This window comes from Paracoccus sp. SMMA_5_TC, assembly GCF_009696685.2.
In the GTDB taxonomy this organism is placed as follows: domain Bacteria; phylum Pseudomonadota; class Alphaproteobacteria; order Rhodobacterales; family Rhodobacteraceae; genus Paracoccus.
Genome location: NZ_CP102355.1, coordinates 388,372 through 443,312 on the forward strand (window position 1 = coordinate 388,372; position 54,941 = coordinate 443,312).

58 protein-coding genes and 1 tRNA gene (2 of these 59 only partly in view) are annotated in these 54,941 nt (G+C 67.9%); 27 read left to right on the forward strand and 32 right to left on the reverse strand.

The window, feature by feature from the left end; translation table 11 throughout:
* Window positions 1-114, forward strand: partial view of a dihydrolipoyl dehydrogenase gene (gene lpdA, locus GB880_RS01940; RefSeq protein WP_154494222.1) — the end only. 1,281 nt of this gene lie to the left of the window's left edge; the window shows 114 of its 1,395 coding nt (coding positions 1,282-1,395); its start codon lies beyond the left edge, outside the window; the stop codon is at window positions 112-114.
* Between the two features lie 143 nt (window positions 115-257).
* Window positions 258-752, forward strand: a complete 495-nt coding sequence (locus tag GB880_RS01945; protein WP_154494221.1) for a lytic transglycosylase domain-containing protein — start codon at window positions 258-260, stop codon at window positions 750-752.
* Between the two features lie 36 nt (window positions 753-788).
* On the opposite strand, the gene GB880_RS01950 is transcribed toward GB880_RS01945, so the two are convergent.
* A complete protein-coding gene (locus tag GB880_RS01950; RefSeq protein ID WP_154494220.1) occupies window positions 789-1,229 on the reverse strand; it encodes a GNAT family N-acetyltransferase in 441 nt (146 codons plus the stop codon).
* Complete coding sequence (locus GB880_RS01955) at window positions 1,226-2,065, reverse strand: AAA family ATPase (RefSeq protein ID WP_154494219.1); 840 nt, start codon at window positions 2,063-2,065, stop codon at window positions 1,226-1,228. Before GB880_RS01955 ends, GB880_RS01950 begins: the two co-directional genes overlap by 4 nt.
* A 157-nt stretch (window positions 2,066-2,222) precedes the next feature.
* On the opposite strand from GB880_RS01955, the gene dksA reads away from it, so the two are divergent.
* From dksA to GB880_RS01970, 3 genes are read left to right on the forward strand one after another with little or no spacing between them, the layout of a single operon-like run.
* Window positions 2,223-2,645: an RNA polymerase-binding protein DksA gene (dksA, locus tag GB880_RS01960; RefSeq protein ID WP_154494218.1), complete on the forward strand. Its 423-nt coding sequence runs from the start codon at window positions 2,223-2,225 to the stop codon at window positions 2,643-2,645.
* A 42-nt stretch (window positions 2,646-2,687) separates the two neighbouring features.
* Window positions 2,688-3,266 (forward strand): DJ-1/PfpI family protein, encoded by a 579-nt coding sequence (locus GB880_RS01965; protein WP_154494217.1) that lies wholly within the window; start codon window positions 2,688-2,690, stop codon window positions 3,264-3,266.
* The gene (locus GB880_RS01970) at window positions 3,263-4,375 is read left to right on the forward strand and encodes an FAD-dependent oxidoreductase (RefSeq protein WP_154494216.1); all 1,113 of its coding nucleotides are present in this window, start codon (window positions 3,263-3,265) and stop codon (window positions 4,373-4,375) included. The genes GB880_RS01965 and GB880_RS01970 overlap by 4 nt, the downstream gene beginning before the upstream one ends.
* Window positions 4,376-4,387: 12 nt before the next feature.
* Here GB880_RS01970 and glmM read toward each other — a convergent pair whose 3' ends face one another.
* The 8 genes from glmM to GB880_RS02010 form a co-directional block, all read right to left on the reverse strand.
* Entirely contained in the window at window positions 4,388-5,731 is a 1,344-nt protein-coding gene (gene glmM / locus GB880_RS01975) for a phosphoglucosamine mutase (RefSeq protein WP_154494215.1), read from the reverse strand.
* Window positions 5,728-6,702 (reverse strand): dihydropteroate synthase, encoded by a 975-nt coding sequence (gene folP, locus GB880_RS01980; protein WP_154494214.1) that lies wholly within the window; start codon window positions 6,700-6,702, stop codon window positions 5,728-5,730. The genes glmM and folP overlap by 4 nt, the downstream gene beginning before the upstream one ends.
* A complete protein-coding gene (locus GB880_RS01985) occupies window positions 6,699-7,496 on the reverse strand; it encodes a dihydroneopterin aldolase (RefSeq protein WP_263467245.1) in 798 nt (265 codons plus the stop codon). Before GB880_RS01985 ends, folP begins: the two co-directional genes overlap by 4 nt.
* Before the next feature lie 69 nt (window positions 7,497-7,565).
* Window positions 7,566-8,012: a cell wall hydrolase gene (locus tag GB880_RS01990; RefSeq protein ID WP_229774493.1), complete on the reverse strand. Its 447-nt coding sequence runs from the start codon at window positions 8,010-8,012 to the stop codon at window positions 7,566-7,568.
* A gap of 305 nt (window positions 8,013-8,317) precedes the next feature.
* Window positions 8,318-10,879: a putative PEP-binding protein gene (locus GB880_RS01995; RefSeq protein ID WP_154494519.1), complete on the reverse strand. Its 2,562-nt coding sequence runs from the start codon at window positions 10,877-10,879 to the stop codon at window positions 8,318-8,320.
* Window positions 10,880-11,014: 135 nt separating this feature from the next.
* Window positions 11,015-13,117, reverse strand: coding sequence for a glycine--tRNA ligase subunit beta (glyS, locus tag GB880_RS02000; protein ID WP_154494360.1), 2,103 nt, complete (start codon window positions 13,115-13,117; stop codon window positions 11,015-11,017).
* The gene (locus GB880_RS02005) at window positions 13,117-13,587 is read right to left on the reverse strand and encodes a DUF6446 family protein (RefSeq protein WP_154494359.1); all 471 of its coding nucleotides are present in this window, start codon (window positions 13,585-13,587) and stop codon (window positions 13,117-13,119) included. The genes glyS and GB880_RS02005 overlap by 1 nt, the downstream gene beginning before the upstream one ends.
* A 4-nt stretch (window positions 13,588-13,591) precedes the next feature.
* A complete protein-coding gene (locus GB880_RS02010) occupies window positions 13,592-14,554 on the reverse strand; it encodes a glycine--tRNA ligase subunit alpha (RefSeq protein WP_154494358.1) in 963 nt (320 codons plus the stop codon).
* An 86-nt stretch (window positions 14,555-14,640) separates the two neighbouring features.
* Between GB880_RS02010 and GB880_RS02015 the strand changes: the two genes are divergently transcribed.
* On the forward strand, window positions 14,641-16,101 hold the full coding sequence (locus tag GB880_RS02015; RefSeq protein WP_263467246.1) for a peptidoglycan-binding domain-containing protein: 1,461 nt from the start codon (window positions 14,641-14,643) through the stop codon (window positions 16,099-16,101).
* Here the strand turns inward: GB880_RS02015 and GB880_RS02020 are convergent.
* Entirely contained in the window at window positions 16,098-17,546 is a 1,449-nt protein-coding gene (locus GB880_RS02020; RefSeq protein ID WP_154494357.1) for a TrkH family potassium uptake protein, read from the reverse strand. The two genes, GB880_RS02015 and GB880_RS02020, sit on opposite strands and share 4 nt — an antisense overlap.
* 83 nt (window positions 17,547-17,629) lie before the next feature.
* Here GB880_RS02020 and GB880_RS02025 point away from each other — a divergent pair.
* The 3 genes from GB880_RS02025 to truA all read left to right on the forward strand — a co-directional run bounded on the left by GB880_RS02025 (window position 17,630) and on the right by truA (window position 19,645).
* Window positions 17,630-17,703, forward strand: a tRNA-Gly gene (locus GB880_RS02025).
* 209 nt (window positions 17,704-17,912) lie between these two features.
* The gene (locus GB880_RS02030) at window positions 17,913-18,854 is read left to right on the forward strand and encodes a 5-bromo-4-chloroindolyl phosphate hydrolysis family protein (protein WP_154550625.1); all 942 of its coding nucleotides are present in this window, start codon (window positions 17,913-17,915) and stop codon (window positions 18,852-18,854) included.
* On the forward strand, window positions 18,854-19,645 hold the full coding sequence (truA, locus tag GB880_RS02035) for a tRNA pseudouridine(38-40) synthase TruA (protein ID WP_154494035.1): 792 nt from the start codon (window positions 18,854-18,856) through the stop codon (window positions 19,643-19,645). The genes GB880_RS02030 and truA overlap by 1 nt, the downstream gene beginning before the upstream one ends.
* Before the next feature lie 13 nt (window positions 19,646-19,658).
* Here the strand turns inward: truA and GB880_RS02040 are convergent, their stop codons facing one another.
* A complete protein-coding gene (locus GB880_RS02040) occupies window positions 19,659-20,489 on the reverse strand; it encodes a sugar transferase (RefSeq protein ID WP_327077750.1) in 831 nt (276 codons plus the stop codon).
* 155 nt (window positions 20,490-20,644) lie between these two features.
* Here GB880_RS02040 and GB880_RS02045 point away from each other — a divergent pair, with 155 nt between their 5' ends.
* From GB880_RS02045 to GB880_RS02090, 10 genes are all read left to right on the forward strand, one after another.
* The gene (locus tag GB880_RS02045; RefSeq protein ID WP_154494034.1) at window positions 20,645-21,100 is read left to right on the forward strand and encodes a universal stress protein; all 456 of its coding nucleotides are present in this window, start codon (window positions 20,645-20,647) and stop codon (window positions 21,098-21,100) included.
* Between the two features lie 9 nt (window positions 21,101-21,109).
* A complete protein-coding gene (locus tag GB880_RS02050) occupies window positions 21,110-21,724 on the forward strand; it encodes a CPBP family glutamic-type intramembrane protease (RefSeq protein ID WP_154494033.1) in 615 nt (204 codons plus the stop codon).
* Between the two features lie 62 nt (window positions 21,725-21,786).
* Window positions 21,787-22,347 (forward strand): NifU family protein, encoded by a 561-nt coding sequence (locus tag GB880_RS02055; RefSeq protein WP_154494032.1) that lies wholly within the window; start codon window positions 21,787-21,789, stop codon window positions 22,345-22,347.
* Window positions 22,340-22,933, forward strand: a complete 594-nt coding sequence (gene tsaB / locus GB880_RS02060) for a tRNA (adenosine(37)-N6)-threonylcarbamoyltransferase complex dimerization subunit type 1 TsaB (protein ID WP_263467247.1) — start codon at window positions 22,340-22,342, stop codon at window positions 22,931-22,933. Before GB880_RS02055 ends, tsaB begins: the two co-directional genes overlap by 8 nt.
* The gene (locus tag GB880_RS02065; protein ID WP_154494031.1) at window positions 22,930-23,364 is read left to right on the forward strand and encodes a GNAT family N-acetyltransferase; all 435 of its coding nucleotides are present in this window, start codon (window positions 22,930-22,932) and stop codon (window positions 23,362-23,364) included. The genes tsaB and GB880_RS02065 overlap by 4 nt, the downstream gene beginning before the upstream one ends.
* A gap of 73 nt (window positions 23,365-23,437) precedes the next feature.
* Complete coding sequence (locus GB880_RS02070; protein WP_154494030.1) at window positions 23,438-24,424, forward strand: BMP family lipoprotein; 987 nt, start codon at window positions 23,438-23,440, stop codon at window positions 24,422-24,424.
* Complete coding sequence (locus GB880_RS02075; protein WP_263467248.1) at window positions 24,424-25,989, forward strand: ABC transporter ATP-binding protein; 1,566 nt, start codon at window positions 24,424-24,426, stop codon at window positions 25,987-25,989. The genes GB880_RS02070 and GB880_RS02075 overlap by 1 nt, the downstream gene beginning before the upstream one ends.
* The gene (locus tag GB880_RS02080) at window positions 25,989-27,083 is read left to right on the forward strand and encodes an ABC transporter permease (protein WP_154494029.1); all 1,095 of its coding nucleotides are present in this window, start codon (window positions 25,989-25,991) and stop codon (window positions 27,081-27,083) included. The genes GB880_RS02075 and GB880_RS02080 overlap by 1 nt, the downstream gene beginning before the upstream one ends.
* Window positions 27,083-28,048, forward strand: a complete 966-nt coding sequence (locus GB880_RS02085) for an ABC transporter permease (RefSeq protein ID WP_154494028.1) — start codon at window positions 27,083-27,085, stop codon at window positions 28,046-28,048. Before GB880_RS02080 ends, GB880_RS02085 begins: the two co-directional genes overlap by 1 nt.
* Window positions 28,032-28,829, forward strand: a complete 798-nt coding sequence (locus tag GB880_RS02090) for a purine-nucleoside phosphorylase (protein WP_154494027.1) — start codon at window positions 28,032-28,034, stop codon at window positions 28,827-28,829. Before GB880_RS02085 ends, GB880_RS02090 begins: the two co-directional genes overlap by 17 nt.
* Here GB880_RS02090 and mnmH read toward each other — a convergent pair.
* Both mnmH and GB880_RS02100 read right to left on the reverse strand, forming a co-directional pair.
* On the reverse strand, window positions 28,806-29,858 hold the full coding sequence (gene mnmH, locus GB880_RS02095) for a tRNA 2-selenouridine(34) synthase MnmH (protein WP_154494026.1): 1,053 nt from the start codon (window positions 29,856-29,858) through the stop codon (window positions 28,806-28,808). The two genes, GB880_RS02090 and mnmH, sit on opposite strands and share 24 nt — an antisense overlap.
* 17 nt (window positions 29,859-29,875) lie before the next feature.
* A complete protein-coding gene (locus GB880_RS02100; RefSeq protein WP_154494025.1) occupies window positions 29,876-30,460 on the reverse strand; it encodes a L,D-transpeptidase in 585 nt (194 codons plus the stop codon).
* A gap of 406 nt (window positions 30,461-30,866) precedes the next feature.
* On the opposite strand from GB880_RS02100, the gene GB880_RS02105 reads away from it, so the two are divergent.
* Window positions 30,867-33,293: a heavy metal translocating P-type ATPase gene (locus GB880_RS02105; RefSeq protein WP_263467249.1), complete on the forward strand. Its 2,427-nt coding sequence runs from the start codon at window positions 30,867-30,869 to the stop codon at window positions 33,291-33,293.
* On the forward strand, window positions 33,290-34,030 hold the full coding sequence (locus tag GB880_RS02110) for an arylesterase (RefSeq protein ID WP_263467250.1): 741 nt from the start codon (window positions 33,290-33,292) through the stop codon (window positions 34,028-34,030). Before GB880_RS02105 ends, GB880_RS02110 begins: the two co-directional genes overlap by 4 nt.
* A gap of 103 nt (window positions 34,031-34,133) precedes the next feature.
* Here GB880_RS02110 and rpmB read toward each other — a convergent pair whose 3' ends face one another.
* Window positions 34,134-34,409: a 50S ribosomal protein L28 gene (gene rpmB, locus GB880_RS02115; protein WP_154494087.1), complete on the reverse strand. Its 276-nt coding sequence runs from the start codon at window positions 34,407-34,409 to the stop codon at window positions 34,134-34,136.
* 223 nt (window positions 34,410-34,632) lie between these two features.
* Complete coding sequence (gene meaB, locus GB880_RS02120; protein ID WP_154494086.1) at window positions 34,633-35,646, reverse strand: methylmalonyl Co-A mutase-associated GTPase MeaB; 1,014 nt, start codon at window positions 35,644-35,646, stop codon at window positions 34,633-34,635.
* Window positions 35,647-35,767: 121 nt separating this feature from the next.
* Between meaB and GB880_RS02125 the strand changes: the two genes are divergently transcribed.
* The 3 genes from GB880_RS02125 (at window position 35,768) to GB880_RS02135 (ending at window position 38,360) form a co-directional block, all read left to right on the forward strand.
* Complete coding sequence (locus GB880_RS02125) at window positions 35,768-36,127, forward strand: SoxS protein (RefSeq protein WP_154494085.1); 360 nt, start codon at window positions 35,768-35,770, stop codon at window positions 36,125-36,127.
* A 62-nt stretch (window positions 36,128-36,189) separates the two neighbouring features.
* Window positions 36,190-37,482 (forward strand): serine--tRNA ligase, encoded by a 1,293-nt coding sequence (gene serS, locus GB880_RS02130; protein WP_154550512.1) that lies wholly within the window; start codon window positions 36,190-36,192, stop codon window positions 37,480-37,482.
* Between the two features lie 71 nt (window positions 37,483-37,553).
* The gene (locus tag GB880_RS02135; protein ID WP_154494084.1) at window positions 37,554-38,360 is read left to right on the forward strand and encodes a hypothetical protein; all 807 of its coding nucleotides are present in this window, start codon (window positions 37,554-37,556) and stop codon (window positions 38,358-38,360) included.
* Window position 38,361: 1 nt separating this feature from the next.
* On the opposite strand, the gene der is transcribed toward GB880_RS02135, so the two are convergent.
* From der to GB880_RS02190, 11 genes are all read right to left on the reverse strand, one after another.
* Window positions 38,362-39,831 carry a ribosome biogenesis GTPase Der gene (gene der, locus GB880_RS02140; protein ID WP_154494083.1) on the reverse strand — a complete coding sequence of 490 codons (1,470 nt, stop codon included), beginning with the start codon at window positions 39,829-39,831 and terminating at the stop codon, window positions 38,362-38,364.
* Window positions 39,828-41,150: a PQQ-like beta-propeller repeat protein gene (locus tag GB880_RS02145; protein ID WP_154494082.1), complete on the reverse strand. Its 1,323-nt coding sequence runs from the start codon at window positions 41,148-41,150 to the stop codon at window positions 39,828-39,830. The genes der and GB880_RS02145 overlap by 4 nt, the downstream gene beginning before the upstream one ends.
* Before the next feature lie 73 nt (window positions 41,151-41,223).
* Window positions 41,224-41,919, reverse strand: coding sequence for a tetratricopeptide repeat protein (locus tag GB880_RS02150; RefSeq protein WP_154494081.1), 696 nt, complete (start codon window positions 41,917-41,919; stop codon window positions 41,224-41,226).
* Window positions 41,920-41,988: 69 nt separating this feature from the next.
* Window positions 41,989-42,885 (reverse strand): EamA family transporter RarD, encoded by an 897-nt coding sequence (gene rarD, locus GB880_RS02155; RefSeq protein WP_154494080.1) that lies wholly within the window; start codon window positions 42,883-42,885, stop codon window positions 41,989-41,991.
* A 128-nt stretch (window positions 42,886-43,013) separates the two neighbouring features.
* Window positions 43,014-43,613 (reverse strand): superoxide dismutase, encoded by a 600-nt coding sequence (locus GB880_RS02160; protein ID WP_154494079.1) that lies wholly within the window; start codon window positions 43,611-43,613, stop codon window positions 43,014-43,016.
* 74 nt (window positions 43,614-43,687) lie between these two features.
* Window positions 43,688-44,152, reverse strand: coding sequence for a hypothetical protein (locus tag GB880_RS02165; RefSeq protein WP_154494078.1), 465 nt, complete (start codon window positions 44,150-44,152; stop codon window positions 43,688-43,690).
* A 57-nt stretch (window positions 44,153-44,209) separates the two neighbouring features.
* Window positions 44,210-44,728, reverse strand: coding sequence for a sarcosine oxidase subunit gamma (locus GB880_RS02170; RefSeq protein ID WP_154494077.1), 519 nt, complete (start codon window positions 44,726-44,728; stop codon window positions 44,210-44,212).
* A complete protein-coding gene (locus tag GB880_RS02175; protein ID WP_154550510.1) occupies window positions 44,721-47,654 on the reverse strand; it encodes a sarcosine oxidase subunit alpha family protein in 2,934 nt (977 codons plus the stop codon). Before GB880_RS02175 ends, GB880_RS02170 begins: the two co-directional genes overlap by 8 nt.
* Entirely contained in the window at window positions 47,651-48,031 is a 381-nt protein-coding gene (locus GB880_RS02180; protein ID WP_154492595.1) for a sarcosine oxidase subunit delta, read from the reverse strand. The genes GB880_RS02175 and GB880_RS02180 overlap by 4 nt, the downstream gene beginning before the upstream one ends.
* A gap of 312 nt (window positions 48,032-48,343) precedes the next feature.
* Complete coding sequence (locus tag GB880_RS02185) at window positions 48,344-48,592, reverse strand: hypothetical protein (RefSeq protein WP_154492593.1); 249 nt, start codon at window positions 48,590-48,592, stop codon at window positions 48,344-48,346.
* A 151-nt stretch (window positions 48,593-48,743) separates the two neighbouring features.
* Window positions 48,744-50,015 (reverse strand): sarcosine oxidase subunit beta family protein, encoded by a 1,272-nt coding sequence (locus tag GB880_RS02190; protein ID WP_154492591.1) that lies wholly within the window; start codon window positions 50,013-50,015, stop codon window positions 48,744-48,746.
* Between the two features lie 221 nt (window positions 50,016-50,236).
* Between GB880_RS02190 and ccmI the strand changes: the two genes are divergently transcribed.
* The 3 genes from ccmI to GB880_RS02205 are packed head-to-tail and all read left to right on the forward strand — an operon-like array spanning window position 50,237 to window position 52,124.
* Window positions 50,237-51,451, forward strand: a complete 1,215-nt coding sequence (gene ccmI / locus GB880_RS02195; protein ID WP_154492589.1) for a c-type cytochrome biogenesis protein CcmI — start codon at window positions 50,237-50,239, stop codon at window positions 51,449-51,451.
* Window positions 51,448-51,918, forward strand: a complete 471-nt coding sequence (gene ruvX, locus GB880_RS02200) for a Holliday junction resolvase RuvX (RefSeq protein WP_154492587.1) — start codon at window positions 51,448-51,450, stop codon at window positions 51,916-51,918. Before ccmI ends, ruvX begins: the two co-directional genes overlap by 4 nt.
* The gene (locus GB880_RS02205; RefSeq protein ID WP_154492585.1) at window positions 51,915-52,124 is read left to right on the forward strand and encodes a DUF1289 domain-containing protein; all 210 of its coding nucleotides are present in this window, start codon (window positions 51,915-51,917) and stop codon (window positions 52,122-52,124) included. Before ruvX ends, GB880_RS02205 begins: the two co-directional genes overlap by 4 nt.
* Here GB880_RS02205 and GB880_RS02210 read toward each other — a convergent pair.
* From GB880_RS02210 to GB880_RS02230, 5 genes are all read right to left on the reverse strand, one after another.
* A complete protein-coding gene (locus GB880_RS02210) occupies window positions 52,121-52,468 on the reverse strand; it encodes a hypothetical protein (RefSeq protein WP_154492583.1) in 348 nt (115 codons plus the stop codon). The two genes, GB880_RS02205 and GB880_RS02210, sit on opposite strands and share 4 nt — an antisense overlap.
* Window positions 52,469-52,474: 6 nt before the next feature.
* Window positions 52,475-53,374: a DnaJ C-terminal domain-containing protein gene (locus tag GB880_RS02215; protein ID WP_154492581.1), complete on the reverse strand. Its 900-nt coding sequence runs from the start codon at window positions 53,372-53,374 to the stop codon at window positions 52,475-52,477.
* A gap of 126 nt (window positions 53,375-53,500) precedes the next feature.
* Window positions 53,501-54,049, reverse strand: coding sequence for a molybdopterin adenylyltransferase (gene mog, locus GB880_RS02220; protein ID WP_154492579.1), 549 nt, complete (start codon window positions 54,047-54,049; stop codon window positions 53,501-53,503).
* Between the two features lie 41 nt (window positions 54,050-54,090).
* The gene (locus GB880_RS02225) at window positions 54,091-54,570 is read right to left on the reverse strand and encodes a VOC family protein (RefSeq protein ID WP_154492577.1); all 480 of its coding nucleotides are present in this window, start codon (window positions 54,568-54,570) and stop codon (window positions 54,091-54,093) included.
* Between the two features lie 94 nt (window positions 54,571-54,664).
* Window positions 54,665-54,941, reverse strand: partial view of an argininosuccinate synthase gene (locus GB880_RS02230; protein ID WP_154492575.1) — the 3' portion only. It continues 950 nt past the right edge of the window; 277 of the gene's 1,227 nt are visible here — the last part of the coding sequence; the start codon falls outside the window, past its right edge; the stop codon is at window positions 54,665-54,667.

Consider the following 54,941-nt stretch of genomic DNA (forward strand, 5'->3'; position numbering starts at 1 on the left):
GAATTCGGCGCATCGGCCCAGGACATTGCCCTGACCTGTCACGCACATCCGACCTGTTCCGAGGCCGTGCGCGAAGCGGCCCTGGCCTGCGGCGACGGCGCCATTCACGCCTGATCGGCGGATCCTTACCTATTCGCCTGTCTCCGACGGCGGAATCCTGCCCACGGGCTGCCCGAACACCGGGCGGCCCTTTCTTTTGCATTCGCGCAACGCGCTGACGGCGCTAATCCTTTGCGCAAGCAAGAACGAGGGCACAGATGAAATCCAGGATCGGACTGCTGGCACTGGCCGCGGCTCTGGCCGTCGGCGCCTGTGGCGACAATCAGGTCGATCACGACCGTCGCTATCTGGTCGAACCGCGCATGTCGCAGGCACAGACCACCCGGCTACACGCCAATGAAACCCCCGAACTGCGCCGCCTGATCGAGAAATACGCTGCCGAATACCAGGTGCCGGTCGATCTGGTGCATCGCGTCATCATCCGCGAATCGCATCACCGCCCCGGCGCGCGCAACGGCCCCTATTATGGGCTGATGCAGATCCTGCCCGCCACCGCGCGCGGCATGGGCTACCGCGGTCCGGCAAGCGGCCTGCTGGATGCGGAAACCAACCTGAAATACGGCGTCAAGTATCTGCGCGGCGCCTACCTGGTCGCAGGCGGCAACTATGACGGTGCCGTGAAATGGTATTCGCGCGGCTACTATTACGAAGCCAAGCGCAAGGGCTTGCTGGAAGAAACCGGCCTGCGCTGAAAGCGTTCGTCCGGGCGGCATCCCATGCCGCCCGCTTCAGCCTTGCCGAACATATCTGATGAAGGGTGACTTGACCGCAATCCGGTCATAAAGCATGCGGCCGGGATAATTATCCTCGGCCGTCAGCCAGTAGACCGACGGCACGCCCGCCAGATCGGCCTGGGCATAGACGGCCTCGATCAGTGCCCGCCCGATGCCCCGCCCCCGCGCCTGGGGTGCTGTGAACAGATCCTGCAGATAGCAGACGCCTTCCTCGCGCCACAGGTTGGGATGGAACACAAAATGCGCCAACCCCAGCAGCCGACCTGCATCGGCATGGACAAGTCCGCGAAATTCGCCCGGCTGGCCTGACATCAGCCGCGCAAAAACCTTGTCATAGAACCCGGCCGGCCGGTCATGCCAGCCATAGAAGGCCTGATACCCCTGATAAAGCGACAGCCATTCGGGCCGGTCGCCGGGTTCAAGCGCCCGGATCAACGCTGCCGCCGCGCCATGAACGCCAAGCGCTCGAACAGCGCGACATCCTGTTCGTTCTTCAGCAGCGCGCCATGCAGTCGCGGCAGCATCTCGCCCGCCGGGCGCTTCAGATCCTCGGGGGCCAGATCCTCGGCCAGGATCAGCTTCAGCCAGTCCAGCAACTCGCTGGTGGATGGCTTCTTCTTCAGCCCCTGCACCGCGCGCAGTTCCAGGAACTGCGACAGGGCCTCGTCCAGCAGCCGCGGCTTCAGACGGGGAAAATGCACCTCGACGATACGCCTGAGCGTTTCGGCATCGGGAAAACGGATATAGTGAAAGAAACAGCGCCGCAGAAAGGCGTCGGGCAGTTCCTTTTCGTTGTTCGAGGTGATGATGACCACCGGCCGGTGGCGCGCCTGCACGGTCTGGCCCGTCTCGTAGACGTGGAATTCCATCCGGTCCAGTTCCTGCAACAGGTCGTTCGGGAATTCGATGTCGGCCTTGTCGATCTCGTCGATCAGCAGCACGGTCTTGCCGGGCGCCTCGAAGGCCTGCCACAGCTTGCCCTTGCGGATGTAATTGGCGATGTCATGCACGCGCGCATCGCCCAGCTGGCTGTCACGCAGGCGGCTGACGGCATCGTATTCGTAAAGCCCCTGCTGGGCGCGCGTGGTCGATTTGATGTTCCATTCGATGATCGGCAGTCCCAGGCTGGCCGCGACCTGGCGCGCCAGCTCGGTCTTGCCGGTGCCGGGCTCGCCCTTGACCAGCAAGGGCCGTTCCAGCGCGATGGCCGCGTTCACCGCCACCGTCAGATCGTCGGGGGCCACATAGCTGTCCGTCGAGGAAAACCGCATCGCCAGTCCTTTCCCGTGTTGCCCGGCAACCTAACCATCGCCCCTGCGCGGCGCAAGGCGCTGGCGGCTGCCGGAAAGGGCTAGTGACAATCCTTCTGCCATACTTTATGGGGGCCGCAAGGAGTGGGCAGTCAGGCGCCCTGCTCCGGGAGGACCGATGAAAGCCCAAATCTTTCTGCCCGAAGATTATCGCCCCGCCGAAGACGAGCCTTTCATGAATGAGCGGCAACTGGAATATTTCCGCCGCAAGCTGATTGCATGGAAACAAGAGCTTCTGGACCAATCCGCCGAAACGCTGGAAGGCTTGCAGGACAGCGCCCGCAATGTTCCCGACCTGGCCGACCGCGCGTCCGAGGAAACCGACCGCTCGCTGGAACTGCGCACCCGTGACCGCCAGCGCAAGCTGGTCAGCAAGATCGACGCGGCCTTGCGCCGAATCGAGACCGGCGAATATGGATATTGCGAGATGACGGGCGAGCCGATCAGCCTCAAGCGGCTGGACGCGCGCCCCATCGCCACCATGACGCTCGAGGCGCAGGAACGCCACGAACGGCGCGAACGCGTGCACCGCGACGACTGAATTGCGCGCCTGCGGTCGCGCACCTGGGACAAGGGGATGCCGATGCAGCAGATGACGACACGCCCGGTGCTGATCGTGCTGATCGACGGCTTTGCCGATTGGGAAACGCCGCTGATTTCCGCAATCGGCGGCAGTTTCTATGGGTTGCAGGTGCGCCATGCCACGCCCGGCGGCGGCCAGGTGCGGTCCATGGCCGGCTTGCAGGTGACGGGGCTGCCCGATGCCGTGCCCCAAGGCGACGAGGTTATCGTGATCTGCGGCTCGAACGGCTGGACCGGCGCGGATGCGCCGGATCTTTCCGCGATGCTGCGCGCCGCCCATTCAGCCGGCCAGACCGTGGCCGGCATCTGCGGCGGCACCCTGCCGCTGGCTCGGGCAGGCTTGCTGAACGGGCGGGCGCATACCTCGAACGGGCTGGATTTCCTGCGCCAGTGCCTGCCCGACTACAGCGCCCAGGACAATTACCGCGATCAGCCGGCGGCGGTGGCCGATGATCGGATCATCACCGCCCCCGGCACCGCCCCCGTGACCTTTGCAACCGAGGTGTTGCGTGCAGCCGGTGTTCCCGAACCGGCCTTGGAACAGTTCATGGCGTTGGCCACGGCCGAGGTGCGCCGCTGAGCCTGCGCGTCACCATCATCGGCGCCGGCATCGCCGGGCTGGCTGCTGCCTGCGCCCTGGCGCGCAATGGCGCCCGTGTCACGGTGCTGGAACGCGCCGGTGCCCTGCGCGAGGTGGGCGCAGGCTTGCAGATATCGCCCAACGCCGCGCGGGTGCTTGCGGCCCTGGACCTGACCCGGGCGTTCCAGGCGGAATCGGTGCCCTCGGCCCGGGTGGAACTGCGCGATTCGCTGGGCCGGCAGGTGGCCGTGCTGGATCTGGCCCGGCATCGGCCCAATGACAGCTTTCGGCTGATCCATCGCGCGCGGCTGGTCGCGATCCTGGAACAGGCGGCGCGGCAGGCGGGGGTGCGCATCCTGCTGGATCATCCGGTGACCGAACCGCCGCAGGATTGCGACCTGCTGATCGGCGCCGACGGGCTGAAAAGCGTGGTCCGACCGCTGCTGAACGGACCCGAGACCCCGTTCTTTACCGGCCAGACCGCCTGGCGGGCGCTGATCGCCGATGATCGGGACAGCGCGCCCCTGGTGCAGGTGTTCATGGGGCCGGGTCGCCATCTGGTCAGCTACCCCCTTGGGCGGGGGCAGCGCAATCTGGTCGCTGTGGTCGAACGCCCCGACTGGCAGGACGAAGGCTGGTCCATCGCCGGCGATCCCGCCGATCTGCGCGCAGCCTTCCAGCGCTTTGGCGGCCCGGTGCCGGGCTGGCTGGACCGGGTGGAACAGACTGGCGTCTGGGGCCTGTTCCGCCATCCCGTCGCCGCGCATTGGCACGATGGGCAGCGCATGGCGCTGATCGGCGACGCCGCCCATCCTACCCTGCCGTTTCTGGCGCAAGGCGCGGTCATGGCGATCGAGGATGCCTGGGTTCTGGCGGCCTGCGTGGCGACCGCGCCACTGCCTCAGGCGCTGGCGCGATATCAGGCGCTGCGCCAGCCGCGCTGCCGCCGCATCGTCGAGGCGGCCAATGCCAATGCCCGCAATTACCACCTGCGCGGACCGACCCGCGCCGTCGCCCATGCCGGGCTGCGCGCGGTCAACCGCCTGGCCCCCGGTCGGCTGATCGAACGGTTCGCCTGGCTCTACGATCACGACCCCACAGCGTTGTGACGGCTGGCCGGGTCAGGCGGCCTTTTCGACTGCCGCAACGATGCCCTCGACCACTTCGCGCAGCACTTCTTCGTCCTCGGCCTCGGCCATGACGCGGATCAGCGGCTCGGTTCCCGACTTGCGGATCAGCACCCGGCCCGTGCCGTTAAGCCGCGCCTCGGCCCGGGCGATCTCGGCCTGAACGGCCTCGGCCGACAAGGGATCGGCGCCGACGGCATAGCGGACATTCTTCAGCAGCTGCGGCACCGGCTGGAACTGCGCCACCAGCTCCGAGGCCCGCCGCCCCGAATCCGACAGCGCCGCCAGGAATTGCAGCCCGGCAATCAGCCCGTCGCCGGTGGTGGCATAATCGGTCATCACGATATGCCCCGATTGTTCGCCGCCCAGGTTGAAGCCATGTCCCCGCATCCGCTCGACCACATAGCGGTCGCCGACCGCCGTGCGTTCCAGCCGCAGCCCGCGCCCTTGCAGGAAGCGTTCCAGCCCAAGGTTCGACATCACCGTCGCCACCAGCGCCCCGCCGCGCAGCCGCCCCTGCGCCGCCCAGCGGTCGGCCAGCAGCGCCATGATCTGGTCGCCGTCGGCGACCTGGCCTTGCTCGTCGATGATCATCACCCGGTCGGCATCGCCGTCCAGGCTGATGCCGACATCGGCGCCATGTTCCAGCACGGCGCGGGCACAGGCCTGCGGATGGGTCGAGCCGACGCCGTCGTTGATGTTGTGGCCATTGGGGCTGACCCCCAGCGGGATCACCTCGGCCCCCAGTTCCCACAGCACGTCCGGCGCGGCGCGATAGGCGGCGCCATGGGCGCAATCGACGACGACCTTCAGCCCCTCCAGCGTGCGGCCCTGCGGGAAGGTGGTCTTGGCATATTCGACATAGCGGCCTCGGCCATCGTCGATGCGCTTGGCGCGGCCGATGTTCTGGGGCTGGGCCGGGTCGATCTCGCCCCCGACCAGGCGCTCGATCTCGGCCTCGGCCTCGTCGGACAGCTTGAAACCGTCAGGGCCGAAGAACTTGATGCCGTTGTCATGCGCCGGGTTGTGGCTGGCCGAGATCATGATGCCGACATCGGCCCGCATCGACCGCGTCAGATAGCCCACCGCCGGCGTCGGCACCGGCCCCAGCAGCAGCACGTTCATGCCGGTGCTGGTCAGACCGGCGGTCAGCGCGTTTTCCAGCATGTAGCCGGACAGCCGCGTGTCCTTGCCGATGACGACGCGGTGGTGATTCTCGCCCTTGCGGCGGAAATAGCGCCCGGCGGCCGCGCCCAGCCGCAGCGCCATTTCGGCGGTCATCGGATAGCTGTTGGCACGGCCCCTGACGCCGTCGGTGCCGAAAAGTTTCCTGCTCATTCGTCCCCCTCGGTCACGGCCCGCCACAAGGCGAGTCCCTGCCTGATTTCTGCCACGTCATGGACGCGGTGGATTTGCACCCCCTGCGCGATCGCGGCCAGGGTCACGGCCAGCGTGCCCGGCGTCCTGTCCGCCGCACGCTCGGCCCCGCCGATGCTGCCGATGAAGCGCTTGCGCGACACCCCCAGCAGCAGCGCGCAGCCCAGGCCATGATAGACCGAGATCCGTCGCAGGATCGCCAGATTATGCTCCTGGGTCTTGCCAAAACCAATGCCCGGATCGATCACGATGCGCTCACGGGGGATTCCCGCCGCCTCGGCCCGGGCGATACGCTGTTCCAGCGCGTCATAGACATCCAGCAGCACGTCGCCATATCGGGGGTCGTCCTGCATCGTGGCCGGCACGCCCTGCGCATGCATCAGGCAGATCGGCACCCCGGCCGCCGCCGTCACCCGCGCCAGCGCCGGGTCGAAATCCAACCCCGAGACATCGTTGACCATGCCCGCCCCGGCCGCCAGTGCCGCCAGCGCCACCGCCGACTTGCGGGTATCGACCGACACCGGCGCCAGGTCGCGCGCCGCGGCGATCACCGGACGAATGCGGTCGATTTCCTGCGCCGCAGGCACCTCTTGCGCGCCCGGACGGGTCGATTCGCCGCCGATGTCCAGGATCTCGGCCCCGGCATCGGCCAGCAGCCGTGCATGGGCGGCACCGTCATAGCTGCCGCCATCGGAAAAGCTGTCGGGGGTGGCATTGACGATGCCCATGATCCGCGGCCGGTCCAGGGCCAGCCCCAGCAGCGGCGCGCGCGGCGCGGTCAGCCGCGCCATGACGGCATCGGGTGCCTCTTCGACGATCTGCGCAGGCGCGCCCCGCCGCAACCGCTCGAGCCGCGAAAACCGCAGCCAGCCGCCGGCCAGCGGCCAGCGGCCCGTGGCTTCGGGGACAGGGCGGAAATATTCCCGGCTCATGCCAGCCCCCCACGCAGGCGCCCGACAGGCAGGCCGATATCATGGGGCACGACCGGATCGGGGGCATCGGGCGGCAAGGCCCAGTCAAGGCGCTGTGCCCCCAGGCGCTGCGCCAGCCAGATGGCCAGCACATGCGGCTCGACCGGGACGCCGGGCACGTCGCGCAGCATCCGCGCCGGAGCCCAGACCACGGCGCGCTCTTCGCTGGCGGCCCAGTCGAGTTCCGTGCGGCTGTCCGCCACCGTCAGCCCCAGCCGTCCGGCCAGCGCCCAGGCCGCCTGATCCAGCGCCAGCAGCGCGATCTCGCGCGCATTGCCGCCGGCCGGCAGGGGCAGCCCCGGATCGTCGGGCACCAGCGCCAGCGCGCCCGCCGGCAGCACCAGATCGGCGCCGTGAAAGATCACCCGGATCGGGGCGGCCACGCTGTCGGCCGCGACCCGGGCCTGCCGCCGGACCAGTGTCACCCCCAGGGCGCCGGGAATCCGGTCAAGTTTTTCCACGCTCACCGAAACCTGCGCCGCGCGCGGATGCACCAGGATCTGCGCTGCGATCTTTTCGGCCAGTGTTTCCAGCAGGTCATAGCGCCGGTCGGCCAGGCCGCTGGCCACCGCCGCGGTCAGGATGTCATAGCTGAGGATACGATCCACCTCGTCGTTGACGCCGACGACATGCGCGGCCAGTTCGACGTCGATGTTGAAGCGCAGCCGCTGCGGGTGGCCCCGTTCGGTCTGAAAGGCGCCGATCTCGGCCGCGACGATATAGTCGCGCAGATGGATTCTGTCAGGCTGTTCCATGGCCCGAGTGATGAAAGGAAAACGGCCCCGCCGCAAGGGTCGGGGCCGCTGTTTCGTCAGGCGTCGGGCTCAGTTCGCGGCCAGCCGCCGATCCGAGCGATAGAAGGTGTGGCTGCCGATGCGGATGGTGCGCTCGAAGCGATTGGTCCAGGACGGGCGCACGCCGCGGGCATGGAAATAGGTGGCGCCGTTGGTCAGGTTGCGCGGCGCCCCGGACAGTGCAGCCATGGCCACTTTCTGCACACGTGCGAAGGTGCCCTTTTCGCGGATGCGCGCGTTCTTGTTATATGTGAACTGGCCGCGCTGGTTCACGACGCCGCAGACGGTCTTGGGGAAACGGGGGTGATCGACGCGATTCAGGATCACCTCGGCCACGGCGCGCTGGCCCTGCACGCCCTCGCCGCGGGCCTCGAAATAAAGCGCCTCGGCCAGACACTCCAGATCGCGCTGGCTGATCTTGGAGGTGCCGGCGGCGGTGCGCACGGTCAGGGTTTCAGGGGCGGGTTGGCGTTGCAACTCCGCTTGCGCGGGGGCAGCGCTCAGAAGGGAAAGCGCGACGGCAACACACACGGAAACGCGCGCCAGCCATGACTTGTGGATCGACATGTTGGTCCTGTTTACGGTCCGGGGCCTGGGCCCGGCAGTTGGTCGGAGGGTGCCCTTGCGGGCCGGGATTGCCGGTTACAGACCAAAAACCTGCGTGCCCGATCCAGCCCACAGGTGTGTGAGCCGCCGGATTCCTGCAAAATCAGGGGATTCTGGCGGAAACCCGCCGACCCGAAACTTGCCCACGGGCAGATTCCGGCCAGTTGCGGGCCGGCCTAAGACTGCGGCGACTGGTCGGATTCGGCCTCGTCCCGCGCCATGAGAATCGATTCCTGCGCCGCGGCCAGCCGCGCGACAGGGACACGGAAGGGCGAACAGGACACGTAATTCACCCCCGCGCGCAAGCAGAAGGCGATCGATTCGGGGTTGCCGCCATGTTCCCCGCAGACCGAAATGGTGATGCCCGGCTTGTGGCTGCGCGCACGCTCGGCGCCGATCGCGACCAGCTCGCCCACCCCGTCGCGGTCGAGGATGTGGAACGGATCCTCGGAATAGACCCCCTGGGCGACATAGGTGCCCATGAAGCGGCCGGCGTCGTCGCGCGACAGGCCATAGGTCATCTGTGTCAGGTCGTTGGTGCCAAAGGACAGGAAGGCCGCGTGTTCGGCGATATCACCGGCGCGCAAGGCGGCGCGCGGCGTCTCGACCATGACCCCCAGCCGATAGGTGAAATCCTTGCGGGTTTCGTTGCGCACGGCGGCGGCGACGGCATCGATGCGGGTCTTGACCAGTTCCACCTCGCGCCGGGCACTCACCAGCGGGATCATGATTTCGGGCACCACCGGATCGCCGTTGTGGCTGGCCTGGATGGTTGCCTCGAAAATGGCGCGCGCCTGCATGTCATAGATTTCCGGCACGGTTATGCCCAGCCGCACGCCGCGCATCCCCAGCATCGGGTTGAATTCGCTGAGCGCTTCGACCCGGCGGATGACATCGGACAAGGGCAGGTCCAGCGAGGCCGCCAGCTCCCGCATGCCCTCGCGGTCATGGGGCAGGAATTCATGCAGCGGCGGGTCGAACAGGCGGATGGTGACGGGCAGTCCGGCCATGATCTCGAACAGGGCGGCGAAATCGCCGCGCTGCATCGGCAACAGGCGTTCCAGCGACAGGCGTCGATCCTCGGGCTTGTCGGCAAAGATCATCTCGCGCATGGCCGGCAGGCGTTCATCGTCAAAGAACATGTGCTCGGTCCGGCACAGGCCGATGCCCTGCGCGTTGAAGCGGCGGGCGGTGCGCGCATCCTCGGGCGTGTCGGCATTGGCGCGGATTTTGATGCGGCAATGGCTGTCGGCCCAGTCGAGCAGCTGGTTGAAGCTGTCGTCCAGCGCGGGTTCCAGCATTTCGGCAGCGCCGGCCAGCACCTCGCCCGAGGTGCCGTCGACGGTGATTTCCTCGCCCTCGTGAAACAGCCGCCCGGCCACCTGCATGGTTCGCGCGCGGAAATCGATGCTGATGCCCGTGGCGCCGACGATGCAGGGCAAACCGATGCCGCGGGCAATCACGGCGGCGTGGCTGGTCATGCCGCCGCGTTCTGTGACCACCGCGACCGAGGCGTGCATGCCGCGGATATCCTCGGGCACGGTTTCTCGCCGCACCAGAACCACCCGCTCGCCCCGCGCCTCGGCGGCCTGCGCGGCCGCGGCGGTAAAGACGATGCGGCCGGTCGCGGCGCCGGGGCTGGCGTTGATGCCGCGAGCAATCACCTCGCGGGGGGCGCGTGGATCGACCTGGTGGTGCAGCAGGTCGGACAGGGCCCGCGGCTCGACCCGCATCACCGCCTCTTCAGCCGGAATGATGCCGTCGCGGGCCAGGGCAACGGCGATGCGGACGCTGGCCCGCGACGTGCGTTGAACACGGGTGGCGTCGATGATCGACAACCGGCTGTCCGAGACGACGAATTCGATCTGCATTTCCTCGCGCAGGCGCTCGCGGGCGGCCACGCCATAGCGGATCAGGTCGGCAAAGACTTGCGGCGCCGCCTCCTCCAGCGAGGGGCCGCGCGGGTCACGGGTCAGATACAGCGTCTCGGCGCCCTGACCGCTGGTGCTGCCCTGGCTCTGGCCGCGAAAGCGTCCGGTGACGCGCGGGGTTCCGGTCAGTCCATCGACAAGCTGAATGGTGCCCGATCCGGTGACGCCGGGGCCAATGGCCAGCGCCATGTCCTGCACCACCAACCCCAGCGGCGCGTTCGGAGGCGCACCCTTGGCCTGACGCAGCAGCCGTGCGGTCGGCCCGTCCCAGGCCCGGGCCATGCTGCGCAGCACCTCGGCCAGCTGCTGCGCAGGATCCTGGGGAAATTCCTCGTCGGTTTCGTCCTCATAGGCGCGCAGTGCGGCGGCAAGGCTTGTGTCGCTGTCGGAAAACATGTCCGGGTCCAGCCGCGCCACATGCACGGCATAGGACTGCACGAAACCCAGATAGATGGCATCGGCGGCCGCCTGGCCGCGCGACTGGACCAGGCGGGCGTGACATGCGTCGTTTATCCCGACATTCAGGACAGTGCCCGGCCCGCCCCAGGCTGGATCCACGGCCGAGGGCCGCACGCTGACCAGCCCGCCACCGCGCGCGATGATCCGGGCAAGACTGTCGGGATCGGGGCTGTGGCCCGCGGCGATGGCGCGCACGGCATCGGCGGAAATCGCGAAGCTGGCCGGCACCGGTAAATCCATGCGGATCAGCCGCTGCAGGCATTTCGCCCGCCAGCCGTGACGGGAGGTTTGCACCCGTGCGGCGGGGGTGATTTCGACAATGGCTTCGGGATCGGTCAAAAGGGACATGGCGCTTGCAGATTAGGCATGCGCCGCATCTTGCTGCAAGTGCGAACAGCGGCTGCGGCGCACCGGGGCGCAGCCCCCGGCCGGGCCGGCCCCCGATGGGGCGGCACGGCCGGACCCGGCCCGGGGCTTTGCGCCTCAGCCCTCGATACGGCCGAAATCGGCGACCAGCCGGCCGGCATCGCGGATGCGCGACAGCAGGTTCAGCCGGTTGCGGCGCAAGACCTGGTTGTCGCTGTTGATCTGCACCGCCTCGAAAAAGGCGTCGATCGGGGCGCGCAGCGCGGCGATGGCCGCCATCGCGGCCGAGAAGTCCTCGCCGGCGACGGCCGCAGAGATCGCCGGTTCTGCGGTGTCAAGGGCGGCGAAAAGGCCGCGTTCCTCGTCGGTCTCGGCGAATTTCGGGTCGGCGCCAAAGCTGTATTCGACCCCATCCTTTTCCTCGGCCTGCGCCAGGATATTGCCCGCGCGCTTCAGGCCCTGGGTCAGGTTCCGGCCGTCGTCGGTCTGCAGCATGGCGTTCAGCGCCGTAGCGCGCCTGACCACCAGCACCAGATCGTCATTGCCGGGCATCGCCAGCACCGCATCGATGATGTCGTGACGGATGCCCTGGTCGCGCAGATAGACCTTGAGCCGGTCATGGATGAAGGAAAGCAGTTCATTGGTATCGGCAGGGCCGGGACCGCCGTCGCGTTCCCTTGCGCCGACCAGTTCCTGGGCCTTGGCAAAGGGCCCGGGCCGAGCATTGAGGGCAATCCTTGCCTCATTGCCCAACACCAGCCGGATCACCCCCAGCGCCGCCCGCCGCAGTGCAAAGGGGTCTTTCGACCCGGTGGGTTTCTCGTCAATCGCCCAGAACCCGGTCAGCGTGTCGATCTTGTCGGCCAGGGCGACGGCGACCGATACCGGCGCGGTCGGCACGGCATCGGACGGGCCCAGCGGCGAATAGTGATCGCGCGCGGCATCGGCGACGGCGGGCGCCAGCCCGGCCTCCAGCGCGTAATAGCGCCCCATCGTCCCCTGCAACTCGGGGAATTCGCCGACCATGGCGCTGCGCAGGTCCAGCTTGGCGATGCGCGCCGCCTGTTCGGCCAGATCGGGATCGGCACCGACCTGCGGCGCGATCTCGCGCGCAAGCGCCGCGATGCGCGCGATGCGGTCGGCCTGACTGCCCAGCTTGCCGTGGAAGGTGACGGATTTCAGCCCCTCGGCCCAGGCGCCCATCCCGGCTTTCGCCTCGCGCAGGTCGTTTTCCCAGAAGAAGGCGGCATCGGACAGGCGCGCCGCCAGCACCCGCTGGTTGCCGGCCAGGATCGCCGCGCCGTCATCGGCGGCCTCGATATTGGCGACGGTGACGAAGCCCTCGATCCGGCCGGTTTTCGGGTTGCGGGCCGAAAAGAACTTCTGATGTTCCTTCATCGAGGTTTGCAGCACCTCGGGCGGCAGCGACAGGAAACGCTCCTCGATCGCGCCCATCAGCGGCACCGGCCATTCGACCAGGCCGGCGACCTCGGCCAAGAGCGCATCGTCGGGCACGATCTCCCAGCCGCGGGCAAAGGCCAGGTTCGCGGCCTCTTGCCGGATCGCGGCCTCGCGCTCGGCGGGGTCCAGCATCACCCTGGCGCGGCGCAGCCGGGCGGCGTAATCGTCAAAGCCGGACACGGCAAAGGCATCGGGGGCCATGAAACGATGGCCGCGGGTGCTGTTGCCAGCGCGAATGCCGTCGATGTCCAGCGGCACCACCGTGGCCCCGGCCTCGTCCGACAGCAGGCAGATGATCGCATGCAGCGGCCGCACCCAGCGCAGGCTGCCATTGCCCCAGCGCATGGATTTCGGCCAGGGAAAGTTGCGGATCGTGCCCGCCAGCACCTCGGCCACGATCTCGGCGGCGGGGCGGCCGGGTTTTTCGACCACCGCGAACCAGACCTGACCCTTCTTGTCGTCGCGCGCCTCGAGCTGATCGCGCGTGAGGCCGGTCGAACGCAGGAAACCCTGCAAGGCCGCCTCGGGCGCGTCGGTGCGCGGGCCCTTGCGCTCCTCGCGCGTGGTTGGGCTGTGGGCGGTCAGCCCCTGGACGGTCAGCGCCAGCCGGCGTGGCGTCGAGAAGGCGCCCGCACCGGCATAGGTCAGCCCGGCCTCGACCAGACCGTCGGTAACCAGTTTCTTCAGATCCTCGCGGGCGCGGGCCTGCATCCGCGCCGGGATTTCTTCCGAGAACAGCTCGATCAGAAGGTCGGGCATCAGTCCATCACTCCGCGTTCGGGGGTCTTGTCGTTGAATTGCTGCCAGCCAAAGGCGCGGCCGTCGGGATAGACGGCGATCACCCGATCGACATCGGGGCGGATCTCGGACCGGGACAGATAGGCGCGGGCGGCGCCCGATTCCAGGTCGGCGCCGATGCGGGCGGCGTCGAAACAGGAAAACCAGCGCGGCGCGTTCAGGGGCGTCGGCTGCGCAAAGGGCTGCGCATCGGCAGGCAGCGGCTCGACCAGACGGAAACACGCCCGCCAGCGGATGGGCGAGCTGTCGGCATCGATGGCCTCGACCCCATCGGTTGCCAGAGGCAGCGCCTGATCGCCCACCATCACCGTCAGCGCCGCGGCCGACGGGTCGAGCCGGTCGTAAAAGCCGTATTCCTGCGCATACCAGACGCCGGCGCCGGCGGCCAGCGCGGCGGCGATCAGGATCATGGCGGGGATGCGTCCGTTCATCGGCTCAGGCCCCGCTGTCAAACGCCGGCAGCGGCGCTCCGGTCGCGGCCGAGGTGGTGACGAACAGATCGGCGCAGCGCTTGGCCAGCGCCCGCACCCGGCCGATATAGGCCTGGCGTTCGGTTACCGAAATCACCCCGCGCGCATCCAGCAGGTTGAACAGGTGGCTGGCCTTGATCGCCTGGTCATAGGCGGGATGGGCCATCACGATGGCCCGTCCGGCATCGTCGGTTTCGGCCGCGGCCAGGATGCGGTCGCATTCGGCCTCGGCATCCTTGAAATGCTGCAGCAGCATGTCGGTATCGGCCTGCTGGAAGTTCCAGCGCGAATATTCCCGCTCGGCCTGGCGGAAGATGTCGCCATAGGTCAGCGGGATCGGGCTGTCGGGATGGTTGAAGGGCATGTCCATGACATGCTCGACCCCCAGCACATACATCGCCAGCCGCTCGAGCCCATAGGTCAGTTCGCCCGAGACCGGGCGGCAGTCATGGCCGCCGACCTGCTGGAAATAGGTGAACTGGCTGACCTCCATCCCGTCGCACCAGACTTCCCAGCCCAGGCCCCAGGCGCCCAGCGTCGGGCTTTCCCAGTCATCCTCGACAAAGCGGACATCGTGGATCATCGGGTCCAGGCCGATGGCCTTCAGGCTGCCCAGATACAGGTCCTGCAGGTTGGCGGGGCTGGGCTTGATGATGACCTGATACTGGTAATAATGCTGCAAACGGTTCGGGTTCTCGCCATAGCGGCCGTCGGTCGGCCGGCGCGAGGGTTGCACATAGGCCGCTGCCCAGGGCCGCGCCCCCAGACTGCGCAGCGTGGTCGCCGGGTGGAAGGTGCCCGCCCCCACCTCCATGTCATAGGGTTGCAGGACCGCACAGCCCTGCGCCGCCCAATAGGACTGCAGGCGCAGGATCACGTCCTGAAAGCAGGCCGGCTTGCTCGTCGGGGCATGCAGGGGGCTGGTCATCGCGGTTTCCTTGGGCATAACTGGCAGGAAAGAACTGCCGCCTTCTAGGCAGAGGGCGGCGCAGGGTCAATGAGAGGGACAAGCCCATGCGGCGCTTTGCAGGGATCATCGGGGCAGGCATCATCGGTTCGGCCCTGACACTGGCCGTCAGTGCGCCGGCGCTGGCCGAAGATGTGGTCATCCGCATCGAGGCCAAGCGCGGCGCCGAGGCGGCCGCCCAGGCCGCGCGCGGCTGGGGGGCGCAGTTTCCCGATGTGGTGACCTTTCCGCTGTCCGATGGCTGGGTCGGCATCGCGCTGGGGCCGATGCCGCGCGACCAGGCCGCCGCCCGGCTGGAGCAGCTGAAATCCCAGGGCCAGGTGCCGGGCGACAGTTTCCTGTCAGCCGCGGCGGGCCGGCAGTTGACACCGGTCAACGACGCCGCGCAGCCCGAGGCGGCGCAACCGCCCGCAGGCGCCGGCAATGCCTCGACCTTTCCGCGACCCGCCGCCGCCGATCCTGCCAGTGCCGACACTGCCGGTGCCGACCCTGATGCGGCAGAGGCACAGCCGGCGGCAGCCGAAACCGCCGCCGATCCTGTCCCGGCGCCGCCGCAGTTTCACATCCGTCTGGAATCGACCCCCGACCGCGCCAAGGCCGAACAGCTGCTGGCCGACTGGCGCCAATCCCTGCCCGAGGCCGCGCTGTGGACCTTGCCCAATGGTCGCAGCGCCATTGCCATCGGCCCCGTGGATGAAGCCGCCGGCAAGGCCTGGCTGCGGGCGCTGCGCAATGCCGGGCTGGCACCCAAGGACGCCTTTCTTGCGCCCGCCGCGGACATGGGCGACATCGCCGTCGCCGGCGACGCCCCGCGCCTGCCCGCCCCCCCGTCCGAGGACGCCCGCCCTACCATGCCGCCGCTCGAGGAGATCCAGCGCGCGCTGCGCTGGGCCGGCCATTACGACGGCGCGATCGACGGCAAGGACGGGCCGATGACGCAAAAGGCCATTGCCGAGGAAATCGTGCGGCTGCGCGCCTCGCCCGATCCGGCCACGGCGATGGCCGAACTGATCCGCCGCCGCGGCGAATGGCGCGCGCAGATGGGCCTGACCGAACTGCGCGACGACCACACTGGCCTGGCGCTGCCGGCACCGATGAACAAGCTGCAATTCGACCGCAACGAACGGGCGCTGTCGATCTATGGCCCGCGCGACGGGTCCGGCGCGGCCCTGATCCTGTTCAGCCAGCCCGGCGGCCGGCAAGAGATGCTGGACCTGACCGGGCTGGTCACCGCGCTTGGCTGGGTGCCCTCGCCCCAGCGCAGCATCACCGCCGACAGCGCCCTGCTCAAGGGCCGCAACGACACCCATATCGGTCAGGCCGAGACACGCATCATCGACGGTCAGGTGCAGGGTTTCGTGCTGATCTGGCCGGCAAGCGATGCCGAGACCCAGGCCCGGCTGGCAGCCGAGATGTCGGATGGCATCACCCGGATCAGTGCGCCCGCCGCGGCCGACGCCACCACCCAGGCCGCGGTCGACGACGCGCCGGCCCCACCCGCGCCCTAGTCGCGCCAGAACCGCGGCAGCAGCAGCACGAATACCGACAGCAGCTCCAGCCGGCCGACATACATCCCCAGGATCATCAGCCATTTCGCCGATGTGGGCAGTTCGCTGACCGAACCGTTGGCCGTCAGCTCGGGCCCCCACATCACGCCGATGTTGGCAATCGCCGTCCAGGCGCCGGTCAAAGCCGTGCGCGGATGCAGCCCGGTCAGCGCCAGCCCTACGATCAGCAGGCCAAAGGACAGGATGAACAGGGTAAAGAAGGCCATGACTGAGTTGATGACATCTTCGTCCAGCGGGCGGCCGTCATACAGCAGAGGAAACACCCGGTGCGGTGACTGCATCCGCCGCAACTGCGCCTTGACCGCCTGGAACAGCACCAGATAGCGGAACACCTTGACCGAACACGAGGTCGAGCCGGTGCAGCCGCCGATCAGCCCCGCCACCACCAGGATCACGAAGGGGAAATGCCCCCATTGCGTCACATCGGTCGACGCAAGGCCTGTGCCCGAGAATGTCGAGATGACGTTGAACGTGGTCTCGCGCAGCACCTCGGCCGGGTTCTGCGCCCCCAGCCACAACAGTCGATACAGCACGATGGCAGCTATGGCATAGCCGATCCAGCGGATATAGACGCGCACCTGCACGTCGCGCCACAGCGGCACGGCCGAGCCGCGGATCAGCTGCACCATGCGGATAAAGGGGATCGACGCCATCAGCATGAACACCGAACATGCGTATTCGGCCGGGCCGATATAGGGTCCGAAGCTGCTGTCGTAATTGGAAAACCCGCCCGTCGAACAGGTGGACAGCGCCAGCACCAGCGCGTCATAGCCGGTCATGCCCAGAAGGATATAGACGATCATGCACAGCGCGGTCATGGCGATATAGACGCCGGTCATCTCGCGCGCGATGTCGAAGGCGCGCGGCAGGATCTTGCCCAGCGTATCGAACCCCTCGGAGCGAAAGAACTGCATGCCGCCGACCTTCATCACCGGCAGGAAGATCATCGCCACCACGATGATGCCCAATCCGCCCGACCAGTTCAGGAACGCCCGCCACAGGTTCGTGCCCTTCGGCAGGTCGTCCAGCTGCGGAAAGGCGGTGGTGCCGGTGGTGGTAACGCCCGACATCGCCTCGAAATAGGCATCGGTCCAGCTGGCGCCCGGCGCGCCCAGCACAAAGGGCAAGGCGCCGGCCACCGGCAGCACCAGCCACAGCAGCGCCGTCAGCAGGAACACCTGATGGATTTCCAGCGAACGGTCCACCCGCGCCGTGGCCATTGCAACAAGTCCGCCGCCCAGCATGGTCAGCACCGCCGATTCCAGGAATACCTGCCAGTGCGGATCGCCGTGCCACCAGTCCACCAGCATCGGCAGCATCATCGTCGCCCCCAGCGCGACGACGATCTTGCCGACAATATTGGCCACCGGGCGGACATCCATCATGGCTGACTGCTTGCCCCGCCTGCACGAAAGCGTCAAGCGCGCCGCTTGCATGCGCGGCCGCCAGCCCCTATAGAGGTCGCGTCGCGGGTGTAGCTCAATGGTAGAGCAGCAGCCTTCCAAGCTGAATACGTGGGTTCGATTCCCATCACCCGCTCCACGCCTTCCGGTTCCGCGACTGCCTGGCGATGCTGGCATGGCTCGCGGCCCTGCCCTTCCGTTCGCTGTGTCTTGGCCCTATATGCTGAAGCAACACCGGCAATGGGAAAGGAAGCCATGTCCCAGAAAGCGATGCAGCGTCTGTCCTTCTTTCTGCTGATGGGATTGACGCTTTATGCCTCGTTCGTGGGCGCCGGCTAGAGGCGCGCCATGGCCAGACCCTTTCGCGGGCCGTTCTCGCCCGATAACTCCACACCGACCGGGGCCGCGCCCCAACCCCCGCGCCACCGGCTGGAATCGCGCACCCGCTGGATCACGGTAATGGCAACGCCACTGCTGATCAGCGCCTTCTGGCAGGATCCGCAGGGGCTGGCGCTGCAACTGCTGGCCTTTGCCGGCATCGCCGGCGGCATGGCGTTGACGCGCGAGGGGCTGCGGGCCGAGGCGGCTTATGACCAGCGCCGCGTTGCCCGCCGCCCGGCGCTGCCGCGCAAGCTGTTCGGCGGCGTCCTGACCGGCCTGGGCCTGGCCTTGGGCGCATGGGTGCCGGGGGCCGAGGCCGGGGCGGCGGTGATCGGCGTGGCCGGCGCGGTGCTGCACTGGCTGGCCTTTGGTCCCGACCCGATGCGCGACAAGGGCATGGAGGGCGTCGACACCCACCAGCAGGACCGCGCCCAACGCAGCCTGGCCGAGGCAGAGGCGCATCTGCGCGCCATGCAGGATGCCATCCTGCGCACGGGCGACCGCCGGCTGGAGGCGCGGGTGGGGATGTTTGCCGCCACCGCCCGCACGCTTTTCGCCCATGTCGAGGATAACCCCGATACCATCGCCGCGGTGCGCCGCTATCTGGGGATCTATCTTCAGGGCGCGCGCGACGCGACCGTCAAGTTCGCCGATCTCTATGCCCAGACCCGCGATGCCCGCGCGCGGCAGGATTATGAAACCCTGCTGTCCGATCTGGAAACCGAATTCGCCGCCCGCACCCGCCAGCTGATCGCCGGCAACCGCACCGATCTGGATATCGAGATCGGCGTGCTGCGCGACCGGCTGACGCGCGAGGGCGTGCGCCCCGCAGAACCGCCGGCGCTGGAATCGGGCTTGCAGCCCGCCGATCCGCTGGCCAGCCTGCGCCGCGACAAGCAGCCGCGCTGATGCCGCGTTACGCGCTGCTGATCGAATACGACGGCGGGCCCTTTGCCGGCTGGCAGGCCCAGGCCGCCCATGCCAGCGTCCAGGCCACGATCGAGGCCGCGCTGGCGCGGCTGGACCCCGGCTTTGCCGCCGGCGCGCGCATCGCCGCCGCAGGTCGCACCGATGCGGGCGTTCATGCCACCGGCCAGGTTGCCCATGCCGACCTGCAGCGCGACTGGGATCCGTTCCGCCTGTCCGAGGCGTTGAACTGGCATCTCAAGCCGGCGCCCATCGCGATTCTGGCAGCCGCCCCGGTCGGACCGGATTTCCACGCCCGGTTTTCGGCCCGTGAACGGCGCTATACCTTTCGCCTGGTGGCAAGGCGGGCGCCGGTGACGCATGATCGCGGCCGGGTCTGGCAGGTCATCCATCCGCTGGATGCCGAGGCCATGCGCGCCGGCGCCCGGCATCTGATCGGCCTGCACGATTTCACCACCTTTCGCTCGACCATGTGCCAGTCGAAAAGCCCGCTCAAGACGCTGGACGAAATCCGCATCGAGGAGATGCGCTTGCCGCAGGGGCATGAATTCCGCTTTCACCTGCGGGCGCGGTCGTTCCTGCATAACCAGGTCCGCTCGATCGTCGGCACGTTGGAGCGTGTGGGGGCCGGGGCATGGCCGCCCGAACGCGTGGCGCAAGCGCTGGCCGCGCGCGATCGCGGCGCCTGCGGGCCGGTCTGCCCGCCGCAGGGGCTGTATCTGACGGGTGTGGGCTATCCGCAGGATCCGTTCGCGGCCGGCACGGCAGGCTAGTCGACGCAGAGGGTTATTCTGCCGGCATGGTGCGGGGATCGGCCAGGCTGGCCCGGGCGGGCATCGGCGCGATCTGCTGGGACTGCAAGGGCAGGATTGCGGCCCGCTGCGCGGGTCGGGATCGCCGCGGCCGACGCCCCTGCCAGGTCGGATGGATCACCGTCATCACCGTGTGCCAGATGATCCACATATCCACGCGCAGACTGCGCCGCTGCTGATAGATCATGTCCAGCCGCAGCTTCGTCGGCAGGCAGCGGCGATAATAGGCAGCCTCGGTCGCCTCGGCGGTGGCGCAGCGGGCCATGATCCGGTCCTCATGCGCGTGATAGATCATCGTGGCCAGACCGGTAACGCCAGGCCGATTGCGCAACACCTGCGCATATTGCACCGGAAAGCGCTCGACATATTCGCGCAGGGGCGGGCGCGGACCCACAAAGCTCATGTCACCGCGCAGGATGTTGAACAGCTGGGGCAGTTCGTCGATGCGGGTGCGGCGCAGGAAACGTCCCACCCGGGTGATGCGCCAGTGCTTGTGAGCGCCGGTGGCGCCGAAATCGCCCGGTTCGCACAGCATGGTGCGAAACTTCAGCAGGTTGAAGGGTTGTCCCGGCGCGCGCATCCGCGGCGCAACATAAAGCAGCGGCCGCCCCTGGGTGATCAGCAGCACCACGGAAATGAGCGCCATCACCAGCGACAAGGGCACCAGCAAGATCAGCGCAAAGACGATGTCGAAAGCGCGCTTGCCGGGCGTCATGCCCACACGGCCGGCTGGGTCGGCAAGCTGCACCTCCAGCGGTGCAACACTGTTCCGGTCGGACCCGTCCCAGCTGTGATGGATTGTCACGATTGCGCCCCGCTCGGCCGGAAAAGTTTCTTTTCATCGACTAGCACAGCACCCCGAGATTGCAAACCTTGGCAAGCGGATTCCGGCGACAGACTTGCGCCAGCGTGTCCTTTCGGCCAGTCTTTGCCGAAATCTTGGCTGCTGACAGGGGAAAGATGCGGAAATTTCTGGTGGTTCTGGACGATTCGCGCGAATGCCTGAACGCCATCCGCTATGCCGCGCTGCGCGCGTCCAAGACCGGCGGCGGCGTTCAGGTGCTGGCGGTCATCCCGGCCAACACCATCCAGCATGGCATGGGCGTGGCCGACGTCATGCGCGCCGAAGCCTATGAGCGGATCGAACAGCATTTCGAGGTCTTTGCCAAATGGATGCGCGACCGCCCGGGGGTCGAGCCCGAACTGGTCGTGCGCGAAGGCGAGCCGGGCGCCGAGCTGCTGGCCCAGATCAACGAGGATCCCGAAATCGGTGTCGTGGTGCTGGCGGCATCGACCGAAAGCTCCGGGCCGGGCCCGCTGATCAGCCGCCTGATGCGCGAACTGTCCAGCCTGCCATGCCCGATCACCATCGTTCCCGGCGACATCTCGCGCGAGCAGCTGGAAAAGGTGACCTGACGGGGTGGCATGAACAGGGCGCTGATCCTGCCCTGCCTGCTGGGCACGCTGATCCTGGCGCTGCTGTTTCACGGCCTTGTCCGCCTGCCGATACCGCCGCTGGCCGCATATGGGGCCGGAATGGTCCTGTATTGGCTGCTGCTGGCCTGGATGATCCATCGCCACCGCGCCTGGCACTGGCTGCGCCTGCGCCGCCCGCCGCCAGTCATCCTGCTGTTCCTGGCGGGCGCAGTGCTGGCGGTCTGGTGGGCCGAGGGCGACCGGCTGGCCGAATTGACCGCCAGCCAGCTGGCGCTGGTGGTGGCCGCCGCCGCCATCAATGGCAGCCTCGAGGAAGGGTTCTGGCGCGGCGCGTTGCTGGATCGGGCGCCTCTCGACGCCCGGGCGGTGCTGCTGGCGGGCGGGCTGTTCACGCTGTGGCACATCGCGCCGGCGATGGGCATGGACCGGCTGCATGTCACGGCCGGACCGCTGGTCTTTGTCGCCTTGGCCGGGCTGTGGGCGGTGCCGATGCTGGCCGCACGCCTGGGCTCGGGCAGTGCCGGCGCCGGGGCGGTCGCGCATGTGCTGATGAACATCGTCCTGTTCGCGGCGCTGGCCGCCGACAATTGGCCGCAGGGGTGAACGGGCCTGGACGCTTGACTTGCGCCCCCTTGGATCCCCATATCGCCGCAAAGGAGCGCGCCATGTTCATTCAGACCGAAACCACCCCCAACCCCGCCACGCTGAAATTCCTGCCGGGACAGACCGTTCTGGGCAGCGGCACGGCCGACTTTCCCAGCGCCGATGCCGCCGGGGCAAGCCCGCTGGCGCGGCGCATCTTTGCGGTGCCGGGGGTGACGGCGGTGTTCCTGGGGTCCGATTTCGTGACCGTCACCAAGGACGAGGCGAGCCTGTGGGACCATCTGAAGCCCTCGGTCCTGGGGGCGATCATGGAACATTACCAGTCCGGTGCGCCTGCGCTGGAACAGGCCGCCGCCACCGCGGGCGGGCATAATGAACAGGACGGCCCCGACGCCGAAATCGTCAAGCAGATCAAGGAACTGCTGGATACCCGCGTCCGCCCTGCCGTGGCGCAGGATGGCGGCGACATCACCTTTCACGGCTTTGATCGCGGCGTGGTCTATCTGCACATGCAGGGGGCCTGCGCCGGCTGCCCCTCCTCGACCCTGACGCTGAAGATGGGGATCGAGAACCTGCTGCGCCACTATATTCCCGAAGTGACCGAGGTCCGCCCCGTTGGCTGAGCCGCTGGTTCTGGGATTCGACACATCGGCCGCGCATTGCGCGGCCGCTTTGCTGCAAGGCGACCGCCTGCTTGCCGCGCGCCACGAGGACATGGCCCGCGGCCAGGCCGAGCGGCTGTTTCCCCTGCTGACGGAACTGCTGGCGCAGGCCGGTCGCGACTGGCCGGATCTGGCCGCGATCGGCTGCGGCATCGGGCCTGGAAACTTCACCGGGGTGCGCATCGCCGTGGCGGCGGCGCGCGGGCTGTCACTGTCGCTGGGCATCCCCGCCATCGGCGTCAGCGCCACCGAGGCCGCGGCTTACGGCCTGCCGCGCCCTTGCCGGGTGCAGCTGCCTGGCCGCGCGGACGAGGTGATCTGGCAGGATTTCATTCCCGGTCAGGACACGCGCCCCGCCCAGGCGGCGCGGGTGGACCTGCCGCCCGGTCCGCCGGTGCTGCCCCCCGCCCTGCCCCTGGCCGAGGCCATTGCCCGCATCGCCATGATCCGGCGCGACCTGAGCGGGGTGCCGGCGCCGTCACCGATCTATCTTCGTCCCGCCGATGCCGCGCCTGCGCGCGATCGCGGGCCGAGGATCCTGACATGATCCCCGATCCGGCAGGGTTGGCCGCGCTGCATGGCCAGTGCTTTTTCGATCATCCGCGCCCCTGGTCGGCCGCAGAATTCCGGGCGCTGCTGGACAGCGCGCCGAACTTCCTGCTGACCGAGCGCGGCGGTTTTCTGCTGGGCCGCTGCATCGCCGACGAGGCCGAACTGCTGACGCTGGCGGTCGATCCCGCCCTGCGCCGGCAAGGCATCGCGCGACGGCTGCTGGCACGATTTGCCGCAACGTCAGAAGAACGCGGCGCGCATCTGGCGCATCTGGAGGTGGCGGCGGACAATGCCGCCGCGCTGCGACTTTATGCGGGCGACGGCTGGGAAATCTGCGGGTGCCGGCGCAACTATTACGCGCCGGGGCGTGACGCGGTGCTGATGCGACGGGCCTTGGCGGCCGGATCCGGCGGACAAGCCTGTTGACGGATTCCGGCCCATGCGCCCTAATCCGATCCATCCCGGGCTGAATCGCCCGCAATCCGGTTTGAGGTTCCGCATGTCCCTGATGAAATCGCTTCTGGCTGGCGCCTGTCTGTCCGTCCTGCCGCTGGCTGCCCTGGCCGATCCGGCGCTGATCTTCGATCTTGGCGGCAAGTTCGACAAATCCTTCAACGAGGCTGCATACAACGGTGCCGAGCGCTGGAAGGCCGAGACCGGGGGCACTTACAAGGAACTGGAAATGCAGTCCGAGGCGATGCGCGAACAGGCGCTGCGCCGGCTGGCCCAGTCGGGGGCCAACCCGATCGTGATGACCGGCTTTGCCTTTGGCGAGGTGCTGAACAAGGTCGCTCCCGACTATCCCGACACCAAATTCGTCATCATCGACACCACGGTCGATCAGCCGAACGTCCAGTCGATCACCTTTGCCGAGGAACAGGGGTCCTATCTGGCCGGGGTCATGGCGGCCAAGGCCTCGAAGTCCGGCACGGTCGGCTTCATCGGCGGCATGGACATCCCGCTGATTCACAAGTTCGAGTGCGGCTATGCCCAGGGCTTCAAGGCCACCAACCCCGAAGGCAAGCTGATCATCAACTATACCGGCACCACCCCGGCGGCCTGGAACGACCCGGTCAAGGGCGGCGAGCTGGTCAAGGCCCAGGTCTCGCAGGGCGCCGACGTGATCTATGCCGCCGCCGGGGCCACGGGCATCGGCGTGCTGCAGGCCGCGGCCGATGCCGGCATCCTGTCGATCGGCGTGGACAGCAACCAGAACCATCTGCATCCGGGCAAGGTGCTGACCTCGATGGTCAAGGGTGTCGACAACTCCGTCTACGAGGCATTCAAGGCCGGGGTGGATGTCCAGCCGGGCGCCAAGGTGATGGATCTGGCCTCGGGCGGTGTGTCGGTCGCCATGGACGACAACAACAAGCCTCTGGTGACCGAGGAGATGGCCGCCGCCGTCGAGGCCGCGGCCAAGGGCATCGGTGACGGTTCGATCAAGGTCCATGACTACATGACCGACAATACCTGCCCGGTGCAGTAATGGCGGACGCCGGCGCCCCCGCCATCGAACTGCGCGGGATTTCCAAGGCGTTCGGTCCGGTCCAGGCCAACAGGAACATCGATCTGGTTGTGCCGCGTGGCACCATCCACGGCATCATCGGCGAAAACGGCGCCGGCAAGTCCACCTTGATGTCGATCCTGTATGGCTTTTACCGGCCGGACGCGGGGGAAATCCTGATCTCTGGCCAGCCCGTCGCGATCACCGACAGCCAGGCGGCGATCCGCGCCGGCATCGGCATGGTATTCCAGCATTTCAAGCTGGTGCAGAATTTCACAGTGCTGGAAAACATCATCCTGGGGGCCGAGGACGGGGCGCTGCTGCGCCCCTCTCTGGCGCGGGCGCGGCAGGAATTGCAGCGCCTGGCGCAGGAATACGAATTGCAGGTCGATCCCGACGAACTGGTCGAGGATCTGTCTGTCGGTCACCAGCAGCGGGTCGAGATCCTCAAGGCCCTGTATCGCCGCGCCGACATCCTGATCCTGGACGAACCCACCGGCGTGCTGACCCCGGCCGAGGCAGATCACCTGTTCCGCATCCTGCGCGGGCTGCGCGATGAGGGCAAGACCATCATCCTGATCACCCACAAGCTGCGCGAGATCATGGAGATCACCGACAACGTCAGCGTGATGCGCCGTGGCGAGATGGTCGCCGGCGTGCGCACCGCCGAGACCAGCCCCGCGCAGCTTGCCGAACTGATGGTCGGGCGCAAGGTCCTGCTGCGGGTGGACAAGGCCCCGGCCCGGCCCGGCCCCCCCGTGCTGGAAATCCGCGGCCTGCGCATGTTTGATCGCGACAAGGTCGAGCGGCTGCGCGGCATCGACCTGACCATCCGCGCCGGCGAGATCCTGGGCATCGCCGGCGTCGCCGGCAACGGCCAGACCCAACTGCTGGAGATCCTGGGCGGCTTTGCCGAGCCGCGCAGCCAGGTTTCGGGCGAAATCCGCCTGAACGGCCAGCCGCTGCCGGTTTCGGGGCCCGGCGCCGATGGCCGCGCGCGCCGTCGCGCCGGCATCGGCCATGTCCCCGAGGACCGCCAGGCCGAGGGGCTGATCATGGATTTCGCCGCCTGGGAAAACGTGGCCTTCGGCTATCACGATGCCCCGGAATACCAAAGCGGGCTGCTGCTGGATCAGGCGGCGATCCGCGCCGATGCCGAAGGCAAGATCCAGCGCTTTGACGTGCGCCCCCCCGACCCCGACCTGCCGGCGAAAAGCTTTTCGGGCGGCAATCAGCAAAAGATCGTCGTGGCGCGCGAGGTCGAGCGCAATCCCGACCTGCTGCTGATCGGCCAGCCCACGCGCGGCGTCGACATCGGCGCCATCGAATTCATCCACAAGCGCATCGTCGAACTGCGCGACGCGGGCAAGGCGGTGCTGCTGGTCTCGGTCGAACTGGACGAGATCATGGCGCTGTCGGACCGCATCGCGGTGATGTTCGACGGCCGCATCATGGGCGAGCGCCTGCCCGAACAGACCAGTGCCGGCGATCTGGGCTGTCTGATGGCAGGGGTGGAATCCGCCCCGCAGACGCAGGGAGAAGGCTGATGGAGCGGATGCCGAAATGGGCCGATCTGGTCCTGACCCCGCTGTTGTCGCTGATCCTGGCTTTCGCCATATCGGCGCTGGTGATCCTGGCCATCGGCGAAAGCCCGGCGCAGGCCATGAAGGTGATGGTCGAAGGCGCGCTGATGTCCAGCTATGGCTGGGGCTTCACGCTGTATTACGCGACCAATTTCATCTTCACCGGGCTGGCGGTGATGGTGGCCTATCACGCCGGGCTGTTCAACATCGGCGGCGAAGGTCAGGCGGCGATGGGGGGGCTGGGGGTGGCGCTGGTGGCGCTGGCCCTGCCCTGGCCGCATTGGGCGCTGGCGCTGCCGGCGGCGATGATCGGCGCGGCGCTGTTCGGGGCGCTTTGGGCGCTGATCCCGGCCTGGCTGCAGGCGCGCCGCGGCAGCCATATCGTCATCACCACCATCATGTTCAACTTCATCGCCGCCGCGACGCTGAACTATGTCCTTGTCAATCTGCTGCGACCGGTGGGCAGTATGGACCCGGCCTCGGCCAGTTTTCCGCCGGGAACGCATCTGCCCAAGCTGTCGGAACTGGCGTTGCTGCTGGGCATCGACTGGGGGCGCAACAGCCCGGCGAACATCACCTTCTTCATTGCCCTGGCGGCCTGCGTGCTGGTGTGGCTGCTGATCTGGCGCAGCCGGCTGGGCTATGAGATCCGCGCCTTTGGCAAATCCGAGCCGGCGGCGCTTTACGCCGGCATTTCGCCGGTGCGCATCACCGTGCTGGCGATGCTGATTTCCGGCGCGCTGGCCGGGCTGATGGCAGTCAACAACGTTATGGGCGAGGCCGAGCGGCTGGTGCTGAACGCGGTCGAGGGCGCGGGCTTCATCGGCATTGCCGTGGCGCTGATGGGGCGCAACCACCCGCTGGGCATCCTGATGGCAGCGCTGCTGTTCGGGTTCCTGTATCAGGGCGGGGGCGAGCTGGCACTGTGGACCACCATCCCGCGCGAGCTGATCGTGGTCATTCAGGCGCTGGTGATCCTGTTCACCGGCGCGTTGGACAACATGGTGCGGATGCCGCTGGAAAGACTGTTCGCGGCCCGGCGCCGCAAGGGGGCATGATGGATTTCGGCACCACCATCCAGATCCTCGATTCCGCGCTGCGATTGATGACGCCGCTGCTGCTGGCCTGCCTGGCGGGGCTTTATTCCGAACGTGCCGGGGTGTTCGACATCGGCCTGGAAGGCAAGATGCTGATGGCGGCCTTTACCTCGGCCTCGGTCGCCTATGCCACGGGCAGCGCCTGGCTGGGTCTGCTGGCGGGGATCGCCGGCGCGCTGAGCCTGGCGGTCCTGCACGGGCTGGCCTCGATCAGCTTTCGCGGCAACCAGCTGATTTCCGGGGTCGCAATCAATTTCCTGGCGGCAGGGCTGACCGTGCTGCTGGGCCAGAAGATATTCGCCCTGGGCGGTCGCACCCCGTCGCTGGAGGGCGCGGCACGATTTCGCCCCATCACCCTGCCTCTGGCACAGGAGTTGCGCGATGTGCCGATCCTGGGCCCTATCTATGCCGAGCTGATTTCCGGCCATACGATCCTGGTCTATGTCGCATTCCTGATGGTGCCGCTGACCTGGTGGGTGCTTTATCGCACGCGTTTTGGCCTGCGCCTGCGGGCGGTGGGGGAAAACCCGGCCTCGGTCGATACTGCGGGCGTGTCGGTCACGCGGCTACGCTATGGCGCGGTCATGATCTGCGGCGTGCTGTGCGGAATCGCCGGCGCCTATCTGGCCACGGGTATTTCGGCGGGCTTCGTCAAGGAAATGACCGCCGGGCGCGGCTTCATCGCGCTGGCCGCGCTGATCTTTGCCAAATGGCGGCCCTGGGCGGCGCTGGGGGCGACTTTCCTGTTCGGCCTGCTCGAGGCGGTGGCCAACCGTTTCCCGAATCTGGACCTTGGAGTGGTGACGGTGCCCTCCATGTTCATGAACGCCCTGCCCTACATCCTGACCGTCATCATCCTGGCCGGTTTCGTCGGCCGCGCCACCCCGCCCCGCGCCGGAGGAGAGCCCTATGTCAAAGAGCGCTGATCTGGCCGCGCTGATCCGTGACCGTGCCGGCAGCGCGCCACCCGAATACGCCCTGATCCTGGGGTCGGGCCTGGGGCATCTTGCCGACGCGGTCGAGGGGGTGGCGATCCCCTATGCCGATCTGCCCGGCTTTCCCCACGCCGGTGTCTCGGGCCATGTGCCGCGGCTGGTCATCGGCCAGTTCGAGGGCCGGCGCATCGCCGTGCTGGGCGGGCGCGCGCATTACTATGAATCGGGTCGGGCCGATGTGATGCGCCTGCCGCTCGAGGTGCTGCGCGACCTGGGCTGTCGCCGGCTGATCCTGACCAATGCCGCCGGCAGCCTGCGCCCCGAGATGCCGCCGGGTTCGCTGATGCTGCTGGCCGATCACCTGAACCTGTCCGGCGCCAACCCGCTGATCGGCGAGGGTTCCGACGCGCGTTTCGTGGCGATGACCGCCGCGCATGATCCCGCGATGCGCGCAGGCCTGCGCGATGCCGCGCGGGCCGAGGGCATCGACCTGCCCGACGGGGTCTATTGCTGGTTTTCCGGCCCCACATTCGAAACCCCGGCCGAAATTCGCGCGGCCCGCATCCTGGGCGCCGATGCTGTCGGCATGTCAACCGTCCCCGAGGTGATCCTGGCGCGGTTTCTGGGTCTCGACTGCGCGGCGGTCTCGGTCATCACCAACATGGGGGCGGGGCTGTCGGACGAATCGATCAGCCACGAACATACCAAGGCCATGGCGCCGCTGGGCGCGGCCAAGCTGGAGCGCGTGTTACGCCGGTTCCTGCGCAGCTAGCGCGGCTTCGACCGCATCGGCGGCGGCGTCCAGGTCGTCCAGATCGGCCAGGGGCAGGATGCGGCCCCTGCCGTGGTCGTGGCGGGCGCGGTGCTTTTCATAGCGCGGATCGTAATGCGCGCACATCAACCCCATGGCCAGGGCATGGAAATCGCCCGCCTCGGCCAGCCGCAGCCAGTCGGCGATGCGCTCGGCCGGGTGCAGGGGGCGCAGACTGGAAATGATCGCCGCCAGCCGCGCCGGATCGGCGCCGGCATCGGCATAGCTGCGCGCCGTATAGGCGGCACGCGCCGCCGCCGGGACCGACAGATGCAATCGCGGCGCGGCGATCATCGCCCGCCAGATGCCTTGCGGCAGGTTGAGATTGCCGATGCGGGAACTCTCGGCCTCGACCAGCAGCGGCCGGCTCGGGTCCAGCGCCTCGAGCGCCATGGCGAGGCGGCTTTCAAACAGCTTCTGCGGCGGCTGACCCCCCGGACGGGCACCGAACAGACTGCCGCGGTGATTGGCCAGCCCCTCAAGGTCGATGACCTGATGACCGCGCGCCGCCAGCCGGGCGAGGATTTCAGTCTTGCCGCTGCCGGTATTCCCGTCCAGCACGATGACCGGCGCGGGCGGATGCGCCGCCAGCCGCGCGACGACCAGGGCCCGCCAGCCCTTGTAGCCGCCTTGCAGCCGGGCGACCCGCCAGCCGATCTGGGCCAGAATGGTGGCAAAGGCGCCCGAGCGCTGACCGCCCCGCCAGCAATAGACCAGCGGCCGCCAGCTGCCGTCAAAGCCGGCCAGCGGGCCCGCGATGTGGCGCGCGGCATTGGCGGCCAGCAACGCGCCCCCCAGCTTGCGGGCATCGAAGGGCGAGACCTGCTTGTAGATCGTCCCCACCCGGGCGCGTTCTTCATCCGACAACACCGGCAGGTTGATCGCACCCGGCAGGTGATCCAGCGCATATTCCGCCGGCGAGCGGGTGTCGATGATGGTGTCGAACCCGGTCAGGGCCGCATCCGACAGAGATGTCAGCCGGATATCCAAATCAGCCGTTTATCCGATCAGTAGACATAGACCGGAGTGCCGATCGGCACCTGCTCATACAGATCCATCACCGCCTCGTTGCGCATGCGGATGCAGCCGTTCGAGACGGCGCGGCCGATGGAATTGGGCTCGGTGGTGCCGTGGATGCGGATGGCCGTGTCATTGCCGCGTGCATCATACAGATACAGCGCCCGCGCCCCCAGGGGGTTGTTGGGCCCACCCGGCATGCCATCGGCCCATTTCCCGTATTGCTCGGGCTTGCGCTTGATCATCGCAGGCGTGGGGGTCCAGCTGGGCCATTCGGTCTTGCGCCCGACGGTGGCGCGACCTTTCCAGACCAGTTCGTCGCGGCCGACGGCCACGCCATAGCGCACTGCCCGACCCGGCGCGATGACGTGATACAGGAAGAAGTCCTTCGAGACGACGACGATGCTGCCCACCTCGAAATCGGGGCGGATCGCCACCTCGGTGGGGGCATAGGGGTCGCGCTTGGCCTGCGGCTTGGCGACGGGCGCTGCGGGCATGGCCCGGTCCTGCGCCAGCGCCAGCGAGGGCGCGGCAGCCAGCAGGGCGGACAGCATCAGCATCTGGCGGCGTTTCATCATCTTGTCCCGAATTTCACTGCTCTTGTCCTAGCCGGTAAACGCTTGCCGGTCCGGGATCAACTCAAAGCGCCGTGACGCTGTTGAAAATGCGCCCGAACGTGCCTAGCTTGCATCGGGAAGGAGGCTTGCGATGGCCTGTCCCCACAGCCCTGCATCTTTTCGCCCCCGCCGGGCGGCCGTGCGTCCCGCGCATCTGTGCCGCGGCCGCGGTGATCGGGCCTGCAGGTGCCACATGCGGGCGCGTCCGCATCTGGCGCTGGCTAGCGGACCGTCGCCCTGGGAACAGGCACGGCGCAGCTGCGCGGGGCGGCATCAGGCCCTGCAGGCCCTGCCCCACGTCCCGCAAGCGCCACCCTGCCCTGTCTGAATCGCGCCTTTACGCAATTCCGGCAGGACACAGAACATGACATATCCGAAAACCGCCGAAGTTTCCGTCACCGGCATGAGCTGCGCAGCCTGCGCCGGCCGGGTCGAAAAGACCCTGCGCGCCGTGCCAGGCGTGACCGAGCCGCGCGTCAACCTGGCCACCCATCGGGTGCGACTGCACCTGGCCAACGATCAGGTGCTGGCCGATGCCGTGGCCGCGCTGGAAAAGGCCGGCTATCCCGCAGCCGCTGAGCAGACCCCACTGACCGTGCAGGGGATGACCTGCGCCTCGTGCGTGGGGCGGGTCGAACGGGCGCTGACCGCCCTGCCGGGGGTCGATCGGGCGCAGGTCAACCTGGTCACCGCCACGGCCAGCGTGCATCACGGGCCGCAGGTGGCGCCCGATGACCTGATCCGCGCCGTGACCGCCGCCGGATACAAGGCCGAGCTGCAGCAGTCCGTCATGCCCGCGCTGCATGACCACGGTCAGGACGCGGCACGGCTGCGGCGCGATTTCCTGATCGCGCTGGCGCTGACGCTGCCGGTGTTCGTGATCGAGATGGGCGGTCACCTGCTGCCCGCCTGGCACCACTGGCTGCACGCGAGTCTTGGCCAGACCCGGCTGTGGTTGCTCGAGTTCGTGTTGACCTCGGCCGTGCTGCTGGGACCGGGGCGCGGGTTCTTTCGCCTGGGCCTGCCGGCGCTGTGGCGCGGTGCGCCGGAAATGAACAGCCTGGTGGCGCTGGGGGCGCTGGCCGCCTGGCTTTACTCGACCGTTGCCACCTTTGCCCCGCAGCTGCTGCCCGCCGAATCGCGCCATGTCTATTTCGAGGCAGCGGCGGTAATTGTCACCCTGATCCTGTTGGGCCGCTGGCTTGAGGCCCGGGCCAAGGGCCGGGCCGGACAGGCCATCCAGCGGCTGCTGGCCCTGACCCCCGATACCGCGCGCAGGCGCGGCGATCACGGCGTCGAGGTGGTTCCCGTGGCCAGCCTGCAACCGGGCGACCTGGTCGAACTGGCCCCCGGCGAGCGGGTGGCGGTCGACGGGGTGCTGGTCGAAGGCCGGGGCAGCATCGACGAATCGATGCTGACCGGCGAGCCGGTTCCCGTGGTCAAGGCGCCCGGCGACCCGGTCACCGGCGGCACCGTCAACGGCCCGGCGGCGCTGAGCTATCGCGTCACCGCCACCGGCAGCGACACGGTGCTGGCGCGTATCGTGGCCATGGTCAACGATGCCCAGGCCACAAGATTGCCGGTGCAGGCGCTGGTGGACCGCATCACCGCGGTGTTCGTGCCGGTGGTGATCGGGCTGGCGCTGCTCAGCTTTGCCTTGTGGCTGCTGTTCGGCGGCACCCTGGGCCAGGCGCTGGTGGCGGCGATTTCGGTGCTGATCATCGCCTGCCCCTGCGCCATGGGTCTGGCGGTGCCGGTCTCGATCCTGGTGGGCACCGGCCGGGGGGCCGAGCTGGGGGTTCTGTTCCGGCGCGGCGACGCGCTGCAGCGCCTGGCGCAGGCGCGCATCGTCGGTTTTGACAAGACCGGCACCCTGACCCTGGGCCAGCCGGCGCTGACCGGGATCGCGGTGCAGGGCATGGCCGAGGATGAGGCGTTGCGCCTGGCCGCCGCGGCCGAGGCGCGTTCGGAGCACCCGCTGGCGGCGGCGGTGGTGGCGGCTGCACGGGCGCGCGGGCTGGAACTGCCCGCGGCGCAGGCGGTGACCGCGCGCGCCGGCCGCGGCCTGTCGGCCGAGGTCGAAGGCCACGCATTGCTGATCGGAAATGCCGCCGCCCTGCAGGATGCCGGCATTGCCGCCCAGCCCGGGCTGATCGGGCAGGCCGAAGGCTGGGCCGACGCCGGCGCCACGCCCGTCCATCTGGCCATCGATGGTCGGCATGTGGCGGCGCTGGCGCTGGCCGATCCGATCCGGCCGCAGGCGGCGGCTGCGGTGGCGGAACTGCACACCATGGGGCTGCGCACGGCGATGATTTCGGGGGATGTGCCGGCGACGGCGCAGGCGGTCGGGCGACAGCTGGGCATCGATCAGGTGACGGCCGGGGTGCTGCCCGACGGCAAGTTGCAGGCGATCCGCGACATGGGGCCGGGCACGGTCTTTGTCGGAGACGGTATCAATGACGCCCCGGCCCTGGCAGCGGCCGAAACCGGCATTGCCCTGGGCAGCGGCACCGATGTCGCCATCGAGGCGGCCGAGGTGGTGCTGGTCGGCGGCGATCCGCAGGGGGTGGCGCGCGCCATCCGGCTGTCGCGGCAGGTGATGCGCAACATCCGCCAGAACCTGTTCTGGGCCTTCGGCTATAATGTCGCCCTGATCCCGGTCGCGATGGGGGCGCTGGTGCCGCTGGGCGGGCCGCAGCTGTCGCCGATGCTGGGGGCGGGCGCGATGGCGCTGTCCTCGGTCTTTGTAGTCAGCAATGCGCTGCGGTTGCGGCGGGCGGGCCAGGCATGAGGCTGCGGCGGCGCCTGATCGTGCTGATGCTGGCGCCGCTGCTGACGCTGGCGCCTGCCGTCGCGCTGGCCCAGGCGCCGGCGCCGCCGCTGCGGGTTCTGGTCTTTGGCGACAGCCTGACCGAAGGTTATGGCCTGCCCCGCAAGGACGGGCTGGTGCCGCAGTTGCAGGCCTGGCTGGACCGGCGCGGTCAGGATGCGACCGTGCTGAATGGCGGGCTTTCGGGCGACACCACCGCCGGCGGTCGGGTCAGGATCGGCTATTCCATCGCCCGGCACCGCCCCGATGCGGTTGTGGTCGAGCTGGGCGGCAACGATCTGCTGCTGGGCTTCGGCCCGGCGATGGTCGAGGACAACCTCGATTCCATCCTGACCCAGGCGGCGCGCCGCGACCGGCCGCTGTTGCTGGTGGGCATCGCCCTGCCCGACGCGGGCGCCAGGGATATCCCGGCCAGCGACAGCACCGAACGTGCGGCCTGGGCTGCGATCTGGCCGCGCCTGGCCGACCGCCACCGCGCATTGCTGCTGCCGAACCTGTTCCAGCCCCTATACGACGCGCCCGAGGATTATCGCGCCTATCTGCAGGCCGATGGCCTGCACCCATCCGCGCGTGGCGTGCGTGAAATCGTCGAAGTCCTGGGCCCCAAGGTCGAGGAACTGATCGCCGAAACCCGCCGGCGGCGCGCCCTGGCCGATGCCCAGCCGGAAACGGACCTCGACCCGGCCGACGGCGGATAGCGCCCGGGACAATGCCAAACGCAAAAGCCCTGCCATTGCTGGCAGGGCGGAATGCCACGGCGACCGGGCCCGAATCGAACGGCCCGGTGTCGTCAGCTTGCAATCAGGCTTTCGCCAGCTCGCGCTTGATCTTCAACGCACGCTCGGACAGATCGGCGTCCTTGGCCTTGGCCAGGAAAGCATCCAGACCGCCACGGTGATCGACCGAACGCAGCGCCGCGGCCGAAATGCGCAGCTGATAGCTGCGGCCCAGTTTTTCCGACAGCAGCGAGACTTCGTTCAGGTTCGGCAGAAACCGGCGACGCGTCTTGTTGTTGGCGTGAGAGACGTTGTTGCCGCTCATCGGGCCCTTGCCGGTCAGTTCGCAAACGCGCGACATGATCTTGTTCCTTCGATTCGATCCAGGGCGGGCAAGGCCCGCAATATGAAAGGGCGCCGCGTGGCAGCGCCCGAAATCCGATGGCGGGGATACGCGCTGCGCGGCCGCGCGTCAAGTGCTTTTGCCCTGTCCAGCCTGTTCGCCGGACTGTTCACCCACCCAGGCCCAAGCGCATTGCCCTCGCGGCCTGCGATTTCGGACTGGCTCACCTGCCTGTCAAGGGTCAGGCGCCTTGTCCCGCCCCGGCCTGGCACAGCTCCGCCCCCGATTCGACCACGGTGTCCAGGCAAGCCAGCATCTGCGCCGCCGCGCGTGCCGGATCGGTTTCGCCCCGGGCCACCGCATCGCCGATCTGTTGCAGCTTCTGGCGCATCGCCGGCGATTCAAGCCGCGCCAGCAGCCCGGCGCGCAATTCCGCCAGAAACCAGTGGCGCGCCTGTTCCGCACGGCGGCTGGCGAAATGCCCCTGCGCACGGCGCCAGTCGCCGAGGGCCGTCATCTCTTGCCAGGCGAGATCCAGCCCCTCGCCCGTCTGGGCCGAAACCGGCAGGGCCTTGGGAAACCCCGGCGGATCCTGGGGGCGCTTGCGCAAAAGCCGCAGCGCCCCGGCATAATCGGCAACCGTGCGCAGCGCGGCTTCGCGCAGATCGCCGTCCGCCTTGTTGACCAGGATCAGATCGGCCATTTCCATGATGCCACGCTTGACCCCCTGCAACTCGTCGCCCCCCGCGGGGGCCAGCAGCAGCACGAACAGGTCCGACATCTCGGCAACCAGGGTTTCGGACTGGCCGACGCCGACCGTCTCGATCAGAACCAGATCGAAACCCGCCGCCTCGCACAGGCGCACCGTCTCGCGCGTGCGGCGCGCAACTCCGCCCAGTTCCGCGCGCGAGGGCGAGGGCCGGATGAAGGCGTTGGGATCGCGGCTCAGCGTCTCCATCCGGGTCTTGTCGCCCAGGATCGACCCGCCCGAGCGCGCCGAGCTTGGATCGACCGCCAGCACGGCAACCCGCAGCCCCTGCCCGGTCAGCATCTTGCCGAAAGTCTCGATGAAGCTGGACTTGCCCACCCCCGGCGTCCCCGACAGGCCGATGCGCAACGCCTGGCGGGCCGGCAGTTCGGCCAGCAGCGCCACGGCACGGGCACGGTGGTCGGCGCGCGTGCTTTCGATCAGTGTGATGGCGCGCGACAGCGCCCGGCGGTTGCCCGCGATCAGCGGGGCAGTCAATTCGTCCATCGTCCACGGCCCTGCAAGACATTTACGGCGGCTCGCCGCATCCTGTGGATAGGGGGCGCCGATGCGCATGTAAATCGCTGTCGCGATTGCGGGGCGGCGCGGGGGGCCTTAGGTTGCGGCCATGATCGCACGTCGCACGGTTCTGGCGGGATTGGTGGCGCTGTCGGCGACGCGGGCGGCGGCGCGGGGGCAATTGCGTCTGCTGATGGTGCGTCGCGCGGGCTGCGTCTATTGCGCGCAATGGGACCGCCAGATCGGCCCGCATTACGCCAGCCACCCGCTGGGCCGGCAGGCGCCGCTGCTGTCGGTGGACCTCGACGGGCCCTATCCCGACGGGCTGGCGCTGGCGCGGCGCCCCTGGCTGACGCCCACATTCATCCTGCTGCAAGACGGGCTCGAGATTACCCGGGTCGAGGGCTATCCCGGCGCCGACCGTTTCTTTGCGGTGCTGGCCGACATGCTGGCGCTGGCGCGGGGCTGACAGGGTTTCCCCGCGCGCGGCTTTGCGCTATCGGATCGCCATAACCTTGCCGAGGGACGATCATGCACGACATCCGCGCCATCCGCGAAAATCCCGCAGCCTTCGACGCAGCCCTGGCGCTGCGCAACCTGCCGGCCGCCTCGCCCGAGATCCTGTCGCTGGATGCCGACCGCCGTTCCCGCATCAGCGCCGCCGAGGCCGCCCAGGCCGAGCAGAACCGCGCCAGCAAGGAGGCGGGCGCCGCCAAGGGCCGCGGCGACGAGGCCGAATTTCAGCGCCTGCGCGCACTGGTCAGCGCCAAGAAGGACGAAACCGCCCGCCTGCAGGCCGAGGCCGCGGCGCTGGACGCGCAGCTGCGCGACCTGTTGCTGACCATCCCCAACCTGCCGCTGGACAGCGTGCCGCCGGGGCAGGACGAAAACGACAACGTCGAAATCCGCCGCTGGGGCCAGCCGCGCCAGATGGATTTCCAGCCGCGCGAACATTTCGACATTCCGGGCGTCAGACCCGGCATGGACTTTGAAACCGCCGCCAAGCTTTCGGGCAGCCGCTTCGTGCTGCTGTCGGGGGGTGTGGCACGCATCCATCGGGCCCTGGCGCAGTTCATGCTGGATCTGCACACCGCCGAACACGGCCTGGTCGAGACCTGGACCCCGGTGCTGGTGCTGTCCGAGATGATGGAGGGCACCGGCCAGCTGCCCAAATTCGGCGAGGACAGCTATCAGACCCGCGAAGGCTGGTGGCTGATCCCGACCGCCGAGGTGACATTGACCAATATCGTCAACGGCAGCCTTGTCGATCACGAAACCCTGCCACGCCGCTATGTCGCCCACAGCCAGTGCTTCCGCTCCGAGGCGGGCAGCGCCGGGCGCGACACCGCCGGGATGCTGCGCCAGCACCAGTTCGAAAAGGTCGAGATGGTCTCGATCACCGACGCCGAGACCGGGATTGCCGAACATGCCCGCATGACCCGCTGCGCCGAGGCGGTGCTGGAGCGGCTGGACCTGCCCTATCGCACCATTGTGCTGTGCGGCGGCGACATGGGCTTTGGCGCGCGCATCACCCACGACCTCGAGGTCTGGCTGCCCGGCCAGGGCAAGTATCGCGAGATTTCCAGCGTCAGCTATTGCGGCGACTTCCAGGCCCGGCGGATGAACGCCCGCTATCGCCCCACGGGCGGCGGCAAGCCTGAATTCCTGCATACGCTGAACGGGTCCGGTCTGGCGGTCGGGCGGACGTTGATCGCGGTGCTGGAAAACGGTCAGCAGGCGGATGGCTCGGTCGATCTGCCGCCGGCGCTTCATCCCTATCTGGGCGGCAGGACTCGGCTGGGCTCGGACGGCCAGCTGGCCTGAGCGTCAGACCGGAAAACCGCCGGGTTGCAGATTGTGCGAAACCTCCGGCATCCGGCTCGCGTTTCCCGCGCATGGCACGCAGCGGCACAGTCCTGTTGACGCTTTCGGTGCTGGTGTTCATCGCCAGCTCGCTGGCCTATGCGCTGTGGCCCCATGCCGGCCTGCTGCCGCCCGAGCCGCCCAATCCCTGGTCGGGATTGCGTCCCGTCCCCGCGCCAATCGACCCGGTCCAGCTGTTCCTGAAACCCGAAAGCCTGGCAATGTCGGCGCTGTTGGGCATGATCTGGGCGGCATTGGCCTATCACGTGCTGCGCATCTGGATCGAGCGGCATCGCTTGGCCCATGGCCGCAACCAAGCCGCCACCACGGCAGAAACGCGGGGGCATGATCCGGCGCCGCAGGATCCGGTTTCGGAACAGCTGCCGCTGCTGGTCGGGTTGCTGACGGGCGCGACATGGCCGTGGCTGATTTCCACGGCCCCTGTCGCCACCCTGTTGCTGGCGCTGCTGATGAGCCTGGGCTTTCTGCTGGGGGCGCTGCGCGGATGGCGACTTGGACAGGTCATCAAGCGCAGTTCCACCTTGGGATTTGTCGCCGGCTGGGCCTTGCTCTTGGGGCTCTCGGTATTCGCCGTGTTCGTGCGAGACCGGTTGCAGGTATCCTCGGCCGCAGCGACCACCGTCGCGGTGCTGGTGGGGGCCGTCGCGGCCGTCAGCGTTCAGTTGCGCCTGGGGCAACGCATCGGCTTCAGCGTCGCCTTGATCTGGGGATTGATCGGCATTGCTGCCGGCACGGTCGGCGACGATGCCGCCGTGGCCACGGCCACGGTGGTCGCGATCGCCATGGTGGCCGTGGCGGTGGTGCGGGTCACGACCTGACTCAGGCCCCCTTGGGCTTCTGCCGGCGCTTGTGTTTGGCCAAGGCCCCCGACTGATTGATCTTGGCCGCCTTATCCTTGTAGGGATTCTTGGCCCCCTGATCGCGGAAGGTCAGGCGAATCGGCGTTCCCGGCATGTCGAAATCGGCGCGCAGCCCGTTCACCAGATAGCGCTGATAGCTGTCGGGCAGCTTGTCGGTGTGGGTGGCCATGACCACGAAAGCCGGCGGCCGCGCCTTGACCTGGGTGATATAGCGCAGGCGGATACGCCGGCCGCCCGGTGCCGGCGGCGGATGCGCCTCGGTCATGGCACCCAGCCACTGGTTCAGCCGCGCCGTCGGAATGCGCCGGTTCCAGACCTCATGCGCCTTGAGAATGGCCGCATGCAGGCGGTCCAGCCCCTTGCCGGTGCGGGCCGAGACGGTGACCAGCGGCGCGCCCTTCAGCTGCGGCAGCAACCGCTCGAACGCCTCGCGCAGCTCGTTCAGCTTTTGCGGCTTGTCTTCCTCGAGATCCCATTTGTTGGCGGCGACGACCACGGCGCGGCCTTCGCTTTCGGCGAAATCGGCAATGCGCAGATCCTGTTGTTCAAAGGGGATGCCGACATCCAGCAACACCACCACCACTTCGGCAAAGCGCACCGCGCGCAGTCCGTCGGCCACCGACAGCTTTTCCACCTTGTCGGTCACCCGCGCCTTCTTGCGCATGCCGGCGGTATCGAAGATGCGCACCGGCGTGCCCATGAAGTCGGTGGTGACGCTGATCGAATCGCGGGTGATGCCGGCCTCGGGACCGGTCAGCAGCCGGTCCTCGCCCAGGATCTTGTTGATCAGCGTGGACTTTCCGGCATTGGGCCGCCCGATCACCGCGATCTGCAGCGGCTTGGCGGCCGAGGGGCGCCAATCCTCGGTCTCGTCCTCGTCGTCCGAGACATCCACGTCGGTTTCGGGGGCTTGCTGGATGTTTTCGGACTCGAACCGTTCGGCCAGCGGCAGCAGGGCGCGATAAAGATCGTCCATGCCCTCGCCATGTTCGGCGGAAATGCGCAAGGGCTCGCCCAGGCCCAGGGCATAGGCCTCGATCGCGCCCGATTCGCCCGCCCGGCCTTCGGCCTTGTTGGCGGCCACAATCACATGGCGGGCCCGCTTGCGCAGGATGTCGGCGAAATATTCGTCGGCGGCGGTGACCCCAGCCCGCGCATCGATCACGAACAGGCAGACGTCGGCCTCGTCCACGGCGCGTTCGGTCAGCCGCCGCATCCGGCCTTGCAGGCTGTCGTCATCGGCCATTTCCAGACCGGCCGAATCGACGACGATGAACCGCAGATCGCCCAGCCGGGCCTGGCCCTCGCGCAGGTCGCGCGTCACCCCCGGCTGGTCATCGACCAGGGCCAGCCGCTTGCCGACCAGGCGGTTGAACAGGGTGGACTTGCCGACATTCGGGCGCCCGACAATGGCGAGGGTAAAGCTCATCTGTATGCGATCAACTGGCCGTCATGGGTGACGACATAAAGGGTCTGGCCCGCGACGGCCGGGGCCGCAGCGGCGCCGCCCGGAATTTCGGCCGTGCCGACCAGGGCGCCCGATGCGGGGTCAAAGACGCGCAGATAGCCGTCCGAGCTGGCAAGGTAAAGCCGGTTTCCAGCCAGCACCGGACCGTAGTGGTTCCAGACCCGGCTTTGCTTGCGCACGATCTGCTTGGTGAAATAGGGCAGCTTCTGCGCCCAGACCCGGCCGCCGGTGCTGGCGTCCAGCCGCAGCAACTGCGCCTGGTCATTGACCAGGAACACCGAATTGCCGGCTGGCAGCATCGCGCCCGAGGCGCCTTCGCCCACCTCCCAGCGGGGCATGCCGGTGGCCAGGTCGAATGCCCCCGCCCGGCCCGAGCTGGTGCCGGCATAGACGGTGCCGCCCGCGATCACCGGATCGCCGGTCATGTCCCGGAACAGCGCGATCGAGCGGCCCAGACGCGAGCCGGCGACATTGGCCGTCCAGATCGGGTTGCCGCTGGCCGCGTCCACCGCCGTCAGCGCCCCGGTCAGCGACGGCAGCACCACCGTCCCCCCGGAAACGGCCGGCGCCGAATGGCCCATGACCCCTGCCATGCCCTCATTGCCGAAGTTGCGCCACAACACCTTGCCATCGCTGGCGCGCACCCCCCAGCCGACGCCATTGCGGCCCTGGACGAATACGGTGCCGTTCTGAACCGCCGGCGCGCCGCTGACGGCGGTTTCCAGCTTCTGGCGCCAGGCGATGCCTCCGGTTCGGGCATCCAGCGCCACCAGTTCGCCGTAACCGGTGGTGACCAGCACGCGATTGTCCTCGAAGGCGAGACCGCCGCCCGAGGCGCTGTCGCCGCTTTCGCCCGCCGGGCGCAGATCCACCTGCCAAACCCGCCCGCCCTGGGGGGTGGTGGCACTGACCCGCGAACGGCTGTCCAAGGTAAAGACCAGCCCCGCCGCCACGATCGGTTCGGCAGTGATGCGGTGGCGCTTATCGGAAGCCGCGCCGATCGACACCGCCCAGATGCGCTGCGTGCCCGCCCCCAGCGCCAGGTTGCCCGCGACATGCGCGGCATTGCCGCCCGGCTGCGACCAGTCGGCATTGGCGCGCAGCGGCGGCAGCGACAATGCGCTGCCCGTGGGCGCAGGCGGCTGTTCGGCGGCGGGACCATCAGGCGACAGCACCGCGCGGGGGTCCAGACGCTCGCCCGGCAGGATGGTCTCGCGCTCGGCACAGGCCGACAGCGCGGTCAGACCGGCCAAAGCAGCGATCAGGGGCAGCCTCGTCATCGCTCTCTCCTTCTTGCAGGGGCTGGCGTCATCTGCCCGCTGCACAGCTTGTTGCGCATCGATTGCCGGCGGATCAGTTCACCGCCGGCGCCGGCATGGTCTGCGGCCCGGGATCCTGGTCGCGCTGGGGCTCGGCACCAAGGGTAATCATCATTTCGGACAGGCGGCGGCGCAAGGGTTCGGACAACCCGTCCTTTTGCTGGATCTGGCCGATCAGGGTGATCGCATCCTCGTTGCGCCCGGCATCGATCAAGGCCACGACCTTCTGTTCCAGCGCCAGCAGTTCAAAGGGCGCGCCAGGCTTGCTCAGCTGAGTCAGGGTCGCGTCACGCTCGGCCGGGTCCATGCTGCTGCCCGCGGCCATCACCGCCTTGAGCAGCGCCAGATCGTGCAACACCGGATCATCGGCGACCAGCGCGGCGGCGGCCTTCAGCCGCTGCGCCGCCTGCGCACCCTGACCCGCCTCGACCTCGGCGCCGGCGGCCAGCATCTCGGACAGGGCCTTGCGCGCCGCCGAACCCTGGCCATCGACGGCGGCCAGCGCGGCTGCCGGATCGTCGGCCTTTTGCGCCGCCAGCACCGCATCGCCCCAGGCCTGCGCCTGCTGGCGCGCCTTGGTCGCGGAATATTCCCGCCAGGCCGCACCGCCGACAATGGCCAGGATCAGCAACAGCGCCAGCCAGCCATAGCGACGGAACATCGCAAACAGCCGGTCGCGGCGCAGATCCTCGGTCACCTCGTCGATGAAGCTGTCGTTCTGATTGGCCATGGTGCCCCCGGTTGTTCCTTGCCGCTGTTCTATACGGGCTTGCGTCCCTTTGCCAATGGCGCTGGCGCATCACGCCCCGCGCGGCATCCTCCGCAGCGCCGAGGCCGAATAGATCGCAAGCGCCAGCCAGATGATGGCAAAGGCGATCATGTGCCAGACGGTAAAGGTTTCGCCGAACAGCAGCACCGCGCACAGGAATTGCAGCGTCGGGTTCAGATACAGCATCAGCCCCAGCGTCGCCATTTCGACCCGTCGCGCGGCATAGCTGAACAGGATCAGCGGCACCGCCGTCACCGCCCCCGAGGCGACCAGCAGCAGGCTGACCGTCATGTCTTGGCCGAAGGCCACCGGCTGGGCCAATGCCGTCGGCATCACCCCCGCCGCCTGGGCCAGCAGCCAGCCCAGCGCCAGCGGCGTCAGCAGCGCCACCTCGGCCGCGACCGACAGCACCGGGCCCATGGGCAGGGATTTCTTGGCGACACCATAGAGGCCGAAGGTGACCGCCAGCCCCAGGCTGACCCAGGGCGCCACGCCCAAGCCCCAGGTCAGCAACAGCACCGCCGCCGCCGCCAGGCCGACGGCCAGCATCTGCGCCCGGCTGAGCCTTTCGCCAAAAACCACGACCCCCAGCAACACCGCGACCAGGGGAAAGATGTAATAGCCCAGCGAGCTTTGCACCACATGCCCCGACTGCACCGCCCAGATGAACAGGCCCCAGTTGGTCGACACCATCGCCGCCGCAAAACCGATGCGCGCCAGATGCGGCCCGGCAAGCGCGCGCCACAGCTCGGCCAGCCGTCCTTGCAGCGCCAGCACCCCCAGAAACAGCAATAGCGACCAGATGGTGCGATGCGCCAGCACCTCGACCGTGGGCACCCCGATCAGCAGCCGGTAAAAGATCGGCGACAGGCCCCAGGCGAGGCAGACGGCGATCATCGCCCAGAACCCCTTGGTCCATTCGCGCATTTCCGGCCCCCGTTGCAGCGCGCCCAGACTTGCGTTGTATGGCGCGCGCCCGCAAGGGGCGAAAACGCCGGCACCAAATGCAAAAGGCCCGCCACAGGGCGGGCCTTGGTCGCAAGCCTTAGCCGCGATCAGAGCCGCGAGGCCACGTTTTCCCAGTTCACCAGATTGTTCAGGAAGTTTTCCAGATACTTCGGGCGGGCGTTGCGGAAGTCGATGTAATAGCTGTGTTCCCACACATCACAACCCAGCAGTGCGGTCTGACCGAAGCACAGCGGGTTCACACCGTTTTCGGTCTTGGTCACTTTCAGGCTGCCATCGGCATCCTTGACCAGCCAGGCCCAGCCCGAACCGAACTGGCCAACGCCGGCTTCGGTGAACTTCTTCTTGAATTCATCCACCGAGCCGAAGGATTCGGTCAGCGCCTTTTCCAGCTCGCCCGGGATCGCCCCCGACTTGGGGCCCATCATTTCCCAGAACTGGGCATGGTTCCAGTGCTGGCTGGCGTTGTTGAAAATGCCGTTCTGAGCTACGGCGCCGGGCTGATAGGTGCCCTTGACGATGTCCTCGAGGCTCTTGCCTTCCCATTCGGTGCCGGCCACCAGTTCGTTCAGCTTGTCGACATAGGCCTTGTGGTGCTTGTCGTGGTGGTATTCCAGCGTCTCCTTGGACATGCCGGCGGCGGCCAGCGCGTCATGGGCATAGGGAAGATCGGGAAGCGTGAAAGCCATGGTCGATTTCCTTTCAAGTGGTTTCGGCAGAGTTCTGGCATGGATGCCGAACGGGGGAAAGCCCTGTCGGCGTTTCAACGTCGCGGGGATGGGGGTGGTTCCTGCGGCAGATCCCCGGGCGCCCGCCCGCAAACCCCGCGTCCTGTCATCACATTGTCATAGCCCAGCGCCGTCGCCTGCAGCAGCGCGGCGCCATCGCCTTTCTGCACGGTCAGCCGGTAATCAAGCCGTTCGGTGCGTTGTCCGGAACGGTTGCGCACCCCGGCCAGCGCCCAGCCGTAGCTGCGGCTGGCGGCATCGTCCCGGACCACGCCCGCGACGATCGGGCGCCCGACCAGCGCCTTCAGGATCGGGTCGAACACCTCGATCCTGCCGTCGCGCGGGCCGCCGACCTGACGGGTCAGCATGATGAATTCGGGCACCCAGCCGGTGCCGCTTTCATCGGCGATTCGGCACATCATCACCACCGGCGGCTCTTGCGCGCGCGCCCAGGGCGAAGGGATCAGGCAGGCTAGGGCTATGGCAAGGGCAAGGCGCATGGGAATCAACCGCTGGAACGCCTCATCCATAAGCCCTGGCCCGGCGCGGGCAAGGCCCTAGCGCGGCTCCAGCGTGGTGCCGGGTGCGGCAGCCCCGCGCAACAATTCTGCCAGATAGTCGGTGACCGAGCGAAAGCCCACCAGCACAAAGCCGCCCGGCTCGCACCAGATGCCGCAGGCGACCTGCGCGGCGCGGGTGCGGCGCAATCCGTCCTGCGGCATCGCGCCCAGGTCGGTCGGGCACAGCTTGGCCAGAACCTGCCAGGCCCGGTCGCCCTGGATGCGGAACATGGCCCGCATGTCGCTGACATCCAGCACCAGCGCATGCTGCCCCGCCAGCCCCTGCTGCAATGCCTCGACCATCGCGGGCACATCCGCCCGTGGCAGCACCAGCAGCAGTTCGTCGGGCGACATCCAGCCCAGCAGCCGCCCCTGGTCGCGGGTGGTGGCGGTCTTTCCGGGCACCGCCAGGCCAGTGGCCTGGGCAATCGCCGCCCCTGCCGCGGTCAGGTCGGCGCGAATCTGGATCATGCCCATGTCCTGAACCTGCGAAATCCGTGCCAGCGCCTCAGCCATTCGCCCGGCTCCCTTCCTTGTCGAAAAACACCGGATCGACGATCCGCGCCTTGTAGCTTTCCTGCCCGGCGACCGGGAATTCCAGGATTTCACCCATCCGCTCGGGACCACGCCGCACCAGTCCCATGGCGATGGGACGGTTCAGCGTCGGCGACATATAGGTCGAGGTCACGCGACCCTGGGTATTGCGCTGGCCATTGGCGTTGCGCCCTTCGTCGACGGCATAGACGCCATCGGGCAGCACCCGCCCATCCAGGCTTTCCAGCCCGACCAGCTTCCAGCGTTCGGGGTCGGTCATGTGACTGCGCTCTTGCGCGCGCTTGCCCAGATAGTCGGGCTTCTTCTTGCCGATGGCCCAGTTCAGGCCCAGATCCTGCGGGATCACCGTGCCGTCGGTTTCATCGCCGATCATGATGAAGCCCTTTTCGGCGCGCATGACATGCATCGCCTCGGTGCCATAGGGGGTGATGCCAAGGTCCTGCCCGGCGTGATGCAGCTTTTCCCACAGCTCCAGCCCGCGGCCGGCCGGCACCGCCACCTCGAAGGACAATTCGCCCGAGAAGCTGATGCGATAGACCCGCGCGGGGATGCCGGCGATCTTGCCCTCGGCCCAACCCATGAAGGGCAGCGCCTCGGCCGACAGGTCCATGCCGCCCAGCCGTTGCAGCAGCATCCGCGCCTTGGGGCCGACCACGGCCACCTGCGCCCATTGTTCGGTGACATTGGCGGTATAGACCTGCCAGTCCCACCATTCGCATTGCAGCCAGTCCTCGAAATGGGCGTGCATGCGGTCGGCGCCGCCGGTAGTGGTGTGCACCAGCCAGGTGTCGTCCGAAAGCCGCGCGGCCACGCCATCGTCGATCAGGAAGCCGTTTTCGTTGCAGATCAAGCCGTAGCGGCACTTGCCCACCGGCAGGGTGGACATGGTGCCGGTATAGATCATGTCCAGGAACCGCCCGGCATCGGGGCCCTCGACGATGATCTTGCCCAGGGTCGAGGCATCCAGCGTCCCCACCCCGGCGCGCACCGCCCGCACCTCGCGCGCGACCGCCTCGGCATGGCTTTCGCCCGGTGCCGGGTAGCAATAGGGCCGCCGCCAATGACCCACGGGTTCGAAAAACGCGCCGCGCGCCTGGTGCCAGCCATGCATCGGCGTCTTGCGCAGCGGCTGGAACAGCTCGCCCCGGGCCTCGCCGGCGATGGTGCCCAGCGTCAGCGGCGTATAGGGCGGGCGGAAGGTGGTGGTGCCGGTCTGCGGGATCGGCTGGTTCAGCGCATTGGACAGCACCGCCAGGCCATTGATGTTGCTGACCTTGCCCTGGTCGGTGGCCATGCCCAAGGTGGTATAGCGCTTGGTGTGCTCGACGCTGTGATAGCCCTCTTGCGCGGCCAGTTCGACGTCCGACACTTTCACGTCGTTCTGGAAATCCAGCCACATCTTGAACTTCATCTTCCGGGTGGCATGGGCGGGCATCACCCAGACCGGCATCACCGCAGCCTCGTCCGCGGCCCCGGTCAGATCGGCCACCCGCAGGTCGCCGGCCGCCGCCCCCACGACCGAGGCCATGGCCCGCCCGTCGGCGCCGGTGGGCGGGCGGGTCGGGTCGGGGGCGAACAAGCTGTCGGCATCCGACCAGGTCAGCTTGCCGCCGCAATGGCTCCACAGATGCACGACCGGCGACCAGCCGCCGGACATGGCGAGGCAATCGGCCTCGACGATCTCGGTCACCTCGCCCGAGCCGGAATGTGCGCACAGCTTGACCGCCTCGACCGATTGGCCGCCCTTGACGCCGGCGATCGCGCTGCCGGTCAGCACGCGGATGCCCAGCGCCCGCACCGCCGCCGGCAAGGCGCCATTGGCGTGGCTGCGGGCATCGATCACCGCCGCGACCGTCAGCCCGGCCTGATGCGCGACCAGCGCGGTGCGGTAGGCGTCATCGTTGTTCGTCACCACCACGATGCGCCGGCCGGGCGCCACGCCGTAATTGTCGATGTAATCGCGCACGGCCGAGGCCAGCATCACCCCCGGCACGTCATTGCCGGCAAAGCTCAGCGGCCGTTCCAGCGCGCCGGTGGCCACCACCACATGACCGGCGCGGATGCGCCACAGCCGCTGGCGCGGCAGGCCGGCGTTGGGGTCGTGATCGGCCAGCGCCTCGCGCGCCAGCAGATAGCCGTGATCGTAAAGCCCGGTGGCCATGGTCGAGCGGCGCAACACTACCCCCGGCAGCGCCCGCAATTCCTGCAGCAAGGCATCGACGCGGGACTGGCCGTCGGCGTGGTCTGTCGGGGTGCGGCCGCCGAAATGCGGCGTCTGTTCCACCACCCAGACCGACTTGCCCGCGCGCGCCGCATCGCGCGCCGCGCTCAACCCGGCAATGCCGCCACCGACCACCACCACATCGACATGGGCATAGGCCTGTTCGTAGCGGTCGGGATCGGCCTCGGTCGGCGCCTTGCCCAGCCCGGCCGAACGGCGGATCACCGGCTCGAACACATGTTTCCAGAAGCCGCGCGGATGCATGAAGGTCTTGTAATAGAACCCGGCCGGAAAGAACCGATACAGCCAGTTGTTCACCGCCCCCACATCGGCGTTCAGGCTGGGCCAGCAGTTCTGCGGCATCGCCACCATGCCGCCGACCAGGGGCGTGGTGGTGGCGCGCTGGTTCGGTTCGAACCGGCCACCCTGCCCCAGACCCAGCAGGGCGTTGGGCTCCTCGACCCCCGAGGCGATCGGGCCGCGCGGTCGGTGATACTTGAAGCTGCGCCCCATCAGCAGCTGGCCGTTGGCCAGCAGGGCCGAGGCCAGCGTGTCGCCGACCAGGCCCCGCATCTGGCGCCCGTCAAAGCGGAAGGGCAGCTGATAGGCGCGGTCGATCAGGCGGCCGCCACGCGGCAGGCGAAAGGGTCCGGTCTGGGTGGTCATGCGGTCAGGCTTTCGGCAGGGGTGTCGGCGGGGGCGTGCTCGGCGGCGGCTTCGGTCCAATCGGGCTGCCAGTCGGGGCGGCGCGCGCGGATGGCGGCAACCACTTCGGCCGGCGGGTGCGGCGTCTGGGCGGGATAGGTGGCAAACACCTCGAGCGTGGCGGTGTCACGCGCGGCCAGGAACCACTTTCCGCAGCCATAGGCATGGCGCCAGCGTTCGAAATGCACGCCTTTGGGGTTCTTGCGCGCGAACAGATAGGCCTCGAACTCGGCATCGGTCGATCCTGGGCCCGAGCGTTTCAGATGCGCCTCGCCGCCCGGGGCCAGTTCGGTTTCCTCGGCAGCAATGCCGCAATAGGGGCAGGTCAGGATCAGCATCGGTCACTCCTTGGGCGGCAGGACAGGCCGTGGCGCAGCGGCCCGGACCCGCCGGGCGGGCACGTGCAGCACGGATCGCAAAGGGAAGGCGAAAGAACAGCGCGCATCGACCGGGCCGCGCCGACTGTTGCCGGGGCGCGGGACGCGCAGGACGTTCCGGAGCAGGTATCAAGACTGCCGCGGCCCCCTGTCCGGGGACGCGAACGACTGGGCTGGGGAAGAGTCCCCGCCAGTTCCGGGACTAATTCCGGGGGGATCCGATCCCCCCGGCACGGCATCACGCGGGCAGCGGCGGCTGCCCGCAGATCGGTATCAGTTGTTAGGTGCAGCCGGGGCCGCGGGCTCGGCCGGGGCGGTTGTGGCCGGAGCAGCAGGCTCGACGCTGACGGCGCCATCGGTGGTTGCCGGTTCAGCCGGCGCCGGGGTCGAGGTCGTTGCAGGCTCGGCCGGTGCGACCTGATCGGGCGCGGTGCCCGAGGACATGAACCACCAGATGATGGCCAGCACCACGACGACGGCGCCAATGATAAGCCAGAGGTTGCTCTTGTTCTGTTCGGCCATGAAGTAAACTCCTTGGTCATGGGGACGTGACCTAACAATTCGCAAGTTGCGAAAGAGTTTCCCCCGACGCAAAGAAATTCCCGTTTCATCGCCGTGGCATAGGCGGAAATCGGCTGACCGGCCGACGTGTCTGCACGCAATCCGCCCAGCATCAATGCGCCACCCCCGCGGCGACGCTTTCGTCGATGAAGCGGCCCTCGGCAAAGCGGTTCAGGCCAAAGGGGGCGGCCAGCGGTCCGGGTTGCCCCTTGGCCACCAGTTCCGCCATGGCCCAGCCAGAGCCGGGGATCGCCTTGAAGCCGCCGGTGCCCCAGCCGCAATTCACGAACAGGTTCTGCACCGGTGTCGTGGACAGGATCGGCGAGCGGTCTCCGGTCATGTCCACGATCCCGCCCCATTGCCGCAGCATCTTCAGCCGCGACAGCATCGGAAAGGTTTCGATCAGCGCGCGCACGGTTTCCTCGACATGATGCCAGGAACCGCGCTGGGTGTAGTTGTTGAAGCCGTCGGTGCCGCCGCCGATGACCATTTCGCCCTTGTCCGACTGTGACAGATAGCCGTGGACGGTATTGGCCATGATCACCAGATCGCAGCAGGGCTTGATCGGTTCGCTGACCAGCGCCTGCAGCGCCAGCGATTCGATGGGCAGACGAAAGCCCGCCATCGCCGCCAGCACCGAGGAATGGCCCGCCGCCACCAGCGCCAGCTTGTCGCATTCGATGCGGCCCTTGCCGGTGTTGACGGCGCGCACCTGGCCGTTTTGGGTTTCGATCCCGGTCACTTCGCAATTCTGGATGATGTGCATGCCCATGGCGCTGCAGGCGCGGGCATAGCCCCAGGCCACGGCGTCATGGCGCGCGGTGCCGCCCCGTTCCTGATAAAGCCCCCCCAGCACCGGATAGCGCGGACCGTCGATATTGATGATGGGCAGCATGTCCTTGATCCGCTTGGGGCTGATCCATTCGGTGGCGACGCCCTGCAACTGGTTGGCATGGACCGTGCGCTTGTAGCCGCGCACCTCATGTTCGGTCTGGGCCAGCATCAGCAGCCCGCGCGGGCTGAACATGATGTTGTAATTCAGCTCTTGCGACAGGTTTTCATAAAGTTTCAGCGCCTTGTCATAGATCGCGGCCGAGGGATCCTGCAGGTAGTTCGAGCGGATGATGGTGGTGTTGCGCCCGGTATTGCCGCCGCCCAGCCAGCCCTTTTCGATGACGGCGACATCGGTGATGCCGAAATTCCTGCCCAGGTAATAGGCGGTGGCCAGGCCGTGGCCGCCGGCGCCGACGATCACCACCTGGTATTTCCGCCTGGGCTCGGGACTGGCCCAGGCGCGTTTCCAGCCGGTGTGAAGGCGCAGCGCCTCGCGCGCGAGGGCAAAGACGGAATAGCGGCCGGTCTTGGCGCTGGCGGGGGCGGACATGGCAAACCTCTTGCAACCTGTGGATCGCACAGTGTCGCGCCGGCCGATTCCCGGCAAGCCGGCTTGCGACGCGTCGGCGGTGAATTTGCGTCACCTTGGGGCGCATATCTCCTGCAAGGGCGAACAGCTGCGGGTGCCCGCGCTGGCCATTTGTCGCAGCCCTTTGACTTTTGCCCGCGGCGCAAAACCGCTATCACCGGCGCAGCCAACAGGGGAAGTCGATGTTCTGGATGATCTGTGCCGGTCTGGCCGGTATCGTGGGCCTGGCCATTGCCGCGCCGCTCTTGCGCCGTGGCGCAGCCCCGAGCGACAGCGCCGCAGCCTATGACCTGCGCATCTATCGCGACCAATTGCGCGAGATCGGGCGCGATCAGGAGCGTGGCTTGCTGGACCCGGCCGATGCCGAACGCCTGCGGGTCGAGATCGGCCGCAAGGTACTGGCAGCAGATCGTGCGCTGAGCCGCATGCCGGCATCGCACCAGACCCGCGGCGGCTTTGCCGCGCTGCTGGTGCTGGGGTTGCTGCTGGTCAGCGCGCTGGGCCTGTATCTTTATTTGGGTCACCCCGACCGCCCCGACGAACCTCTGGCCCGACGTCTGGCGCAGGCCCAGGAAATCTATGACAGCCGCCCCAGTCAGGCCGAAGCCGAGGCCCGGGCGACCGCGCCCGCGCGACCTGCCCCCGATGCCGATTATCTGGCGCTGATCGAACAGTTGCGCCAGGCCGTCGCCCGCAACCCGCAGGACATCCGCGGTCATGAGCTTCTGGCCCAGCACGAGGAACGGCTGGGCAATCTGGTCGCGGCCAGGCTGGCACAGGCGCGGCTGATCGAACTGAAGGGCGCCGAGGCCAGCGCCGCCGACTGGGCGCGGCTGGCGGCGCTGGCCATCGAAGCCGCCGGCGGGCTGATCACCCGCGAGGGCGAGGCCGCGATCGCCCAGGCATTGCAGCATGATGCCCGCAATCCGCAGGCGCGGTTCATGTCGGGGCTGCTGCAACTGCAGAACGGCCGGCCGGACCGCGCCTTTCCGATCTGGGCGGCGCTGCTGGCCGAAGGCCCGGCCGACGCGCCCTGGATAGCGCCCATTCGCGCCGCCATTCCCGATCTGGCATGGCTGGCTGGCCAGCCGAATTATACCCCACCGGAACCCGCCGCCCTGCCCGGCCCGGATGCGCAGGCGATGGCCGCCGCCAAAGACATGACCCCCGAACAACGCCAGCAGATGGTCGAGGGCATGGTCAAGAACCTCGAGGACCGGCTGGCCACCCAGGGCGGCACGCCCGAGGAATGGGCGCGGCTGATTTCCTCGTTGATGGTGCTGGGCCAGGCCGACCATGCGCGCGACATCCTGGCCGAGGCGCGGCGGCTGTTTGCGACCGACACGGCGGGCCTTGCGCGGATCGATTCCGCGGCCGAACAGGCGGGGCTGAAATGATCTGCGCCAGCATCGAGGATTTCGCCGCCGAACTTCCCCGCAGCGGTGCCCTGGCCGGGCTGGACCTGGGAACCAAGACCATTGGCGTGGCGGTCAGTGACGGGTTGCGCAGCGTGGCCACGCCCCTGACGGTGATCCGGCGTCAGAAGTTCACCCTGGATGCACAGGAACTGCTGCGAATCGTGCAGGATCGCGGCCTTGTCGGGCTGGTTCTGGGCCTGCCGCGCAATATGGATGGCAGCGAAGGTCCGCGTGCGCAGGCCACCCGCGCCTTTGCCCGCAATCTGGAGCGGTTGACCCCGCTGCCCATCGGCTTCTGGGACGAACGCCTGTCCACAGTCGCCGCCGAGCGCGCGCTGCTGGAGGGTGACACCTCGCGCAGGCGCCGGGCCGAGGTCATCGACCAGGTGGCCGCCGGCTATATCCTGCAAGGGGCGTTGGACCGGTTGGGATATCTGTCACGATGATCGCCAGCCCCTGTGTCAACATCTGCCAGATCGACCCTGTCAGCAGGCTGTGTCTTGGCTGCCGCCGCAGCCTGGACGAAATTGCCCGCTGGGCCTCGATGGCCCCTGCGGAACGGCAGAGGGTCATGGCAGAATTGCCCGGCCGGCCCTTGCCCAGCCCGGCGAAGCATCAGGCCCATGCCCGGAACGGCGGCGCAGCCGACTAACGCATCACCACCCGGATTTCGCGAATGGCGGTTTTCAGCCGCATCCTTGTTTCGACAGGTTCCTGCGCGACGGCGTCCAGAATGGCGCGCATGTCGCCACGCAAGCCGTGCAACTGATCGACAAGCGAAAGAACCAGAGAAAGCGCCTCTTCGTCGAGGTGATAACCTTCGGCCAGATCGACCACCAGATGCAGGCGGGCGATATCCAGTTCCCGAAACAGCGGCCCATGTTCGGATTGCACCGGCACGACCACCCCGGCCTGGATGTATCGCTGCAGCTGGGCGGCGCTCAGATCGGGAACAGCCTGAAGAACCTGATCAAGCGTGTAATGACGTGAGGACATCGCTCCCTACCTCCGTGGGTCATAGGCATGGGTCCGGCGCCATTCGGCGATGAATTGCGCCAGTTCGTCGTCGATGCGGGGCGGCATGACAATCTTCAGCACCACATGCTGATCGCCGCGCCGCCCGCCTTCGCCGCGAATCCCGCGCCCCTTCAGGCGCAGCTTCTGGCCGGAGCTCGCGCCGCGCGGAATTGTCAGCATCACCGGCCCGTCGATGGTCGGGGCCTCGACCTTGCCGCCCAGGATCGCCTCGTCCAGGGTGATTGGCAGGGTGGTTTCGACATCATCCCCATCGCGACGCCAGTTCGGATCCTCGGCCACCACCAGGGACAGCAGCGCGTCGCCCGGCGGGCCCTCGCCCATGCCGGGCCCGCCCTTGCCGCGCAGGCGGATCACCTGCCCGTCCCGGGCGCCTTCGGGGATCTTGACATCCAGAACGCTGCCATCGGGCATGGTGATGCGGGTCGAGCCGCCGCGCGCCGCGGTCATGAAATCGATTTCCATGGTGAAGCGCTGATCGGGCCCGCGCATGTCGAAACTGCGCGCCCCGCCGCCGCGCCGACCGCCCTGGCGCCCGAACAGATCGGCAAAGACATCCGACAGATCCTCGAACCCGGCCTGCTGGCGATAGGGGTTGTCGCCGGCTTCGGCATATTCGCGGTAATAGTGCCGCTGCGGGCGTTCCTGCCCCTGGGCGTCGATTTCGCCGCGGTCGAAACGTGCCCGCTGCTCGGGATCCTTGAGCAGATCATAGGCCGAGGACGCGGCCTTGAAACGCTCATGCGCCTTGGGATCGGGGTTCAGATCGGGATGATCGGTCTTGGCGATGCGTCGATAGGCTTTCTTGATCTCCTCTGCCGAGGCTGTCCTGTCCAATCCCAGCGCCTTGTATGGATCATCGGCCATGGCCGTGCCCTTCCCTTTGTCCAAGCCATCGGCAGAACGCCGACAAGCCCTGCCGGTTTCCTGCCATTTCATCTCTGCCGATATCGGACAGCAGCCGCAAACCTTTGTCCAGTGCGGCGCGGCACCCTAGCCGCCCGGCCGGAACGCCTTGATGCGGCGGGGGTCGGTATCGATGCGCGCCGCGCCGATCAGGTCGAGGCAATAGGGCACGGCGGCAAAGACCGCGTTCAGGCAGGTGGCAATCGCCGACGGCTTGCCGGGAATGGTAATCATCAATGTGCGGCCGCGAATGCCGGCGGTCTGGCGCGACAGGATCGCGGTCGGCACTTCGGCCAGGCTGGCGCGGCGCATTTCCTCGCCAAAGCCGGGCAGTTCCTTTTCCATGACATCTGCCATCGCCTCGGGTGTCAGGTCGCGCGGCGCCGGGCCTGTGCCGCCGGTGATCAGGATCAGGTCGGCGCCGTCCTGATCGCAGAGCCGCCGCAGCGTCCCGGCCACTTCCTCGCGGCCGTCGGGAATGATCACACGGGTGATCTGCATGGGCGTGGTGATGGTGGCGCGCAGCCAGTCCTCGGCACCCGGTCCGCCCTTGTCGGGATATTCGCCGCGGCTGGCGCGGTCGGATACGGTGACAATCGCGATCTGGGCGGGGCGGTCTGCGCTGTTCTGGGTCATGGCCGCATCCTGACGTGCGCGCGCGGCAAAGAAAAGTGGCTTCAGCCGCGCCGGGCCGCGTCGATGGCCGCCACGTCGATCTTGCGCATCGTCATCATCGCATCGAATGCCCGCCGGGCCTCGTCACCCCCCGCCGCCAGCGCCTCGAGCAGCGTGCGCGGAGTGATCTGCCAGGACACGCCCCAGCGATCCTTGCACCAGCCACAATCGCTTTCCTGCCCGCCATTGCCGACGATCGCGTTCCAGTAACGATCGGTTTCGGCCTGATCCTCGGTCGCGACCTGGAACGAAAAGGATTCGTTGTGCGTGAACACCGGGCCGCCATTCAGGCCGACGCAGGGTATGCCCAGGACGGTGAATTCGACGATCAGCACATCGCCCGCCTTGCCCGAGGGGTAATCGGCGGGCGCGGTGCGCACAGCCTTGACCGCACTGTCGGGAAAGGTTTCGGCATAGAAGCGGGCCGCGGCCTCGGCTTCCGTGTCATACCAAAGGCAGATGCTTGTTTTCGGGATCATCATGGCCTCGCCCCCCTTGTGCGGGGGGCAACGCGCAGGGCGGCGACGGGTTCCGGCGGCGGCGCGACCGCGGCACCGGGCCGCGGCCGGAACGGCCCTACTTGAAGCGGGCGTTGCGGTTGGCCACCAGCTTCAGCCGCAGCGCGTTCAGGCGGATGAAGCCCGCCGCGTCCTTCTGGTCATAGGCACCGGCGTCATCCTCGAAGGTCACATGCTTTTCGCTGTAAAGCGAATGGTCCGACCAGCGGCCCACGCATTGCGCCAGCCCCTTGTAGAGTTTCAGCCGCACGGTGCCGGTCACATGCTCCTGGCTCTTGTCGATCAACGCCTGAAGCATCTCGCGTTCGGGGGAATACCAGAAGCCGTTGTAGATC

Excerpts from the sequence above, each read along its gene's own strand:
- GB880_RS01965 (WP_154494217.1), top strand. The coding sequence starts at position 2,688 with ATGCAGCAGATGACGACACGCCCGGTGCTGATCGTGCTGATCGACGGC.
- GB880_RS01955 (WP_154494219.1), bottom strand. The coding sequence starts at position 2,065 with ATGCGGTTTTCCTCGACGGACAGCTATGTGGCCCCCGACGATCTGACG.
- GB880_RS02165 (WP_154494078.1), bottom strand. The coding sequence starts at position 44,152 with ATGCGCCTTGCCCTTGCCATAGCCCTAGCCTGCCTGATCCCTTCGCCC.
- GB880_RS02125 (WP_154494085.1), top strand. The coding sequence starts at position 35,768 with ATGATCGCACGTCGCACGGTTCTGGCGGGATTGGTGGCGCTGTCGGCG.
- dksA (WP_154494218.1), top strand. The coding sequence starts at position 2,223 with ATGAAAGCCCAAATCTTTCTGCCCGAAGATTATCGCCCCGCCGAAGAC.
- GB880_RS02020 (WP_154494357.1), bottom strand. The coding sequence starts at position 17,546 with ATGATGGATGTCCGCCCGGTGGCCAATATTGTCGGCAAGATCGTCGTC.
- GB880_RS02015 (WP_263467246.1), top strand. The coding sequence starts at position 14,641 with ATGCGGCGCTTTGCAGGGATCATCGGGGCAGGCATCATCGGTTCGGCC.
- GB880_RS02205 (WP_154492585.1), top strand. The coding sequence starts at position 51,915 with ATGATCGCCAGCCCCTGTGTCAACATCTGCCAGATCGACCCTGTCAGC.
- GB880_RS01945 (WP_154494221.1), top strand. The coding sequence starts at position 258 with ATGAAATCCAGGATCGGACTGCTGGCACTGGCCGCGGCTCTGGCCGTC.
- GB880_RS02190 (WP_154492591.1), bottom strand. The coding sequence starts at position 50,015 with ATGTCCGCCCCCGCCAGCGCCAAGACCGGCCGCTATTCCGTCTTTGCC.
- rpmB (WP_154494087.1), bottom strand. The coding sequence starts at position 34,409 with ATGTCGCGCGTTTGCGAACTGACCGGCAAGGGCCCGATGAGCGGCAAC.
- glmM (WP_154494215.1), bottom strand. The coding sequence starts at position 5,731 with ATGAGCAGGAAACTTTTCGGCACCGACGGCGTCAGGGGCCGTGCCAAC.
- GB880_RS02170 (WP_154494077.1), bottom strand. The coding sequence starts at position 44,728 with ATGGCTGAGGCGCTGGCACGGATTTCGCAGGTTCAGGACATGGGCATG.
- serS (WP_154550512.1), top strand. The coding sequence starts at position 36,190 with ATGCACGACATCCGCGCCATCCGCGAAAATCCCGCAGCCTTCGACGCA.
- GB880_RS02055 (WP_154494032.1), top strand. The coding sequence starts at position 21,787 with ATGTTCATTCAGACCGAAACCACCCCCAACCCCGCCACGCTGAAATTC.
- folP (WP_154494214.1), bottom strand. The coding sequence starts at position 6,702 with ATGAGCCGGGAATATTTCCGCCCTGTCCCCGAAGCCACGGGCCGCTGG.
- glyS (WP_154494360.1), bottom strand. The coding sequence starts at position 13,117 with ATGCCCGACCTTCTGATCGAGCTGTTCTCGGAAGAAATCCCGGCGCGG.
- GB880_RS02210 (WP_154492583.1), bottom strand. The coding sequence starts at position 52,468 with ATGTCCTCACGTCATTACACGCTTGATCAGGTTCTTCAGGCTGTTCCC.
- GB880_RS02145 (WP_154494082.1), bottom strand. The coding sequence starts at position 41,150 with ATGACGAGGCTGCCCCTGATCGCTGCTTTGGCCGGTCTGACCGCGCTG.
- GB880_RS02160 (WP_154494079.1), bottom strand. The coding sequence starts at position 43,613 with ATGGCTTTCACGCTTCCCGATCTTCCCTATGCCCATGACGCGCTGGCC.
- GB880_RS02110 (WP_263467250.1), top strand. The coding sequence starts at position 33,290 with ATGAGGCTGCGGCGGCGCCTGATCGTGCTGATGCTGGCGCCGCTGCTG.
- GB880_RS02215 (WP_154492581.1), bottom strand. The coding sequence starts at position 53,374 with ATGGCCGATGATCCATACAAGGCGCTGGGATTGGACAGGACAGCCTCG.
- der (WP_154494083.1), bottom strand. The coding sequence starts at position 39,831 with ATGAGCTTTACCCTCGCCATTGTCGGGCGCCCGAATGTCGGCAAGTCC.
- mog (WP_154492579.1), bottom strand. The coding sequence starts at position 54,049 with ATGACCCAGAACAGCGCAGACCGCCCCGCCCAGATCGCGATTGTCACC.
- GB880_RS02180 (WP_154492595.1), bottom strand. The coding sequence starts at position 48,031 with ATGCTGATCCTGACCTGCCCCTATTGCGGCATTGCTGCCGAGGAAACC.
- meaB (WP_154494086.1), bottom strand. The coding sequence starts at position 35,646 with ATGGACGAATTGACTGCCCCGCTGATCGCGGGCAACCGCCGGGCGCTG.
- GB880_RS02175 (WP_154550510.1), bottom strand. The coding sequence starts at position 47,654 with ATGACCACCCAGACCGGACCCTTTCGCCTGCCGCGTGGCGGCCGCCTG.
- GB880_RS02185 (WP_154492593.1), bottom strand. The coding sequence starts at position 48,592 with ATGGCCGAACAGAACAAGAGCAACCTCTGGCTTATCATTGGCGCCGTC.
- GB880_RS01985 (WP_263467245.1), bottom strand. The coding sequence starts at position 7,496 with ATGGAACAGCCTGACAGAATCCATCTGCGCGACTATATCGTCGCGGCC.
- GB880_RS02080 (WP_154494029.1), top strand. The coding sequence starts at position 25,989 with ATGGAGCGGATGCCGAAATGGGCCGATCTGGTCCTGACCCCGCTGTTG.
- rarD (WP_154494080.1), bottom strand. The coding sequence starts at position 42,885 with ATGCGCGAATGGACCAAGGGGTTCTGGGCGATGATCGCCGTCTGCCTC.
- GB880_RS02030 (WP_154550625.1), top strand. The coding sequence starts at position 17,913 with ATGGCCAGACCCTTTCGCGGGCCGTTCTCGCCCGATAACTCCACACCG.
- GB880_RS02070 (WP_154494030.1), top strand. The coding sequence starts at position 23,438 with ATGTCCCTGATGAAATCGCTTCTGGCTGGCGCCTGTCTGTCCGTCCTG.
- GB880_RS02100 (WP_154494025.1), bottom strand. The coding sequence starts at position 30,460 with ATGAAACGCCGCCAGATGCTGATGCTGTCCGCCCTGCTGGCTGCCGCG.
- GB880_RS02005 (WP_154494359.1), bottom strand. The coding sequence starts at position 13,587 with ATGAACGGACGCATCCCCGCCATGATCCTGATCGCCGCCGCGCTGGCC.
- GB880_RS02135 (WP_154494084.1), top strand. The coding sequence starts at position 37,554 with ATGGCACGCAGCGGCACAGTCCTGTTGACGCTTTCGGTGCTGGTGTTC.
- GB880_RS01995 (WP_154494519.1), bottom strand. The coding sequence starts at position 10,879 with ATGTCCCTTTTGACCGATCCCGAAGCCATTGTCGAAATCACCCCCGCC.
- GB880_RS02075 (WP_263467248.1), top strand. The coding sequence starts at position 24,424 with ATGGCGGACGCCGGCGCCCCCGCCATCGAACTGCGCGGGATTTCCAAG.
- GB880_RS02045 (WP_154494034.1), top strand. The coding sequence starts at position 20,645 with ATGCGGAAATTTCTGGTGGTTCTGGACGATTCGCGCGAATGCCTGAAC.
- GB880_RS02050 (WP_154494033.1), top strand. The coding sequence starts at position 21,110 with ATGAACAGGGCGCTGATCCTGCCCTGCCTGCTGGGCACGCTGATCCTG.
- GB880_RS02065 (WP_154494031.1), top strand. The coding sequence starts at position 22,930 with ATGATCCCCGATCCGGCAGGGTTGGCCGCGCTGCATGGCCAGTGCTTT.
- GB880_RS02225 (WP_154492577.1), bottom strand. The coding sequence starts at position 54,570 with ATGATGATCCCGAAAACAAGCATCTGCCTTTGGTATGACACGGAAGCC.
- GB880_RS02085 (WP_154494028.1), top strand. The coding sequence starts at position 27,083 with ATGGATTTCGGCACCACCATCCAGATCCTCGATTCCGCGCTGCGATTG.
- GB880_RS02090 (WP_154494027.1), top strand. The coding sequence starts at position 28,032 with ATGTCAAAGAGCGCTGATCTGGCCGCGCTGATCCGTGACCGTGCCGGC.
- GB880_RS02150 (WP_154494081.1), bottom strand. The coding sequence starts at position 41,919 with ATGGCCAATCAGAACGACAGCTTCATCGACGAGGTGACCGAGGATCTG.
- ruvX (WP_154492587.1), top strand. The coding sequence starts at position 51,448 with ATGATCTGCGCCAGCATCGAGGATTTCGCCGCCGAACTTCCCCGCAGC.
- GB880_RS02105 (WP_263467249.1), top strand. The coding sequence starts at position 30,867 with ATGACATATCCGAAAACCGCCGAAGTTTCCGTCACCGGCATGAGCTGC.
- GB880_RS02010 (WP_154494358.1), bottom strand. The coding sequence starts at position 14,554 with ATGACCAGCCCCCTGCATGCCCCGACGAGCAAGCCGGCCTGCTTTCAG.
- truA (WP_154494035.1), top strand. The coding sequence starts at position 18,854 with ATGCCGCGTTACGCGCTGCTGATCGAATACGACGGCGGGCCCTTTGCC.
- ccmI (WP_154492589.1), top strand. The coding sequence starts at position 50,237 with ATGTTCTGGATGATCTGTGCCGGTCTGGCCGGTATCGTGGGCCTGGCC.